Annotated in this window: 47 protein-coding genes and 4 pseudogenes (2 of these 51 cut by a window edge); 10 read left to right on the top strand and 41 right to left on the bottom strand. The window is 36.9% G+C overall.

Annotation, left to right across the window (positions count from 1 at the left end):
• Nucleotides 1–138: the start of a Na/Pi cotransporter family protein gene (locus tag CD118_RS04915; RefSeq protein WP_103356354.1), read on the bottom strand. The gene continues 1,518 nt to the left of window position 1, outside the view; the window shows 138 of its 1,656 coding nt (coding positions 1–138); it begins with the start codon at nucleotides 136–138; its stop codon lies beyond the left edge, outside the window.
• A 481-nt stretch (nucleotides 139–619) separates the two neighbouring features.
• On the opposite strand from CD118_RS04915, the gene CD118_RS04910 reads away from it, so the two are divergent.
• From CD118_RS04910 to CD118_RS04900, 3 genes are all read left to right on the top strand, one after another.
• On the top strand, nucleotides 620–1,057 hold the full coding sequence (locus tag CD118_RS04910; protein ID WP_050330048.1) for a MarR family winged helix-turn-helix transcriptional regulator: 438 nt from the start codon (nucleotides 620–622) through the stop codon (nucleotides 1,055–1,057).
• A 23-nt stretch (nucleotides 1,058–1,080) separates the two neighbouring features.
• Nucleotides 1,081–2,019, top strand: coding sequence for a magnesium transporter CorA family protein (locus CD118_RS04905; RefSeq protein ID WP_050330046.1), 939 nt, complete (start codon nucleotides 1,081–1,083; stop codon nucleotides 2,017–2,019).
• A gap of 460 nt (nucleotides 2,020–2,479) precedes the next feature.
• Nucleotides 2,480–4,573 carry a helix-turn-helix transcriptional regulator gene (locus CD118_RS04900; RefSeq protein WP_103356349.1) on the top strand — a complete coding sequence of 698 codons (2,094 nt, stop codon included), beginning with the start codon at nucleotides 2,480–2,482 and terminating at the stop codon, nucleotides 4,571–4,573.
• Nucleotides 4,574–4,655: 82 nt separating this feature from the next.
• Here the strand turns inward: CD118_RS04900 and CD118_RS04895 are convergent, their stop codons facing one another.
• Entirely contained in the window at nucleotides 4,656–5,849 is a 1,194-nt protein-coding gene (locus CD118_RS04895; RefSeq protein ID WP_103356348.1) for a CynX/NimT family MFS transporter, read from the bottom strand.
• A gap of 158 nt (nucleotides 5,850–6,007) precedes the next feature.
• Nucleotides 6,008–6,214, bottom strand: a complete 207-nt coding sequence (locus CD118_RS04890) for a YozE family protein (RefSeq protein ID WP_060829455.1) — start codon at nucleotides 6,212–6,214, stop codon at nucleotides 6,008–6,010.
• A gap of 270 nt (nucleotides 6,215–6,484) precedes the next feature.
• Between CD118_RS04890 and CD118_RS04885 the strand changes: the two genes are divergently transcribed.
• On the top strand, nucleotides 6,485–6,841 hold the full coding sequence (locus CD118_RS04885) for a DUF4889 domain-containing protein (protein WP_050330041.1): 357 nt from the start codon (nucleotides 6,485–6,487) through the stop codon (nucleotides 6,839–6,841).
• Nucleotides 6,842–6,930: 89 nt separating this feature from the next.
• Here CD118_RS04885 and CD118_RS04880 read toward each other — a convergent pair whose 3' ends face one another.
• Nucleotides 6,931–8,004: a M42 family metallopeptidase gene (locus tag CD118_RS04880; RefSeq protein WP_103356347.1), complete on the bottom strand. Its 1,074-nt coding sequence runs from the start codon at nucleotides 8,002–8,004 to the stop codon at nucleotides 6,931–6,933.
• A gap of 416 nt (nucleotides 8,005–8,420) precedes the next feature.
• On the opposite strand from CD118_RS04880, the gene CD118_RS04875 reads away from it, so the two are divergent.
• On the top strand, nucleotides 8,421–9,362 hold the full coding sequence (locus tag CD118_RS04875) for a lactate/malate family dehydrogenase (RefSeq protein ID WP_103356346.1): 942 nt from the start codon (nucleotides 8,421–8,423) through the stop codon (nucleotides 9,360–9,362).
• 284 nt (nucleotides 9,363–9,646) lie between these two features.
• On the opposite strand, the gene CD118_RS04870 is transcribed toward CD118_RS04875, so the two are convergent.
• A complete protein-coding gene (locus tag CD118_RS04870) occupies nucleotides 9,647–10,003 on the bottom strand; it encodes a DUF3139 domain-containing protein (RefSeq protein ID WP_016426202.1) in 357 nt (118 codons plus the stop codon).
• A gap of 252 nt (nucleotides 10,004–10,255) precedes the next feature.
• On the bottom strand, nucleotides 10,256–11,425 hold the full coding sequence (locus CD118_RS04865) for a nitrate/nitrite transporter (RefSeq protein ID WP_060829453.1): 1,170 nt from the start codon (nucleotides 11,423–11,425) through the stop codon (nucleotides 10,256–10,258).
• 428 nt (nucleotides 11,426–11,853) lie between these two features.
• Between CD118_RS04865 and lepB the strand changes: the two are divergent.
• A pseudogene (gene lepB, locus CD118_RS04860) lies at nucleotides 11,854–12,425 on the top strand (signal peptidase I).
• A 693-nt stretch (nucleotides 12,426–13,118) separates the two neighbouring features.
• On the opposite strand, the gene nreC reads toward lepB, so the two are convergent.
• The 18 genes and pseudogenes from nreC to CD118_RS04775 all read right to left on the bottom strand — a co-directional run bounded on the left by nreC (nucleotide 13,119) and on the right by CD118_RS04775 (nucleotide 33,031).
• Nucleotides 13,119–13,769 carry a nitrate respiration regulation response regulator NreC gene (gene nreC / locus CD118_RS04855; RefSeq protein WP_016426198.1) on the bottom strand — a complete coding sequence of 217 codons (651 nt, stop codon included), beginning with the start codon at nucleotides 13,767–13,769 and terminating at the stop codon, nucleotides 13,119–13,121.
• Between the two features lie 12 nt (nucleotides 13,770–13,781).
• Complete coding sequence (locus CD118_RS04850; protein WP_206167713.1) at nucleotides 13,782–14,825, bottom strand: sensor histidine kinase; 1,044 nt, start codon at nucleotides 14,823–14,825, stop codon at nucleotides 13,782–13,784.
• Entirely contained in the window at nucleotides 14,822–15,283 is a 462-nt protein-coding gene (nreA, locus tag CD118_RS04845) for a nitrate respiration regulation accessory nitrate sensor NreA (RefSeq protein WP_050330034.1), read from the bottom strand. The genes CD118_RS04850 and nreA overlap by 4 nt, the downstream gene beginning before the upstream one ends.
• Nucleotides 15,284–15,298: 15 nt before the next feature.
• Entirely contained in the window at nucleotides 15,299–15,976 is a 678-nt protein-coding gene (gene narI / locus CD118_RS04840; RefSeq protein ID WP_050330033.1) for a respiratory nitrate reductase subunit gamma, read from the bottom strand.
• Complete coding sequence (locus CD118_RS04835; protein WP_050330031.1) at nucleotides 15,969–16,544, bottom strand: nitrate reductase molybdenum cofactor assembly chaperone; 576 nt, start codon at nucleotides 16,542–16,544, stop codon at nucleotides 15,969–15,971. Before CD118_RS04835 ends, narI begins: the two co-directional genes overlap by 8 nt.
• Entirely contained in the window at nucleotides 16,537–18,093 is a 1,557-nt protein-coding gene (gene narH, locus CD118_RS04830; protein ID WP_050330030.1) for a nitrate reductase subunit beta, read from the bottom strand. Before narH ends, CD118_RS04835 begins: the two co-directional genes overlap by 8 nt.
• Nucleotides 18,083–21,754, bottom strand: coding sequence for a nitrate reductase subunit alpha (locus CD118_RS04825; RefSeq protein WP_103356344.1), 3,672 nt, complete (start codon nucleotides 21,752–21,754; stop codon nucleotides 18,083–18,085). Before CD118_RS04825 ends, narH begins: the two co-directional genes overlap by 11 nt.
• Nucleotides 21,755–22,082: 328 nt before the next feature.
• Complete coding sequence (cobA, locus tag CD118_RS04820; RefSeq protein WP_103356343.1) at nucleotides 22,083–23,027, bottom strand: uroporphyrinogen-III C-methyltransferase; 945 nt, start codon at nucleotides 23,025–23,027, stop codon at nucleotides 22,083–22,085.
• Nucleotides 23,015–23,329 (bottom strand): nitrite reductase small subunit NirD, encoded by a 315-nt coding sequence (gene nirD / locus CD118_RS04815; protein ID WP_016426190.1) that lies wholly within the window; start codon nucleotides 23,327–23,329, stop codon nucleotides 23,015–23,017. Before nirD ends, cobA begins: the two co-directional genes overlap by 13 nt.
• A 5-nt stretch (nucleotides 23,330–23,334) precedes the next feature.
• The gene (gene nirB / locus CD118_RS04810; RefSeq protein WP_103356342.1) at nucleotides 23,335–25,740 is read right to left on the bottom strand and encodes a nitrite reductase large subunit NirB; all 2,406 of its coding nucleotides are present in this window, start codon (nucleotides 25,738–25,740) and stop codon (nucleotides 23,335–23,337) included.
• Nucleotides 25,733–26,194, bottom strand: coding sequence for a precorrin-2 dehydrogenase/sirohydrochlorin ferrochelatase family protein (locus CD118_RS04805; RefSeq protein WP_103356341.1), 462 nt, complete (start codon nucleotides 26,192–26,194; stop codon nucleotides 25,733–25,735). The genes nirB and CD118_RS04805 overlap by 8 nt, the downstream gene beginning before the upstream one ends.
• On the bottom strand, nucleotides 26,176–26,916 hold the full coding sequence (locus CD118_RS04800) for a sirohydrochlorin chelatase (protein ID WP_103356340.1): 741 nt from the start codon (nucleotides 26,914–26,916) through the stop codon (nucleotides 26,176–26,178). The genes CD118_RS04805 and CD118_RS04800 overlap by 19 nt, the downstream gene beginning before the upstream one ends.
• Before the next feature lie 359 nt (nucleotides 26,917–27,275).
• Nucleotides 27,276–27,827 (bottom strand): GNAT family N-acetyltransferase, encoded by a 552-nt coding sequence (locus CD118_RS04795; protein ID WP_060829446.1) that lies wholly within the window; start codon nucleotides 27,825–27,827, stop codon nucleotides 27,276–27,278.
• A gap of 170 nt (nucleotides 27,828–27,997) precedes the next feature.
• Complete coding sequence (locus CD118_RS04790) at nucleotides 27,998–28,816, bottom strand: formate/nitrite transporter family protein (RefSeq protein ID WP_050330020.1); 819 nt, start codon at nucleotides 28,814–28,816, stop codon at nucleotides 27,998–28,000.
• Nucleotides 28,817–29,035: 219 nt separating this feature from the next.
• Nucleotides 29,036–29,212 (bottom strand): hypothetical protein, encoded by a 177-nt coding sequence (locus tag CD118_RS11975; protein ID WP_164905406.1) that lies wholly within the window; start codon nucleotides 29,210–29,212, stop codon nucleotides 29,036–29,038.
• A gap of 12 nt (nucleotides 29,213–29,224) precedes the next feature.
• Complete coding sequence (locus CD118_RS04785) at nucleotides 29,225–29,800, bottom strand: hypothetical protein (RefSeq protein WP_060829445.1); 576 nt, start codon at nucleotides 29,798–29,800, stop codon at nucleotides 29,225–29,227.
• A 596-nt stretch (nucleotides 29,801–30,396) separates the two neighbouring features.
• A pseudogene (locus CD118_RS04780) lies at nucleotides 30,397–31,928 on the bottom strand (SLC13 family permease); the annotation flags it as partial.
• 95 nt (nucleotides 31,929–32,023) lie between these two features.
• Nucleotides 32,024–33,031, bottom strand: a complete 1,008-nt coding sequence (locus CD118_RS04775) for a PTS sugar transporter subunit IIC (protein WP_050345222.1) — start codon at nucleotides 33,029–33,031, stop codon at nucleotides 32,024–32,026.
• Between the two features lie 900 nt (nucleotides 33,032–33,931).
• Here CD118_RS04775 and CD118_RS04770 point away from each other — a divergent pair.
• Nucleotides 33,932–35,419 carry an aldehyde dehydrogenase family protein gene (locus CD118_RS04770; RefSeq protein WP_060829443.1) on the top strand — a complete coding sequence of 496 codons (1,488 nt, stop codon included), beginning with the start codon at nucleotides 33,932–33,934 and terminating at the stop codon, nucleotides 35,417–35,419.
• A 191-nt stretch (nucleotides 35,420–35,610) separates the two neighbouring features.
• Here CD118_RS04770 and CD118_RS04765 read toward each other — a convergent pair whose 3' ends face one another.
• Complete coding sequence (locus CD118_RS04765) at nucleotides 35,611–36,456, bottom strand: metallophosphoesterase (RefSeq protein WP_060829442.1); 846 nt, start codon at nucleotides 36,454–36,456, stop codon at nucleotides 35,611–35,613.
• 225 nt (nucleotides 36,457–36,681) lie between these two features.
• A complete protein-coding gene (locus tag CD118_RS04760; protein ID WP_016426178.1) occupies nucleotides 36,682–36,861 on the bottom strand; it encodes a hypothetical protein in 180 nt (59 codons plus the stop codon).
• A gap of 464 nt (nucleotides 36,862–37,325) precedes the next feature.
• Here CD118_RS04760 and CD118_RS04755 point away from each other — a divergent pair, with 464 nt between their 5' ends.
• The 3 genes from CD118_RS04755 to sdaAA are packed head-to-tail and all read left to right on the top strand — an operon-like array spanning nucleotide 37,326 to nucleotide 39,965.
• The gene (locus tag CD118_RS04755; protein ID WP_060829441.1) at nucleotides 37,326–38,357 is read left to right on the top strand and encodes a PTS sugar transporter subunit IIC; all 1,032 of its coding nucleotides are present in this window, start codon (nucleotides 37,326–37,328) and stop codon (nucleotides 38,355–38,357) included.
• Nucleotides 38,358–38,372: 15 nt separating this feature from the next.
• On the top strand, nucleotides 38,373–39,050 hold the full coding sequence (gene sdaAB, locus CD118_RS04750) for an L-serine ammonia-lyase, iron-sulfur-dependent subunit beta (RefSeq protein ID WP_103356339.1): 678 nt from the start codon (nucleotides 38,373–38,375) through the stop codon (nucleotides 39,048–39,050).
• A gap of 15 nt (nucleotides 39,051–39,065) precedes the next feature.
• Nucleotides 39,066–39,965, top strand: a complete 900-nt coding sequence (gene sdaAA, locus CD118_RS04745; protein WP_060829440.1) for an L-serine ammonia-lyase, iron-sulfur-dependent, subunit alpha — start codon at nucleotides 39,066–39,068, stop codon at nucleotides 39,963–39,965.
• Between the two features lie 293 nt (nucleotides 39,966–40,258).
• Here sdaAA and CD118_RS04740 read toward each other — a convergent pair whose 3' ends face one another.
• From CD118_RS04740 to CD118_RS04670, 15 genes and pseudogenes are all read right to left on the bottom strand, one after another.
• Nucleotides 40,259–40,978 (bottom strand): trypsin-like serine peptidase, encoded by a 720-nt coding sequence (locus CD118_RS04740; protein ID WP_103356338.1) that lies wholly within the window; start codon nucleotides 40,976–40,978, stop codon nucleotides 40,259–40,261.
• A gap of 200 nt (nucleotides 40,979–41,178) precedes the next feature.
• Nucleotides 41,179–41,439, bottom strand: a complete 261-nt coding sequence (locus tag CD118_RS04735; protein ID WP_207554608.1) for a hypothetical protein — start codon at nucleotides 41,437–41,439, stop codon at nucleotides 41,179–41,181.
• A 235-nt stretch (nucleotides 41,440–41,674) separates the two neighbouring features.
• Nucleotides 41,675–42,568 carry an oligopeptide ABC transporter permease gene (gene opp4C / locus CD118_RS04730; protein WP_060829437.1) on the bottom strand — a complete coding sequence of 298 codons (894 nt, stop codon included), beginning with the start codon at nucleotides 42,566–42,568 and terminating at the stop codon, nucleotides 41,675–41,677.
• A gap of 11 nt (nucleotides 42,569–42,579) precedes the next feature.
• Nucleotides 42,580–43,542 (bottom strand): oligopeptide ABC transporter permease, encoded by a 963-nt coding sequence (gene opp4B, locus CD118_RS04725; RefSeq protein WP_050345215.1) that lies wholly within the window; start codon nucleotides 43,540–43,542, stop codon nucleotides 42,580–42,582.
• Complete coding sequence (locus CD118_RS04720; RefSeq protein WP_050345214.1) at nucleotides 43,539–44,528, bottom strand: ABC transporter ATP-binding protein; 990 nt, start codon at nucleotides 44,526–44,528, stop codon at nucleotides 43,539–43,541. Before CD118_RS04720 ends, opp4B begins: the two co-directional genes overlap by 4 nt.
• Nucleotides 44,518–45,532, bottom strand: a pseudogene (locus CD118_RS04715) (ABC transporter ATP-binding protein). The gene CD118_RS04720 and the pseudogene CD118_RS04715 overlap by 11 nt, the downstream one beginning before the upstream one ends.
• A 158-nt stretch (nucleotides 45,533–45,690) precedes the next feature.
• Nucleotides 45,691–47,412 carry an oligopeptide ABC transporter substrate-binding protein gene (gene opp4A, locus CD118_RS04710; protein WP_103356336.1) on the bottom strand — a complete coding sequence of 574 codons (1,722 nt, stop codon included), beginning with the start codon at nucleotides 47,410–47,412 and terminating at the stop codon, nucleotides 45,691–45,693.
• Between the two features lie 293 nt (nucleotides 47,413–47,705).
• Nucleotides 47,706–48,356: pseudogene (locus CD118_RS04705) on the bottom strand (SDR family oxidoreductase).
• A gap of 544 nt (nucleotides 48,357–48,900) precedes the next feature.
• Entirely contained in the window at nucleotides 48,901–49,662 is a 762-nt protein-coding gene (gene pflA / locus CD118_RS04700) for a pyruvate formate-lyase-activating protein (protein ID WP_050345209.1), read from the bottom strand.
• Between the two features lie 66 nt (nucleotides 49,663–49,728).
• A complete protein-coding gene (gene pflB / locus CD118_RS04695; RefSeq protein WP_050330005.1) occupies nucleotides 49,729–51,978 on the bottom strand; it encodes a formate C-acetyltransferase in 2,250 nt (749 codons plus the stop codon).
• 477 nt (nucleotides 51,979–52,455) lie between these two features.
• Nucleotides 52,456–53,520, bottom strand: coding sequence for a PTS sugar transporter subunit IIC (locus CD118_RS04690; RefSeq protein ID WP_103356335.1), 1,065 nt, complete (start codon nucleotides 53,518–53,520; stop codon nucleotides 52,456–52,458).
• 515 nt (nucleotides 53,521–54,035) lie between these two features.
• Nucleotides 54,036–55,139: a Leu/Phe/Val dehydrogenase gene (locus CD118_RS04685; RefSeq protein ID WP_060829433.1), complete on the bottom strand. Its 1,104-nt coding sequence runs from the start codon at nucleotides 55,137–55,139 to the stop codon at nucleotides 54,036–54,038.
• A gap of 254 nt (nucleotides 55,140–55,393) precedes the next feature.
• Nucleotides 55,394–56,047: an ABC transporter permease gene (locus CD118_RS04680; RefSeq protein ID WP_016426162.1), complete on the bottom strand. Its 654-nt coding sequence runs from the start codon at nucleotides 56,045–56,047 to the stop codon at nucleotides 55,394–55,396.
• A gap of 33 nt (nucleotides 56,048–56,080) precedes the next feature.
• A complete protein-coding gene (locus tag CD118_RS04675; RefSeq protein ID WP_103356334.1) occupies nucleotides 56,081–56,716 on the bottom strand; it encodes an ABC transporter permease in 636 nt (211 codons plus the stop codon).
• On the bottom strand, nucleotides 56,716–57,671 hold the 3' portion of the coding sequence (locus tag CD118_RS04670; RefSeq protein WP_050329997.1) for a betaine/proline/choline family ABC transporter ATP-binding protein. The gene runs 211 nt beyond the window's last position; the window shows 956 of its 1,167 coding nt (coding positions 212–1,167); its start codon lies beyond the right edge, outside the window — the gene reads right to left on this strand; the stop codon is at nucleotides 56,716–56,718. The genes CD118_RS04675 and CD118_RS04670 overlap by 1 nt, the downstream gene beginning before the upstream one ends.

The following is a 57,671-nucleotide window of genomic DNA, read 5'->3' as shown; positions in this document are numbered from 1 at the left end:
ATTGGCGGTAAATTTATTTAATATATTTCGCAATCGATCTCCTGCTGCTGCTTGTAAACCGTCCCCCATTACTTTTAAACCATAAAGGAAAATACCTAGGCCACCTAAAAAAGAAAAGATGACTTCAGTTACCGACATTTCCATTCTTTCACCTCAGTATTAAATTTCTGTTCATATACACATCATTGTCGTATGATTATCTTGATTATCTCTTATAATTGTAAATTTAATGTTAAGATTTTATTAATTCTGCCTTAACATTTCTATTTATGCGACTTTTTTCAAGACATAACCCACTTTTTTCTTTATTTATGTTACATTATCTTCTTAACATTGACTACATATTCTTTACTATTTTAGTTGTCTCTCTATCGTTGCTTTCCACCTCCGCACGCAAACAACAGTCCTCAAATCTTACTATATCCTTTATGAGATTTCAATCCGAACATGAATACCACTATTACAGTTTTTTCATCTCATTCATTTCCCTTCAAAATTTATAGTTAAGCCAATCATTTTATTATTTAAAAATTATCTCCTAACTCATTCGCTATGACCATGACAGATGGCGAAATCTTTACTATAATATAGAAGAGTTTTTAGAAAAGGAAGTCCGAAAATGACACAAAATAATGATTACGCTTTACTTCTGTTTTATTATGCTTATCAAACATTTACAAAAACGGCTGATGATATCATTGCTGAATATGGTATGAGCCGACAGCATCATCGATTTCTATTTTTTATTAATAAACTTCCAGGTATTACAACGAAAAAATTATTAGAAAATCTTGAGATTTCTAAACAAGGCTCACATGCCACTTTAAAATTATTGAAAGAAAAAGGGCTCATCTTTGAGCGCCCTGATTTGACTGATCGCCGTTTAAAATGTTTGTTTCCAACTGAAGAAGGGAAAGCGCTCATAGAAGAACTCAACCAAGCACAAAATGACCTATTTAATCGAATCAAAGCTGAGCAAGGTGATGATTGGTATGCGATTATGGAAGGTTTTGCGTCTTATAGACAAGGCTACAAAGATATACAGCATTTGAAATAAGAGAACGAAGAAGGTGATTCGCTATGATTAAAGCGTACTACAATGATGCAAATTTGCATGTCCTAGAAACAGAAGAATGGCAACAAGCGCAATGGCTAAATGTTGTCAAACCGACACAAGATGAATTACAACAACTCATTAAAACATATGGTTTTCCACAAGATTTTTTGGAAGATGCATTAGATAGTGAAGAAAGTTCACGTATTGAATATGATGATGATAGTGGCTACTCTTTAATAATCAGCGACTTACCTATTACTGAAACTGGAAAGCATAAATTAAAAAGTTTCATGACATTACCGTTAGGGATTATCATCGGTAAAAACATTATTGTTACGGTTTGTGCGAAACCTTTTCATTATTTTGACCACATCGTCAAAAAACCTATTAACTTAAAATACAAAAGCCAATTTGCTTTAAAATTAATGTACGATATGACTGCGCAATACAATAGAGGCTTGCGCTTATTAAATAAAGAGCTCCGTCAAGTTGAATATAACTTGCAACAACGGGTAACAAATCAGCGTCTTTATTTATTAAGTGACATTGAAAAAAGTTTAGTTTACTTTTTAGGATCACTTAAAACCAATTCTTCTACGATTCGAACTCTATTTCGTTTACCTGCCATTAAACGCTTTGACGATGATGAAGAATTATTAGAAGACTTACAAAATGAGCACCAACAAGCGGTTGAAACGACTGAATTATATTTACGTATTGTTGAAAGTATGTCTAATTCATATGCGTCCTTGTTGTCAAACCAACTAAATACCACTATGAAAACATTGACTATTTTTACCGTTTTGCTCACTTTACCTACGCTAGTATTTAGTTTTTTCGGTATGAATGTACCTTTACCTATTAATACCGAAAGTGCACTGTCATGGATTATTATTATTGTGATTTCAATTATTCTCGTCGTAGTCATGTTTACATTTTTATGGCGCAACGACAAGCTCTGATATAAGTCCATAACCATTTATCCTTATAGGACTTACCTATCCTCTGTATCAAAGATGGGCTTGAGAAAATGCTTTTGCTACATCTTCTCAAGCCCATCTTTGATTATCACTTTATTCTTTAACTCATTTTTCTCTGCACCATCATACTTCAACTATTTTTTTTGCCCCATATAAACAAAGTAAGACTTTTTTACCACACCTTGTTTAAGGTTCATATACCACTACTTACATGACTTTCTGCAAATGTATGCAAAATTTTTAACTTACTTAAGCATTTAATTTAACTTTATTCCATTTCTTTAACACTTATGACACATTGATTATGCCGTTATTTTCTAATATGCGTCATTCCTTATACAATGTGCACAATATTATTGTAGAAAAGGAATCGATATTTTTATAATGATGTATATTTATCAACTAGTTTCTCAGAACTTGAGAAGCTTGAAAGAGGTCAACTATGCAAGGCATTAATATTGAACTAATGAAACAATATACGTCTTCTGCTTATCGTGTTTTTAATCATGTAGAATTATTTGTTTCGTTTGAAGGCGTTCTGACACTCGAGCTCAACGGTAAAGTGACTCACTTTCATCATCAAATTGCCATCGTAAATCACAACGACTTAGTCAAAGTGACCCAAGCACAAGCCATCGTCAAATTGACAGTGCCTCTACAATATTTTTCTGAATTTAATGCTGATTATTTCCTAGGTTATTTTAATCTTAATAAACTCTCTTCTCATAATAAAATTAAAGAAATCATAAAGCATCTCATCGTTGAAGAAAACAGTGATATGTACTATGAAAATATTCATACTTTAATTAAGTTACTCTACAATGAAACATTCATTGAATTGAGTCGAATTTATATCCCGCATATACACGTGAATAGTATTTTATTTAATAATATGATTGATTATGTTCATCAACACGCCAAATATCGTCTATCGTTACAAGAGTTAAGTGAACATTTCTTTGTTTCTCAATCCTATGTGTCTATACTTTTTGGCAAATACTTAGATTATAACTTTAAAAAATACTATGCTTCAATGAAAATCGCACTGTCTATGTACAACTTAGCCACATCGCATGATTCGATTAATCAAATTGCAACACAATACAGTTTTACAAACTACAACCATTATTCTAAACAGTTTAAGCGTTTTGTAGGTATCAGTCCGATAGAATTTCGAAAACAAAGTCAAAAAAGAAGTTATCAAGTTACGGTTGTCCCTTTCGATATACAATATTTTGATACACATTTGAGAAAATCCAGCACGATTCCCTCACCACACAAGGTGGACATATTTTTAGATCAACTCACACCACCTCAATGGATTGAAAAGAAAGAAGTATTACTTGAAATCGTCAACTTAGACGACATCAGTCAAATATTTGGTAGTCAAAATCAATTAGAGGCTCATCATCATGCACATGCCATTCAACTGTCCTTTAATCCATCAGATCTTGAAACATTTCATTTTGAACATACACATCATATTGAATTACTCAGCCAATTGCTATGTGAATACGGTTATAAAATGGCATATCGAATCCATTCGCTACACGCCTATGAAATATTTAAAAATCAATTCTATTATCCGTTAACACGTATCATAGAACAGCAACCTAATGATTTTAATCAGTACAAATTCAAGCTCAATATCATATTGGACTATGAATCTCTATCTGTTCATGAAATTCAAACTATCATTGAAAAAGTGAAAGCTTTACATCCTGATAGTCAGTTCACACTTGATATTGCGCTACCTTTAACACCAAGTAAAAAAGCGCAATTAAAGTTATTACTTCAACAACGCATCGTTTTTGATTATTATATGTTGGATGCTTTACAACTCAATCAAACTTATATGTATCACCTTGATTTACATACGCAATTCGAGTCAAAATTTGCACAAGTGATACAAACATTGCGACAAGAATATCAACTTGCGCAGACACCAATGATCATCAAATCAGTTCCACAACTCTTCACAGCGAAACAACATGCGATGCCACGTGAAGAGCAACTTCTTAAACTTTGGCTGAATGTAGATGCGTTATGCTTACCACTGATTTCCAATGACAGCCTAAATAATGGCTTTTATAATCGTTTCGGTCATCGTAATGCCATTCAACATATATTTAATTTATTGCAACCTTTTAGCCATACGTTTAGTGTTCGAACATCTACCTATCTCGTTCATGAAACAGCGTATGCATATGAAATTTTGTTATTTCATGCAGATCAAGCGCTCAAAAATGTTTCTTTTGTTTTATATGGTACAAACCAATTGCATCGTCATTTTGTGGTTGAATATACTTACCACCCCACTTATAGCAACTTAGACCACATCATGCATGTGCAAACGCAAGATTATTACGTCCCAAGACATTTTGTCTCTTCTATTCATATGACGAATCATCTTTTATTTCATATTCAATTACATCACTTTGAACATACGTCATACCAAACGACATTACCACAAGGGGTCATGAAACTCATTAAAATTATTAAAAATAAAGCAACACGCCAGTCAGATATGTTGTGAAATTCTCATCGTATATAAAAAGGAACGTGCACATAAAATCTTCTTTCAATGGATAGATTTCTTAGTGGCGTTCCTTTTTTCTTCATAGATCTTCAATATATGCATTTTGTGTGGCATACATCCCGGCAGCGAAGACACCGACGACCATCACAAAAAATAATATAATCGCGATGGTCCAACCGTGAAAGTGATCATGCGCTACGCCTAAAATAAAAGGGCCTAAAGCTGCGACCCAATAGCCTATAGATTGCCCAAATCCTGACAACATCGTACTTCCAGCTGTTGTGCGCGAACGAATTGAAAAGAGTGTCATACATAAACTAAAACATGCGCCAATGCCCATCCCTGTCAATATCATCGCAATAAGCAATACCACCACTTGCTGACTCAATAATAAACTAAATCCTAAGCCCATCAGGCATGTAATAATAATAACGAGACTTCTCTGTGTCGACATTTTAGCAGCGATAATTGGAAACACAAAGGTCATCGGTAGTTGTGCAAATTGATTCAACATCAGAAAGTAGCCCGCCGTCTCCGGTGCAATCCCTTTACTCACTAAAATAGAAGGATACCATGCGACAATACTGTAAAACATCATCGATTGAAACGCCATCGTCAAAGCGACTGCCCAAGCCATTTTGGAGCGATAAATTGGCTTTTTTAATCCATGACTTGTTTGCGTAGAGACATGCGGATTTCGTTTGACTTGCGGAAGCCAAACGATGACTGCCAGTATTGCAAAAATAATCCAAAAAGAGAGTGAGAGGCGATAAGACAAGGGCGAAAGAGAAGCAAGTGGAAAACTCAGCCCGCCTCCCAATCCAGCGGTAAAATTCATTGTTGCACTATAAATTCCCGTAATGAGGCCGATTTGTAATGGAAAAGATGCTTTTGCGTATGCGGGTAAAGTCACATTCGCTAAAGCAATAGCAATTCCTAAAAAGAGCGTCCCAATGAAAAAAGCGTTCACGCCACCAGAAACTCTCACAACTAATGAGATGACTGTCAAAATTAGTGTCAGTAATAGGAGACGTGACATTGAAATACGGGAAAGAATACGTGACACAAATGGTGACACAATACCGAAGATGATAAGCGGGATGGTCGTCATCAGTCCTGCTATACCGTTATTAATATGTAAATCTTGCTTTATTAGGTCAATGACGGGTCCAACAGACGTGAGCGGCGCACGTAGCGTTGAGGCAATCAACAAGATGCCGATAACACGTAGCCATTGATTTTGAATTTTATGATTCAGTAGTTGTTCTGACATATTATTCCTCCTTACATGAAATGCAATGTCATCTTCAAATTAAGACTGCCTTTTAATTGTAAAACAAAACACGGATAAAACCTAAACAGGCTTTTCCGTGTCATATTCGACTGTAGACACAGCTTTGACATGCTTTTATTATTAAATCATATATAAAGTTATTTTGCCCTATATAATTGAATTGCACGTTTCACTGTTTCAATCAATTCATTATCTACAGTATGAAGTTGATTAAAGTAAACTAAAATATCTTCTGGCTGAATTAGCTCTCTAGGGTAAGAGGGATCTTCTTCAAGATGTGCAGCCAACGTCCCAAGAGGTGTATCATCGCCTAAAAAATCTAACATAAAATCATAAAAACTCATAACAACACCTCTACTTTTTTGACGTTAAAATGAATAGTACGCTTTTAGAACGTATAATCAAATATATATCTTTTACAGCCTAATTATATAATTTTTCAAAATAAATGCAAGACACAAAAATGACATATTTCACTCTAACTTTTACTTTCTGTCTTAAAACGAATTCGCTACAATGGAATATAAGAGTGTGACAAAGATTTGACAATGATAATTTCGAGTCACCTCATACAACATTTAGACTATACATTTTATATAAAGGAGCGAGAAATAATGAAGCAAAAACAATCTCTTGGTATTATCATCATTATTGCGATGCTAATTGTGACGTTAGGTGTCGTCGTTGCGATGATGCTTTCCGGTCAAAAAGAAATATATTACGGTTATATGAAAGACAGCACAACAGCTGAAAAAGTAATCAGTGAATCTGACAAGACGGTTAAAGAAAATGTTAAAATCCCTACGGATAATAATTTCCAACCTAAAAAAGGTGACTTTGTTAAATTAATAGCTAAAAAAGATGATCCTGATCATTTCGTTAAAAAACAAATCGTATCACATGATGATGTTCCACATGGCTTAATGATGAAAATTCATGATATGCATAACATGGATATGCATCACCATTAATTTAATATTTTTCGCATCAATAATAAGCAATGAAGAAAATGTTCTCAGCCATTTCCTTCATTGCTTTTTACTTTAATATCTATATTTAATTACCAAATGAGTTCATCAACAACATCATCATTGAGTGCACGAATGATTTCTGTCACTAATTGAATCGCTTTTTGATAATCTTTTTGGTCAATTACAGATACATTTGAGTGCATATAACGTAACGGAATTGATAGTGCAATAGAAGGAATACCGTCTAATGCGGTATGCATATTCCCAGCATCTGTTCCGCCACCCGGCATTGAATCCCATTGTAATTCAATATTGTGTGCTTTTGCGACCTTTTTAACATGGCGAATAAGCCCCACATGACCAATATTTGTCGCATCTAATGTTAAGACAATTGGACCTTGACCTATTTTCACATCGCCATCACTTTCAAGCCCTGGCGTATCATATGCGACACCGACATCAACCGCAATGGCTAAATCAGGTTTCACTTTATGCGCGGCTACTTTAGCACCGCGCAGTCCCACTTCTTCTTGGACATTAGCACCAGCAACTAAGTTAATATCGAGTGCTTCATTTTTCAATTCGTCTAATACATCGACTGCCAGAGCACATCCAAAGCGATTATCAAATGCTTTTGCAGTTACATAGTCTTCATTTAAGAGCGTTTCAAATTCTGAATAAGGTGTAATCATGTTACCCACTTCAATACCTGCTGCTTCAACTTCTGCTTTATCTTTTGCGCCGACATCGATGAACATATGCTTCATGTCGACAGGTTTATTACGTTCTTCTGCACCTAAAACGTGTGGCGGTTTAGAACCTATGATGCCGCGTATTTCGCGTCCTTCATCCGTTGTGATTGTCACTTTTTGGGATAACATCACTTGGTTCCACCATCCTCCTATTGGTGTAAATCGAATAAAGCCCTGCGCTTCAATTTTAGTCACCATAAAACCAATTTCATCAAGATGTCCTGCTATCATAATTGTACGTTGACCAGACTGGCTCTTTTTCTTACCAAAGACACCACCGAGATTATCATAGATCATTTCATCACTATTGGGTTCTAATAATTCAATCATCGCTTTTTTAACCTGATGTTCATGTCCAGCGATTCCATTAAGATCTGTTAATTTTTTTAATAAGTCTTTTGTATTTTTCATCTATGTTAAACCCCTTTCAGATTAAATTCTATTTAATTTTAACAAACTTTTCTGACAAAAGTATGATTTAAGCATTGCGCAACTTTTGTTTTTCATTGCATAGAAGAATTTTGAAAGTATATACTAGAGGTATCTAGAAATTTCTGAAATAAAAGACAAATTGTTGACATGCCTTTTGCGAATCGGATTCAGTTGATATCATCATTATTTTCAATTAAAGAATCATCAATGGAAATCCAACGTTTTTTCAACAATAAGTGGCATGTCTAACTAGCTTTTAGCATGCGTGCAATCGCATATACACGATGTCAAATTTTAAACGGTACACACTAAAAATTTTGTTTATTCATGACATCCTCGCTTTCATATGCGTCATGCGCATCATCAATATGATACATCGATAAGGAGGGCAAATCATGACACATAAAGTCGCTTTAATTGGACTTGGTCATGTAGGGAGCCAAGTATTAACGGACATTCAATATACAGGCCTATTTCAAGAAATCATCTTAATTGATACCAATCTGAATCGTGCGGAAGGAGAGGCAATGGATCATCGCCATTTCCAATCTTACAGTGGGACACATCATACGAAAATAAAAGCAGGGAATTACACAGATTTAGATGATGTTGATATGATCATCATCTCTGCGAGCGTCCCTTCTACAGCAGATATGGCGGATCGCACAACGTTAACATCCGGCAATGCAACAATCATTCAAGAGATTATGTCAAACATTACTGCGGTAACAACCTCACCACATATTATTATGATTTCAAATCCTGTAGATACGATGACTTATTTAGCAGAGATACAACATGATTATCCACATGAAAAAATTATGGGAACAGGCACATTATTAGAATCGTCTCGTTTCCGTACATTGATTGCAGACCACTACGACGTTGATCCGAAAAGTGTAGAAGCTTTCGTTATTGGAGAACACGGCAAAACAACCATGCCGGTATGGAGCCGTGTCCGTATTGCAGGGATGCCCCTTGATGAATATGAACAACTGAGCCATACGCAAGCCATCTCGAAACAAAAGATTCGCGATGAAATTGACAAAGTGTCATTTGACGTGATGCGCAATAAAGGTTGGACGAATTCTGCCATATCTCGCGCAACAATTGATCTTTTAGAAGCCATTCTTTATGATGAAAATCGCATTTTACCTATTTCGACAGTGCATCAGCACGTTTATGATTACCAAGATGTCGCATTTAGCCTTCCGACACTTGTTAATAAAGAGGGGCATCAAACCGTCTTCCCAATCGCACTAGACGTTGAAGAAAAACAAGCACTTGATCATGCTGTTCAATATATTCAATCAGCAATTGCGTCTGTCACAGATTAAGTCTCGCAATCATTTCAGACGGCACTGATTGCCCTTTGAAAGTCATTTATTTAGGCAGAGATGACACACGATGCTAAACTTTTGTTAAAGGTTACGTGCATAACGTCATCTACTGCCTTTTCTTTTTAAAAATATTGATTCAACTGCACCATTTTGTCACTTAAAGTACAAATTACATGCAAAGTAGATTTAAAATATCCGCTCTAACTCACGTCTTCATTAAAAAGCACTGAAATCCAGAACTGATTTCAGTGCTTTGCTTGATCAACGACCTTGAATTGCCATTATTTCATTTTATAATTTTCATTGAAATAATTGTATTTCGCTTTTTTATCATGCTTTTTCGTTTTTGAATCGAAGCCTTGTAAGAAAAAGCCACGCTTGAGATGAATAGGCTGCGCAATATATGTATTTTTTTCGTCACCTTTTAAGGTTAATTCTTTATAAAACACACCTTTTCTTGGATCATACTCAGACTTCTCTTTAATAACTTTATCGCTCAAATGATGTTCAGTTAAATACTGATCGATTAGCTTTAAGTTTTGACTTTTTTGATAACCCTTATATGCAAAAAAGCCAGCCGCGACAATTACAAATAACAACACTAAAGCCAAAACGAGTTTTAAAATTTTCTTTGCCATTTCATGTGCCTCCACCTTATTACAATCTTATTATACATCTTATCACAAATCTTTTTCTTACATTACTTTCAGTATTTGTCGTCACATAAAAGTCATAATACAATCGGCATCCAAATTGGGATTTCACCATGAGCCATCATAAAATAAAACTTAAGCTTCACTATGCTTCACATATAAAAACGTCTTTAAAGACGAGCTGTCACCCGTTTCAAAGACGTTTTAAATCATTCGATTATCATTTAAAAAGTTAGATTATTCAACTGTTGACACTGCTTGTTCGCGTTTAGATAAATTAAACATTGTTAATAATGCGACAATCCCAAAAATACTTAAGAATATAAAGGCGAGATGACTTGAACCTGTGAGCGACGTTACCGCTGTAATCACTAATGGTGGGAAGAAGCCTCCAAGACCGCCCATCATTGAGACAATACCATTCGCAACGCCAGCTTCTGTTGTGAAATATAGTGGAACGAGCTTAAACACTAAGCCATTACCGATACCGACACAGATACTCACTGTTAAGCATCCAATTGTAAATAATAAAATTTGACTGGAAATACCTAAAATGAGTGCACCTACAATCATAATTGAAAAGAATACTTTCAGCATAGAGACAGCGTTAAACTTATCACCTAAAATACCACCAAGTGGTCGTAAACATGTTGCTAATGCAATGAAAACTCCGGTACGAATCCCTGCATCTACTTTATCAATACCAAAGTTTTGAACAAGGAAGTTCGGTAAGAAAAGACCGAAAGCCACGAATGCACCAAATGTAATAAAATACCAAAAACTTAAATAATAAAGTTTGTAATTACGCATTAACTTTCTTGATTGTTCGACTAAAGGCACTTTGACTTTTGGTTCATTGCCATCACCTAAGAAAAACATGATGACTGCAAATACAGCCATAATAATTAAATAGCTACGCACTGTATTTTGCCAACCAATCAAACCTGCAATAGGAGGTGCTAAAAATGAAGATACTGCAGTACCGAGGTTACCCATACCATATATCCCATTCGCAAGCCCCACTTTATCTTTGGAAAAATATTTAGGTAATGAGGTTACCCCTACTGAGAAGATTGCCCCACCAACACCAAGGAAAAAGCCTGCAAACATGAGTGCCCCTGGAGATGTCGCTTGGCTTAATAAGAATATAGGCACGAGTAATACTAAAAAGCTTGTAAAGAATACCCATTTGGCACCGACGATATTCGTTAAATAACCAAACGGTACACGCAAGACGGAGCCTAATATAACTGGAATGGCTAAAATAATTGAAAGTTGACCACTCGAGATTTGAACATCCTGCGAAATAAAAGGAATCAATGGTGCGATAATACTCCATGCCATAAACCCTGCCACTAAACTCAATGTTTGAAGCCCTAATTGTAAACCCGCTTTTGACTTATTCATTGATCATTCACCTTTCTCGTTTGACTCCATTTCGAATCAAATTCACTAAATTTTCTCTACGCGTTGATAAAATGATAATTTAAACATTTCCAACTCAAATATAGTTTAACTTTATTGTGAAATTTATAACATAAGGACTTCCCCTATACGCAGTGTGGGGTATCCCCTAACCTGAAATTGATGTATAAGCATTGTTGAAAATTAGACAAAATCAGGATTAAGACGAGATTGACATCACTTTACGTTTAACAATCAGGCATCTCATAAATAGCTTTTTTACCTAGCTAAATCAATTCGCAAAGATAAAAAATTTATAAAATAAAGGATATCAAATAGGGACGTGTGTAGGAGTATGTTATACTCATTTGTAATAGAGAATGACTTCAATAATCAACATGCAATTATATTTTAAAAAGAAGGTGCATTGATTGAAAAAAACAGTTGAGTGGCTCATCGCAATTGTCAGTGCCATTGCGATTGTGTTATTGATTAGAACTTTTATTGGAACACCCTATACCGTTAAAGGGCAATCTATGTTTCCCACTTTTCACGATAAAGATCGTGTCATTGTCAGCAAGATTTCAAAGTCATTGAACCATCTCAATCGAGGTGATGTCATTGTCTTTCATGAGAATCAACATAAAGACTTTATTAAGCGATTGATTGGTCGTCCAGGAGACACTGTGGTATATAAAGACGATCAACTTTACGTTAACGGTAAAAAATAAAAGAACCCTATTTGGATTCTAATAAAAAGTACAAAATTGGGGACTTTTTGACCGAAGATTTTAATGTGGAGGATTTAAAAAATGCGCAAGGTGAGGCTAAAATCCCTGCACATCGCTACTTGGTATTAGGGGATAATCGCCAAAATAGTATTGATAGTCGACGTCCTGAAGTGGGTCTGATTTCAGAACAACAGATTGTAGGTAAAGTAACCGTAAGAGTTTGGCCTTTCAACCGAATCCAATTTGGCTTTAACCCTGACACTTTTAAATAACAAAAGAGCCGACATTTCAAATTTTTGATAACCTTGCCTACATGAGCTCGCTTGGTTAGGGGCTGAAGTCTCAACTAAATTTGGCTTAATTGAAGCTGAAAATTGATGAAGCCAAATTGGATTTTTGACTTCAGCTCTTCCCTTAAGCGTCTCGTTCATTGTGGCAATCATTCCATAATCATGAAGGTATAGAGGACAATTTTAGGAGACAATGAAAGCTTTTTAGAAAGTCAAAACTGTAAAAATTAGAGGGATGTATCAAAGTAAATGTATTATCAATTAAATATCGTTTATTTTGATATGTATATCTTTTAAATTCTAAACGTTTATGATGTGGATAAATATCGTGGATTTTTTGTCCTTATTAATTAAATGATACGAAAGTGACTTATTTTTTAAAATTATAATAGTGAATGGTGACTTGCAGAAACGAAGTATTTACGACGAGACTCCTGAGGGAACAGGACGAGCGGAAGACTACAGGCTGAGGCTGTTCCCTCGGAAAACGAAGTCATATAATACGAAGTTTCATCATATAAAAAGCGCTAAGACAATTTTCTATTAAAAATCATCTTAGCGCTATTTATTTTGTAATTGATGTGCCGAACTTTTTTACACACACCTTTTGATTATTCAAAACCGCTCCGTATATTGGAATTGTTTATGCTTCAAAAAACACTTCATTTTCGTCGACTAGAAATCTAATAGCTTTTTCTTTAATGCATACTCCACGAGCTCTGGTTTTGATTTTAAGTTAAGTTTATCCATAATACGTGTTTTATGTGCTTCTACTGTTTTAACAGAGACAAATAGTTTTTCAGCAATATCTTTATTCCCATATCCTTTGGCAATTAACGGTAAAATTTCAAGTTCACGTTTCGATAAAATCTTGAATGGGTCATTTGAGTACGATTCATCCTGTGAAGATTGAACAAATTCTTTAACTAAAGACGTAGTCATTTTAGGATCAATATAAGTTTGCCCTTGATAGACTGTGCGAATCGCTAACAATAATTGTTCATCTGGCGCATTCTTTAAAATATAGCCACTTGCCCCGCTTCGCAAGACGTGGAATAAATATTCTTCATCATCGTACATCGTTAATATCAGAATTTTAGTATTCGGAAAACTGTCTAAGATTTTACTCGTCGCAATTAATCCTGATTCACCCGGTGGCATACTGAGATCCATAATGAGTACGTCCGGCTCATATTTCATCACTTTTTGATACGCCTCAACGCCATCGGCAGCCGTCCCTACGACTTCCATATCCTCTTGAAAGTTAAGTATCATAGAAAAGCCTGTACGTACGACGGCGTGGTCATCAGCAATTACGATTCTCATGCTTTATTCCCCTCACTTTTGACTAATTGGTACTTCGAGCGATACGATGGTGCCTTTACCTTTCTGCGTTTCAATATTCAAATGCCCGTTGACCAACTCAGCACGTTCATACATCCCATACAAGCCTAATCCAGACCCTTTAGGCGAATCGCTCGGTTCAAAACCTAAACCTTGATCTGAAACCTCAGCATAGAGATAATTTTGGTCTTTTCGTATGATGACATCGACATCATCAACATCTGCATATTTCATCGCATTGAAAACTGCTTCTTGAACGATGCGATAGACAACGGTTTCGATTTCAGTATCAAAACGTTCTGGTTCAATATCAAAGTGATAATTCACAACTAATCCATAATTATTTTCAAGTTGCTTAAAATAAGACTTAAAAGCGGCATCTAACCCTAAATCATCTAAGGAGGAAGGACGCAACTCTGATGATAAATTTCGAATGTCATCAATTAATTTTGTCATCAAGCCCTCAATATTTCTAGAGTTTGCTAATAAAGAATCCATATCTTGCTGATATTTGAGCAAGCGCATTTCAACATTCACATTAATCAACTCTTGAACTACACCATCATGTAGTTCTCTAGAGATACGTTTCCGCTCATTTTCTTGTGCTGCAATCGTCTTTTGAATCATATTACGTTGATAAAGTTCTTCTTGTCTTTGTAGTTGTGCTGTGACATTTTGTAAAGTAAACGCCTTAATCTGTTGGGCTTCATCAATCGTTTGGTATGTGGCTGTAAAAGGCTCAATTTTATTGTCAGTCGTCTTCATAAAAACTTGAAAAGTCGTATTCCCTAACGTTTCTGAATGTAAAAAACAGTTTTGACATGTACGCAAATCATGTTCATTGGTATATCCTTCACAACGTCCACATATTGTATTAGAAATACCACTCATATCATTATCTGGCGAGATGATACGTTTCGCTGCCTCATTCATATAAATCACTTTACCATTGCGGTCAATAAAGATAATCATTTCTGACGTCTTATGGTAATACGACAATAAAAACGACAATAAATCATGTGTCTTTTCTGTCATCATAACATCACCTTATCTTCACTCGTTAAGCCACTAATACCTTTAATTAACGACAAATCACTCGCAATCTGAGGTAACGGTTTTTGATTACGTTGGCCTAATAAGAGCACACCTTTCACACGATGATTATGCCATAGAGGTATAGCGATTAATGCGGTAATCTGTTCACTCATTAAGATTGGAAAGTTAAAAAGTGAACTTTGAATTTCATGATGTGTCGTATCCGGAATCACCATAGGCTTCCCTGTCTTCATCACATTACCCGCCACACCATGACCATGACGTAAGACGATACGTTGATAACGCTCATTTAAGTTGCCTGACACGTAACGCCATTTGATCTTTGTACCAACATGATCTTCTGAGGGTAATGCGATACCGGCAAAGTCAAACTCATATTCATGACGTATTCTATCTATTTCATCTTGATAATCATGTTGAGAAAAATCAATCTGGTTCACGGTCATCACTCCAATTTAAATTTTGTGTTTACGATAAATAATATAACTGCGACTCGCGTAAGATAAAGGGACACTCCACACATGCACAAGACGTGTGAAAGGCCAACATGCCATAATCGTAAAACCCAGTAAAATATGCAATTTAAATGTTAATGGAACACTCACCATGAGACTTGCATCAGGGCGCAACGTAAATAAACCTCTAAACCATATTGAAATCGTTTGTCGATAATCAAAGTCAGGCGTCGTTGCATTTGTCACTAATGTAGCATAACATCCAATAAAAACAATTAATAACAATAAAAAATTGACAAAAATATCTGATGCAGAACTTAAACGGCGCACATTTTGTTTAGTCACGCGTCTAGCAGTTAACAACAACATACCGATTAACGTTATTATACCAAAAATACTTCCGATATACACCGCTCCGATATGGTAGATATGATCGTTCACACCGATTGCCGTTAACCAATGTGCCGGAATCAATAATCCAACGACATGACCGAAAAACACGGGAATAATCCCTAAATGAAACATGAGACTCCCCCACTTAAGTTGCTTCTTTTCAATAAATTCACTCGATTTTGCAGTCCATGAAAACTGGTCATATTGGTAGCGAACGATATGACCAATCACAAAGATTGCAAGACAGAGGTACGGGAAAATCACCCATAAAAATTGATTAAACATGATGTCTCACCTCTTCGACTTGTACAATGCATTGCTTTAACGTTTCTCTAAGACCTTTAATTAAGTGACGATAAGGATTGCCTTTTTCTTCAAGATATTTCATCATCGGATACGTTCCATCTTCAATGATCATCACTAATAATTGCGTGTTTTCTTGTGCCCTTTCATCCCCGTCAAATTGAGCAGCGTATAAGAACTCCAACATCAATGGTAAATAATCTGAAAGCTCAGATGAAGGCATCTCTAGGCCAAACATTTCATAAAGTACTTTTAATTTTGCTAACATTTGTCCGCGTTCTTTTTGGGTATCAAACTGATTAAATGTCATGTAGAGTGTCGCTTTTTTATTAAAATCAAACGTATCAGTGTAAAGCATTTGAATTTCAGATAAACTCTTTTCATACATTTCTTCACGATATTGTTTGACATATGGATATGCGGGGTGCGCTTCATGAAAAATTTCTTCAAAGACTTTAGGGTGGAAGGTTAACTTCTCTGGAAAAATTAACTGTTGGCTCATGTAACCGAGCGTCTCTTTATAGCTGTTTAGCCGATCAAGATTAATCACGGAAAATCCCTCCATAGAAATTGTCGTTATAAATTTCACGGCCTGTTTTACCACCTGCACCTACAGGCACACCACAACCATCACAGTTCGCCCCGAAATGTTCACCACCATAGCCTTGACTTCCTTGCGCTGCATAAGTGTCCATGTATTGCTCTTTATGTGACGTTGGAATCACAAAACGATCTTCATGTTTCGCAATCGCCAATAAACGGTACATGTCTTTTGCTTGTCTTTCTGTGAGACCCACACGATCTAAGCGTGACATGTCAAACTCACGGCCTGTATTTTGTGCACGCATATAACTTCTCATCATAGCCATTCGTTGAAGTGACCCTTTCACAGCTTTTGTATCCCCAGCTGTGAAAAGCTCTGCCAAATATTGTACAGGTAAACGCATTTCTTCAATTGCTGGAAAGATAGCATCAGGATTGTTTCCGGCATTTTGTCCTTCAAAATAATTCATTATTGGACTTAAAGGTGGACAGTACCAAACCATCGGCATTGTACGATATTCTGGATGAAGTGGAAACGCTAACTTGTATTCAATTGCCAATTTATAAATCGGTGAATTTTGAGCTGCTTCAATCCATTCTTGAGAAATACCATCTTTCTCTGCTTGTTCAATAACTGCCTCGTCATAAGGATTCAAAAATAAGTCCAACTGTTTTTCATATAAGTCTTGCTCGTTTTCAGCAGACGCCGCTTCTTGAACGCGATCCGCATCATATAATAGCACGCCTAAATAACGCATACGGCCTGTACATGTTTCAGAACAAACTGTCGGAATCCCTGCTTCTACACGAGGGAAACAAAATGTACATTTTTCTGCTTTGTTTGTTTTCCAGTTGAAGTATACTTTTTTATAAGGACAACCTGTCATACAGTAACGCCATCCACGACACGCTTCTTGATCGACTAACACGATACCATCTTCATCACGTTTATACATCGCCCCTGAAGGACAAGATGCGACACAGCTTGGGTTTAAGCAATGTTCACAAAGTCGAGGCAAATACATCATAAACGTTTGATCAAAGTTAAATTTAATTTCTTCTTCAATCTTTTGAATGTTAGGATCTTGAGGGCCCGTAATATGTCCGCCTGCTAAGTCGTCTTCCCAGTTAGGACCCCAGTCTAAGTCCATACGCTGTCCTGTCATTAATGAATGGGCTTTTGCGACAGGAGAATGTTGGGCAGGTTTAGCTGTTGTTAAGTGCTCATAGTTATATGTCCAAGGTTCATAGTAATCTTTAATCACTGGCATATCTGGGTTATAGAAAATTTTACCAAGTGCTATTTTGTTCAAGCGTGTTCCTGATTTTAACTCCAGCTTACCTTTTTTGTTTAATGTCCATCCCCCTTTGTAATGCTCTTGATCTTCCCATCGTTTTGGATAGCCGATACCCGGTTTTGTTTCTACATTGTTAAACCACATATATTCTGCACCAGGTCGATTTGTCCAAGTACTTTTACATGTCACACTACATGTATGACATCCGATACATTTGTCTAAGTTCAGAACCATTGCTACTTGCGCCTTAATCTTCAAGCCAATCCACCTCTTTCATCTTTCTCACTGCCACGTATACATCCCGTTGGTTCCCAATTGGACCATAATAATTGAATGAATAACTGATTTGGGCATAGCCCCCCATTAATTGTGTCGGTTTTAAGTGAATACGCGTCGGTGCATTATGCGATCCACCACGTGTTCCCGAAATTTCAGACCCCGGTGTTTCAATATGTTTATCCTGTGCATGATACATATACATTGTGCCTCGAGGCATCCGATGTGACACGACTGCACGCGCTGTGACTACACCATTACGGTTATACACTTCTAACCAATCATTATCATTAATGTCATGTTGTGCTGCGTCTTCATTTGAAATCCATACCGTTGGCCCCCCACGGAACAACGTCAACATATGTTGGTTATCTTGGTATGTTGAATGGATATTCCATTTACCATGTGGTGTTAAATATCGAAGTACGAGTGTATCGACGCCACCTTTGACAGGCTTATCTTTCGTTCCAAATACCATTGGTGGTAATGTTGGTTTATAAACAGGTAACGCTTCTCCAAATTGTTGGAAAACTTCATGATCAATATAAAAGCTTTGGCGTCCTGTTAACGTTCTAAATGGCACTAGTCGCTCAATATTTGTTGTAAATGGAGAATAACGTCTACCTTGTTTGTTCGAACCCGGAAAGACCGCTGTTGGAATCACTTCACGTGGTTGTGATGTAATATTTAAGAATGAAATTTTCTCAGATGCGCGTTCTGCTGAGATATCTTTTAATGGCATACCCGTTTGTCGTTCTAAGTCTTCGTATGATTTCTGTGAAACTTGGCCATTTGAAGCAGATGAAACATTTAAAATCACATCAGCTACTTTACGCGCTGTATCAATCCGCGGTTTATTATTTTTAATCGAATCATCTTCCCATGTCCCTACCATGCTTCGAAGTTCATCGTATTGTTCTTTGACCGAAAAGCTCACGCCATGGGCACCAACTTTACCGTTTTCTAGTAAAGGTCCCACAGAAATGAATTTGTCATAAACGTCAGTATAAGTACGATCAACCACTGCAAAGCCTGGCATCGTTTGACCCGGAATTGGTTCGATTTCACCTTTTGTCCAGTCGTGCACTTTACCGTATGCCAGTGAGATTTCTTGCTTAGAGTCGTGTGCAAGCGGTGATGTTACAACATCTTTATAAGTACCAGTGAGGTGAATGCGAGCCATTTCAGAAAATGTTCGGCTAATCGTTTTGAAAATATCCCAGTCTGAACGTGATTCCCATAATGGATCGATTGCCGGATTGAATGGGTGAATGAAAGGATGCATATCTGTTGAAGAGATATCATGTTTTTCATACCAAGTGGCCGCTGGTAAAACAATGTCAGAATATAAAGGCGTTGCTGTCATACGGAAGTCTAAAGAAACAAGGAGATCAAGTTTACCTACTGTATCTTCTCCCCACTCAATCTCTTCAGGTCGATCCGTTTCATTTGGCTCAGCCATTAGTGCTGATTTTGCACCTAGTAAATGTTTCATAAAGTATTCTTGACCTTTAGCAGAACTTGAAATCAAATTCGAGCGCCAAACAAATAAAGTCTTCGGATGATTTTTACGTAAATCTGGATTTTCAACTGCAAATTTTGTTTTACGTGATTTCACATCTTCAATGGCACGTTTTAAAATCGCTTCATTATTAAATTCACCAGCATCGCGTGCTTCTTCTCCCCATAAAAGACTATTGCGGTCAAATTGTGGATAAGAAGGCAACCAGCCATTACGTGCAGCTAAAACATTATAATCAGCAGGATGTTGTAATTTGATATTCTCTGCAAGTGGTGAAGCTAAGCGATCAACACCTGACTCTTCATATTTCCATTGGTCTGTCGCAAAGTAAAACCAACTTGTTCCATTTTGTAAACGTGGTGGCCCTTGCCAGTCTTTAGCGAAAGCAATCGTATTCCAACCTTCAATCGGACGACACTTTTCTTGTCCAACATAATGGGCCCATCCGCCGCCATTCACACCTTGACAGCCACATAAAACGACTAAGTTTAACACAGAACGATAAATGGTGTCTGAATTAAACCAATGGTTAATCCCTGCGCCCATAATAATCATAGAACGTCCACCAGTATCGATGGCATTTTGTGCAAATTCCTTTGCCACTTGTGTCACAACATTCGCTTTGACACCTGTAATCTTCTCTTGCCAAGCAGGTGTATAGAAAGAAGACGCATCATCAAAACCTTTTGATTCTAGTTCATGATTAAAACGTTTCACACCGTATTGACTTGCCATTAAATCATAAACTGTTGCAATGTATGTTTCTTCACCGTTCGCTAACGTCACTTTGCGCACTGGAATCACACGCTCAAATACGCCATTGCCTGCGTTATCAAAATATGGGAATTGAATTGTGACATGCTCAAAATCACCCGTTGCAACTGTCATTGCAGGATCAATTTTAGCGCCCGCTTCATTTTCTAATTTTAAGTTCCATTGTTTGCCATCTTCCCAACGTTGGCCCATAGTCCCATTTGGAACTTGAATCGTGTCTGTCAAACAATCTAAAACAACCGGTTTCCATTCACTATTCTCAGACTGACTGCCAAAGTCACTTGAACGGAGGAAACGTCCCGCTTTGTAACCTTTATCATCTTGATCTAATCGAATCATAAACGGCATATCCGTATATTGTTTGGCGTAGTTGATAAACATTTCTGAAGGTTCATCTTCATAGTAAGTTTGTAAAATAACATGCGTCATTGCTTGTGCTAGCGCTGCATCTGTCCCCGGATTAGGAGCCAACCAGTTATCAGCAAACTTTACATTTTCAGCATAGTCAGGCGCAACAGAAACTACTTTAGCCCCTTTATATCGAACTTCAGTCATAAAGTGTGCATCTGGTGTCCGAGTGAGTGGCACGTTTGAACCCCACATCATAATATAGCTCGCGTTGTACCAGTCGCTCGACTCTGGTACATCTGTCTGTTCACCCCAAATTTGCGGTGATGCTGGAGGTAAATCCGCATACCAGTCATAGAAACTTAACATTTCTCCACCTAATAACGAAATAAAACGTGCACCTGCCGCGTAACTAATCATAGACATCGCTGGAATTGGCGTAAATCCTGCGATTCTGTCAGGCCCATCTTTTTTGATTGTATAAATCAATTGAGCTGAAATAAGTTGAGCCACGTCTTTCCAGTTCGCACGGACATGCCCACCTTTACCACGTGCTGACTTATATAGACGTGCTTTTTCTTCGTCTTCTACAATTGAAGCCCATGCTTTAATTGGATCTTGGTATGTTTCCAACGCTTCTGTCCATAATTCCCATAATTTTCCTCGAACATAAGGATACTTTACACGGAGTGGACTATATTCATACCAGGAGAATGAAGCACCGCGTGGACAACCTCGTGGTTCAAATTCTGGCATATCTGGTCCGCAACTTGGATAGTCAATTTGTTGGTTTTCCCAAGTAATCACACCATTTTTCACAAAGACTTTCCATGAGCATGAACCTGTACAATTCACACCATGCGTTGTACGGACTACTTTGTCATGACTCCATCTTTCTCGATACATTTTTTCCCATTCACGACTTTTGTGTTCTAATACCGACCAATTCCCGTTAAATTTTTCAGTAGGCTTAAAAAAATTCAGTCCAAATCTAGCCATTGTCATCCTCCTCTTACACATAGACTTCAGTCATTACCCATATTGTACATTTATTCACAAGCGTATCCTATTAGGGATTTACCTATTTCATCAAGTGGAATCCCTATGCTTTTACATACCTAATACGTGGTTCTAAATCGCTTGCTTAGCGGTTAAATTCTCAACTAAATTTGACTGAATTCAAGAAAAACTTGGTGAAGGTAATTTGGATTTTGAGCGCATGCAAAGTCATATTAATACGAAGTTTTATCATAAAAAAGAAGCGCTGAGACAATTTTTTATTAAAAATCATCTTAGCGCAACTTAATTAACGAAATGCTAAAATCTCTTATAAATCAACGACCTGTGTAAAAGTCGTATCTTGAATAAGTTGGGTAATTTTTTCAATTTGAGAAGCATGTAAATCTGAATAGTGACGATCATCAACCACGACTTGATGTCCCGCTTCAAAGTAATCAAAAGCGCGCTCTATCGCTTCCATTCGTTCACCTCTAATTAACACTGTTTCGTAGTTTCTTGAGGTGTTCGCGATGACTGTTTGCACATCCCTTACGACCTGCCCCACAATGGTAACACCTGGTCCTAGGCGTTCAGGCAACATTTCAACTTGTTCTACAATTGTATTCACCGTTCCACTTATCACGCGTTGGTTAGGATGGGTGGCATTAAAGACAATCACTACTGGAAAATCGATTCCCATTTTATTTTTAATATCATGCATTAATCGAGGTAAACGTTTAATCCCCATATAAATGGCTAACGTACCACCATGTTCTAAAGTCGTCATATCAATTTCATTTTCTTCGTTGTTTTTAAAGTGGCCCGTCGTAAAAGTAATATTTGTCGATACATTTCGTTCTGTTAATCCTCTTCCTAGTTGACTCACTGCAGCACTCGCAGCCGTAATCCCCGGAACAATCTCATAATCAATATGGTACGCACGTAACGTTTCGACTTCTTCAGCGACCCGCCCAAATATAGCAGGGTCGCCTCCTTTGAGTCGTACAATGGTTTGCGGAGTTTGTGCCTTTTCGACGAGTAACTGATTAATACGCTCTTGCTTAATATATTTCGTATAAGGCGTCTTACCTACGTGAATCCATTCTGTCTCTGGTGAAGACAAATGAAGTAAAAATGGATGAACTAACTGATCATATAAAATGACATCTGCTTTTTGGAGGCAACGCTCTGCTTTTTTAGTTAGTAAACAGGGATGTCCTGGCCCTGCGCCAATAAGATAGACTTTAGGTTGAGACGCGTTTAAGGCAGACATACGTAAATATCTCCATCTACAATTTCAACAGGATAGGTCGCGACACATCCTTCATCAGGCGCTTGAACTTCACCGGTATTCAAATCAATTTTCTGATCATGTAATGGACAAAAGACATAGTCTCCGCTCACTGTTCCTTCTGATAAAGGACCTTGTTTATGAGGACAAACGTTATGAATAGCTTTAATTTCACCCGCTTCAGTTAGAAACAAGCCTATCTCTAAATCTCCGACAATGACTTTTTTACCAATTAAAGGCTCTAATTCTGAAACTTTAGCAACTTTAACTTTTTCCTTTAACATATGCCTCACACCTTCTCAACTTCAAATATTTTCTGTTTCATTTCATCTTGAACAATCTCATTCCATGGTTCTTTGGAAACGGCCACTTTTGCTTCCATAATGCGTTCATAGAGTGCTTCTTGTTTTTCAGGATCCAAGACAACCGATTTGACTTGATCAAAGCCTATACGTCTTAACCATGGCGCTGTACGCTCAGCATAAATTGCTGTTTCACGATAATACTGCATATAAGCGCCACAAAGTTTAACCACTTCATCTTCTGTTTCAACCGTAGTTAAATGTTCAGCGATTTCCACAGTTGTACCGCCATTACCCCCTACGTAAATTTGGAAGCCATTTTCAACACCGATTACACCGAAATCTTTGACGCCTGATTCTACACAACTTCTTGGGAATCCAGAGACACCCATTTTAAATTTATGTGGCGTATCAATATATTCGAATGTTTTTTCTAAACGTATACCTAATTTTGTTGTATATTGTGTGCCAAATCGACAGAATTCTTTACCTACACAACTTTTAACAGAACGTGTTTTCTTACCGTATGCAGAAGCTGAGCGCATATCTAAATCTTCCCATACTTTTGGTAATTCTTCTTTTTTTACACCATATAAACCAATCCGTTGTGAACCTGTCACTTTAACGAGAGGTACATCATATTTTTTTGCTACTTCACCGAGACGAATCAATTGATCTGCATCTGTCACACCGCCACGCATTTGAGGAATCACAGAGAATGTACCATCATTTTGAATATTGGCATGATAGCGTTCATTGGCAAAGCGTGATGCAATTTCATCTTCATGATCTTCCGGATAGACCATGTTTAAATAATAGTTCAGTGCAGGTCGACATTTTGGACAACCGCCTTTATCTTTAAAGTCTAATACATGACGCACTTCTTTTGACGTTTTTAATCCTTTTGCGCGAATTTGTGTCACAATCTGATCTCTTGATAAATCTGTACAGCCACAAATACCCGTTGGTGCACTTGCTTCAAAGTCATCACCAAGTGTATATTCAAGTAATTCTGCAATTTGTCCTTTACACTTACCGCAAGAATTACCGGCCTTTGTCACACGTGTGACATCGGCAACTGACGTTAAACCTTGTTCTGTAATCGCGTTGACAATTGTACCTTTAGAGACCCCGTTACAACCACAAATTGTCTCATCGTCATCCATTTCTGCCACACTAATAGCGTCAACTTCACCCGCTTTATGCAAGATGGATACTAATGTATAATCATCAATAGTTTCGCCTTTTTTCATCATATTGTAGAAGCGATTACCTTCTTCTGTGTCTCCATAAAGTACTGCGCCGACAATCGCTTTATCTTTAACGAAGACTTTTTTATAAATATTATCGACACCATTAAACGTCTCAATACCATGGACTTCATCGTTTTCAGTAATTTGACCTGCACTAAAAAGATCACAACCCGAAACTTTTAAAGAAGTGAAAGTCGTTGAACCTTGATAGCCTTCAGTTGGACGACCTGTTATATGATCCGCTAAAATTTTGCCTTGTTCATACAATGGGGCAACTAAACCATACACTTTTGAGCGGTGCTCAGCGCACTCACCCACCGCATAAATGTTAGGATCACTCGTTTTCATAAAGTCATCGACAATGATACCACGTCCAATTTCTAAGCCTGCTGCACGTGCTTCTTTTGTGACAGGTCGAATACCAACAGCCATTACAACCATATCGGCATCTAATACACGACCATCAGATAATCGGATGCCTTCTACATTTTTCTCGCCTAAGATTTCTTGCGTATTGGCTTGAAGTTCAAATTTAATACCTTGTTTTTCTAAATCTTTTTTAAGGAGTTCACCGGCTTTGCGATCTAACTGAACCTCCATGAGCCACTCTGCTAAATGAACAACTGTAACATCCATCCCTTGATCAACGAGACCTCTTGCACATTCTAGTCCTAAAAGTCCCCCACCAATGACGATTGCTTTTTGTTTCGTTTTCGCGATCTCTAACATTTTCTCTGTGTCATCAATGGTTCTAAAACCGACAACACCTTCTAAACGTGAACCATCAATCGGTAAAATAAAAGAATCTGAGCCCGTTGCGATAATCATTTGATCATAGCCCACAATTTGACCTTGTTCTGTTTCAACTTGTTGTTTTTCGCGATCAATTTGAACAACCTTATCACCTGTAATAAGCTGAATATGATTTTCTTCATACCATTCATAAGGATTCATTATGGTTTCTTTTACAGTCATTTTATTTTGTAAAATGTTAGATAACATGATTCGGTTATAGTTAGGGTACGGTTCTTTACCAATAATTGTGATATCAAAGCGCTCAGGATCTCGCTCTAATATTTCTTCTATTGTACGGACACCTGCCATTCCGTTACCCACCATTAATAATCTTGTTTTACTCATGGAAATCCTCCTCAAGCGTTTCTAAATACGCTTTTATTTTTGCGCCGTATGCTTGTGTGCGTTGAATAGATTGCCCTTCAGAACTCACACTAATTGTCATTTCGTTGTGTACAAAATCGAATGAATTATAAAAATCAGATTGTCGTCGATCTCCAGTGTGGTTCACCCACTGTTCAGGACGCGCATCATCATGCACTTGCTGGTTCACCTTTACATCATTCGTTGCGATGATGATGAGATTGGCATCCGCAATGTCTTTTGAATCATAAGCTTTTTTATCCAAAGTGATATGGGGTGCCCACGTCCTTGTGTAAAATGCCGGATTAAATTCAGGACTAACCACTTTAACCGTCTTTGCTTCATGCATGACCTTTTTAAATTTCCGCCAAGCGATTTTCCCACCACCAATGATGACGACCGTTTTATTAGATAAATTTAACTGTATTGGATACACGGGACACCTCCTCGACATTCAGATAAACGACTTAAGATGATTTCTTTTAATATCGGGTGAAAGTTGATGGCATTTGTAAATTTAACTTCACACGGTAACTGCATCATTCTAATTTGCGCCTTTGTCCGTTGTACTAAAAAACCATCAAATAAGAAAAACGGAACAATACATAAGGTGTCATGTTGTTGTGCAATTTGTAGTAACCGCGTTTTAAAATCTAATGCTCCATAGACCATGCTGGGATAGCAAGTTTCCTGAGCAGTCGAAAGTTGATTGGCAATACGCGTTAAGGCCAAATCTGGTTCATTGAATCTTTCACTACCGTGAGCAAGAAGCACCACCCCTACATTTTGACCCGATGTTCGTTCCATTGCTTCAATACGATAACGCGCCCACGTCTCCATCTTAGGATGTGTACCGAGTGGCTTCGTTAAATGAAAGACAATATTCGGATATTGAGCTTGCCACTTCTCTAAAGCCACGACTATATCTTCATAATAATGAGACGCTGAGAAAAGTAACAATGGCACAAGATATAAAGTGTCGGCACCTTGACGAATATGCTTTGTAAGCGTCGTATTCAAGTCTTTCGTTTCACTCTCTAAAAACGCAATATCATAATTTAACTTGTCACCTTCAAACAGTTGGTCAACAAATTGAATTAATTTTTGGTTGAGCTCGCCTTTTCTCATACCGTGTACAATTAATATGACTTTTTCCATCACTTCACCCCCACACATTTATTGTAGACGAAATCCATTTATTTATGTGATAAAATTCACAGAAAACATAAAAACTAGGGAATCCCCTCCAGCTGAATTTGAGGGAATTCCCTAGTTCAATCATGACTTTATTTCATATACTTTAACAACGTTTGAGTTGCCACTGCAACAACCTATTTGACCATATGATCATTCGTATCTTTAATACGACTTATTCATCTCAACATATCTCATTTATACCTCGTCTTTAAACAAGACGAATCCCGAGATATTATCACACTTTTTACGAAAATCTCGGACTTTTTATGAATGATTAAGTTCATTTGACACGCAAATTAAATGTTATCCTAGCACGATATTTAAGACTCACCTTCAAACCATGGTGGCGGTGCTAATAATGAACGATTAAAACGTTCGGGTATTAATACTTTAACCATCATGGCACCTTGATCACCACTCGGTTCTTCAAGCGTAAAAAATGTTTCATAGCCACGTCTTTCATATACATCTTTTAACCAGCTCATTTTACGTGCAGATGTCCCTAACACAACGGCCGGCGCTTTAAGCGTATCGCGCAATATCGTATTTTCAACATAAGACATCATTTGATGCCCATAGCCTTGCCCACTATAATCAGGATCCGTTGCAAACCACCAAACAAACGGGTATTTCGATACTGGATTTTTAGGCTCCCATGGGAAGCGAATACTTAACGTTGAAATCACTTCTCCATCTTTCTCCAATACATACGCAGCATTGTACTTAATATTCTTTTCGATCATTTCTAAATCGGCATTCACAGACGGCCAGTCGATGCCCACTTCTCTTAATGGCGTAAATGCACGATACATCAGTTGTTGCAATCTCTCAGCATCTTCCAATGTCGCCAACCGAATATTGATTTGAGACATTTTCTCTCCCCTTTTCCCATAAGATTCATAAGTAGATTATCAAATATAAAACAAGATAGAAAAGAATACGCTCCAACCGAAACGTATTCACCGTGAGTCATTATATGACCATCCAATTAAAAAATGAACGATCTCTGTAACTATAACGCTTTTCAGAATAATCAGAGACCTTATTCTACTCGACGTGAGCCGTTAAGATAAGCGTAAAGCAAGCCGACCATCAAGCCTCCACCAATATAGTTACCAACAAAAGCAAAGACGATATTTTTTAATACACCTAACCATGAAAGACCATCGAAATTATAGAAAATCATACCTACAAATAAACCTGCGTTATATACGACGTGTTCATAAGCCATAAATACGAAAATAATAACGCCAACTGCAATAAAGAAAGCTTTTGATAGACCTTCTTTAAATTGCATAGATACATAAATCCCAATATTAATAAAGAAGTTTGCAAAAATGGCTTTAACGAGTATCGCATGCCACGTTGGTTCAACCGTTTTGGCTGTCACAGTTGCAGTTAATGCGTGCACCATCTCTGGCGTCATTACTTTTGTAAAATACATTAAAATAAATAACACAAAAGCACCTAAAATATTGCCAATAAAGCAGACGATAAACAACCACATGGCCTTTGTGATTGAAATCGTTCGATAGTACATCCCTACTGTCATATACATAAAGTTACTCGTTAATAATTCAGAATGCGTCAAGACGATTAAGACTAAGGCAATGCTGAATGCGATAGCCCCCATTAAGTTGACCACACCGGGTAATGCACCGGCCATTTGTGTTTTAATGGCTAACATAAAGACCGTTACAATCGCTAACAAAAATCCAGACATCATAGATTTAACAATATAACGTGGCATTGCTCGATCAAGCATGACCTCTTTCATCGCTACCGCATGGATAATGTCATTGATTGTATGACGCGACGCATAGGTATCCTCAATTGTTTTTGACGGTTTTTGAATCCCCATTTCAAAGCCTCCATTTTAATTTTTAAGTTGATGTTTTGTTTTAATCTTGCTATTTCCATTTTACATGACGTACTACAAAGTTGTACATCACTAGCAGGGAATTAAAAAAAGGAAAGGGGATAGAAAATAAAATGAGTGATACAAGTTTTACTTTCTATCGCTTCCCTTTCCTTAAAAAACGTGACTGCCACATTCTAGTGACTTTTCAAATCAATTTGATTAGGAATGTTTATGCTTTTTCATTATTTTTAAGCCACTCGCAAATATACCGTAGCCAATCACTGTTTTTGTAAACCACTTAAAGAAACAGTTTGATGAATTGACTTTATCAAGTAAAGCAGGAATTGCTGCACTGATAAAATAAAGACCTAAAACTTTCAAATAACGTTCATTCATGACATCGTCCTCCTATGTAATAGATAATAAGTTCGCTTTAACTTGACGAATCCCCGCCTCTTTTTTATGACTGTCAAACTCCACAAATAGCACCAAAACATATTTTTGATGATACACATCTTCAATATCTACGCGTGCCGCGCCCTTATGTCCATGCGACAGCAAATGTGAAATTTGCACATGCTTTAACATTTCACGATGGTTCCATAAAAATAGTTTAAATTGGGTTAAGTCTTCAAAAATACGTGTTTCATTCAAGACGATTTGTAGCTGCGTGTACGTCATCACACGATCGAGCATGTCAGTATCATAAGTGATGCAGCCAATAATGAAATCGCGCAATTTTTTCATTTTCGGTGCGTTTCCACAGTCTAAATCACATTCAATCTGAACGGGTAATTCTACGTTGTTTGCATCTAAAGCAACGGGCGGTTGAAAGGTATAGCCAGCGATTTGCATGTCGACTTGTAGTTGCTCTGCTTCCTCTTTATTGAGTTCCATTAAATTCGTGACGGTTTGAAAGGTCACATTCTCTAATATTTTTAAATCTTCAACACCAAACTGTCTTAATTTTCTATATAAACTCATGGTATCAACCCCACTTTATTTGCCCCATTCTTATTTTATCACTTATTCATAAGTTTTATTTTTAATATTTTGACAATATCAGTAAAAGAAACTGCACCCACAACTCATTTATATTTTATGTTAAGTCGTAAAAAAGGTCAGTGAAATCAAATTTTTGATAATCTTACCTTCATAAATATAGTTGCTTATGGGCTGAAGCCTCAACTCAATTTGGCTTAATTGAAATAGAAATGCGCTGAGGCCAAATCAATTCATCGTTATTTTAGTTTATGTCGTGATTAATAAAATGAGGCAAAAGTGACTTGTTTTTAACTATAATAGTAAATGATGACGTATGTAAGCGAAGTATCGATGACAAGACTTATGAGGGAAATCATATAATAAGAAGTTTAATCATAAAAAAGGAAGCGCTCAGATGATTTTCTGTAAAATATCATCTGAACGCTATTTATTTTGGAGTTGATGCCCCAAGCACCTCATCATAAAGCTAAGGCAACTGCATATCCATTCACCTTTTGTTCAATGTATTGAAAATGTGATTGATTAAAAATTCGACATGCCTCGTTCATTCATATTTCCGTGACAATAAGGTGACTTTATAATAGGCCAAGCCATTGCCAATAAGTCATACTGAATAACACAACGAGCAAGTAGCCAATCACAGTAATCGGAATGCCTGCTTTCAAGAAATCTTTAACCGTAAATGTTTCAGTGCCGTATGCGAGCATACTTTGTGGTGAACTTACAGGCAATAAGAAGCCAAAACTAATCACAAATTGTTGGATAAGTACAAATCCAATCGCATGATCTCCTAAACTTAAAGTTGAAGTTAATGAGATGAATACTGGAATCAATGCTGAAGCTAAACTTGTCGCACTTGCAAATCCAAGATGGATTAGAATATTGAATAAAGAAATTAACGCGATCGTCGCAACGATTGGCATTCCTTTTAAGCCTAACAATCCAAATGTCGCATCACTCAACCACTGCGCGGCATGTGTTTGTAGCAATACATTTCCTAATGAAATTCCTACTCCAAAAACAATAATTGTTCCCCAAGGGATGCGCTGTTCAGCTTCTTTCCAACTCATAACACCAATTTTCGGCGTCAACATCACAGCTAAAGCTAACAGTGTGATTGATGATGAATCGATTGGATGTAATACTTTTTCTGTTGACCATAAAACTAATAATAATACAGAGATTATGATTAAACGCCACTCTTTAGGTTTTACAGGACCGAGTTCAGCGAGTTGTTGTTTAACGAGCTCTGTGCCACCTTCAATTTCATTTTTTTCCGGTGGTACGACTTTGAGCATGACAAAGTAGAGCACAATCGACATGACGATAGACCATGGCGCTGCATATAAAAACCACTCGCCCCATGAGACATCATGACCTAACTGATCATTGATAAAGTTAACTGCCACAATATTTTGTGCTGCTGCAGTTTTAATCCCTACATTCCATATCGAAACAGCTTGAACCGCTGTAATAATTAATAATGCTGCGAGTTTACTTTCTTTTGCAGCACCAAACGCAGCTACCATACCGAGTAAAATTGGCACAACTGCGCCTGCACGTGCAGTTGCAGAAGGTACGAAAAAGGCTAAAATAATCGAAACTAAGATAGCCCCAATGACGATACGCTTCGTTTTATTACCTACAAGAGATAACACTAATAAAGCAAGTCGTTTATGTAAATTTGTAACTTGCATTGCAGTTGCAAGAAACAGTGCGGCAGCGACTAACGCAACTGCACTAGATGAAAAACCGCTGAAGGCTAATTTTAATGCATTTCCTGTACCAAATACATCTGCCCCTTTTAAAACTTGACCACCGACTTTAGGGTTCCCAAGCGACTCAGTTAGATGTTGAACTGGACTAAAGCCAAGAAGTAAAATAATCAAGCCGACAATCATAGTCGCTGATACCGGGTAAGTGACCGCTTCAGTGACCCATAAAATGACTGCAAACGCTAAAATAGCTAACGCACATTTTCCCATCACTGGGAGTTGGTCTGACGTTGGTAATAAGAGCACTATGAAAAGTGCTACAAAACTTAAGATAAACCATAAAGGCTTAAATGTTGTTCCCTCTTTCTTCTTTGAAGATGTTGCCATACATGGCGCCCCCTTTGTTGAGATCTTTAACCTTATTGTAACAAGAAAGCGCTTTAAAAAGATATACGTGTTTTAACATTCACAAAATTTTAAAGATTTTTTACTCACTCACATTTAACTTTTGATCCCCATCGTGAATCCATTGACGCTTACGCATAAAATGATAAATCACATAAGTCACTGCGATAGGTAAAGCAAAGTGGAAAACAGCAATACGTAACCATGTATCTAATTGACTTCCCATCGTATGTATCGTCATAATTTGACCAACAAATCCGCTCGTGCCCATACCTGCACCTGCTGCATTATTAGTCATTGGGAACAATGTTGTCATAACCGGTGCAATAATTGCACTTGCGAGTGTAGGTGGGATAAGAATCAATGGTTTTAATAAAATATTTGGGACTTGCAACATACTCGTTCCAATTCCAATTGAAATCAAGCCACTAATGCCATTATCTTTATAGCCTGTTACAGCAAAGCCAACCATCTGACACACACATCCGATTGTTGCTGCACCTGCCGCCAATCCTGATAAATCAAGCATTAAGGCTAACGCAGCGCTAGAAATCGGCGCAGTCAGACACAAGCCAAAGATGACCGCAACTAAGATTCCCATTAAAAATGGTTGCTGTTCTGTAGAGATAACAATCACTCTCCCAAGGGCACGCATCATTTGATTTAAAACAGGGCCTAAAAACTTTGCCACAACGCCGCCTATCACTAATGTTAAAAATGGAGAGACAATGATATCGATTTTTGTTTTAGATGCATATAATCGACTCACTTCAACAGCGACCAAAGTTGCAAAATAGGCCCCTACTGCACCACCGGAAAACGTATCATAACCGAGCATCCCCACAATAACACTAGCAAAAATGACGAGGGGCTTTGCTTTCAACCCATAGGCAATGGCCGCGCCGATTGCAGCACCAGTTAAACTTTGTGCAACTGTTCCTATCTCGACTAAAAAGCCTAAATGGAGATTAGGAAATAATGTTTGTTTACCTAACGTTTGCATAATTAATCCAATAATTAAGGAGCTGAACAGCCCTAGCGTCATATAACTCAAACCTTCAATAAACCAACGCCTTAATAATTGTTTCACTTTTCTCACACTCTCTTCTTCAGTTTGTTAACATACAATTTTTTTATATTAACATCATACAAAAAATTCGTATTAAATAATAGAAACATCAGCAATGTTTTATCATAAGAGATGATTGGAAAAATAAACGCCATTAAAAAAGAACCGATGCGCGGGGACACATCGGTTCTACACCAACTAAGGCTTAACTTATCTTATCTTTAAAGGAGGTTTAGGATACTTGATTTTTTATCGGGGTGATCAAGTATACATACACTGAGATGAGTGTGAACAGTTTATCTAATGGGAATATTGATTTACTGTTCTATGTACAGTATACCCCTTGATTTTTAGTGACACATCCGCCAAGAGTACGGACTTTTTCTCAGACTCGAGAATGATAATTTTTTACAAATCGAAATGTTTCCTATTTACAAAAGTTTGGAACTTAGATATAATTGCATCCAGATACTTCTCACACATCTCTGATAAGATGAAGTGTCAAAGGTAAATTTGATTGTTCATTTTTCCTCAAGAGTAATCATATAAAACAATTGAATTCATTACCTAACTAAGGTGTCAGTCATTTTCTAACATGAGTCTTCCATAAAAAAACTCATGACTACAATGTTTAGAAGCATGAGCCGTTGATACGGTTTAACTTCTCTTTCCCCAGTATGCAAGCCTCCTATTATGGAGGCTTGTTTTTTATTGGTTTGGACTTCTCATCACTCCCTGTACCACTTATCGAAAGGAACATTTTTCTTAATGAGTCAGATTAATTTACCTTTTAAACATATCGATTTAGAATAAGACTATGAAAGATTTGTTTTAGAACATTTTAAAAAGTCGTTCATCAATGAATTAACAATATCAAAATATATTACTTTTTATAATGTTGAACTAAAAGGAGGCAATATTATGGGTATCAATGTTAAGGATTATGTTTCTGATCAATATGAACTGTTTATTGGCGGTGAATTTGTAAAGCCGGAATCTGGTGAGTACTTAGATGTCAACAATCCAGCAACAGGAGAAGTTTTAGCAAAAGTCGCTAAAGCCAATGATCAAGACGTTGACAAAGCGGTTAAAGCCGCACAAGACGCATTTCCAGAATGGAGCCGCAAATCCAAACAAGAACGTTCAAATTTATTACGTCAAATTCATGATAAATTAATGGAGAAAAAAGATCACTTTGCGACTATTGAAACATTAAACACAGGTAAGGCAATTCGCGAGTCTGCAAATATCGACATTCCTGCTGCAGCACGTCATTACCAATATTTTGCAAGTGTTGCGGATACAGATGAAGGTACTCTCAACAATATTGAAGACAATGTTATGAGCATTATTCAACACGAACCAATTGGTGTTGTCGGTGCTGTCGTTGCATGGAACTTCCCAATGCTACTTGCTTCATGGAAATTAGGTCCAGCTTTAGCTGCAGGTAACACAGTCGTTATCCAACCTTCTTCTTCAACACCGTTAAGTTTAATTGAATTAGCTAAAATCTTCCAAGAAGTTTTACCAGCAGGTGTTGTCAATGTCGTAACAGGTAAAGGTTCAGAATCTGGTAATGCCATTTTCAATCATGAAGGTGTCGACAAATTATCATTCACTGGTTCTACTGATGTGGGTTATCAAGTTGCAGAAGCAGGTGCAAAACGTATCGTACCAGCAACACTTGAACTTGGTGGTAAAAGTGCCAACATTATTTTAGATGATGCAAACCTAGATTTAGCTTTAGAAGGCATCCAACTCGGTATCTTATTCAACCAAGGTGAAGTATGTAGTGCAGGTTCTCGTTTACTTGTTCATGAAAAAATTTATGACACACTTGTACCACGACTTGTTGAAGCATTTAAACAAATTAGAGTTGGCGATCCACTTGATAGCGCTACACAAATGGGTTCTCAAACTGGCCAAGCACAAATCGATAAAATTCAAGGTTATATCGACTATGCGAAAGAAAACGATGCCAATATTCTCGTCGGCGGTCACCGTTTAACTGATAATGGATTAGATAAAGGTCATTTCTTTGAACCTACGCTTATCGAAGTAAAGGATAATAAAAATAAATTAGCGCAAGAAGAAATCTTTGGGCCCGTATTAACAATTATTAAAGTGAAAGACGATGAAGAAGCTATTCAAATCGCAAATGACTCTGAATACGGCTTAGCTGGTGGTGTTTTCTCAACAAATATTAACCGTGCATTAAATGTAGCTAAAAATGTCCGTACAGGTCGTGTATGGGTCAATACGTATAACCAAGTTCCTGAAGGGGCGCCATTCGGAGGCTACAAAAAATCAGGTATTGGTCGTGAAACTTATAAAGATGCCATTGCAAACTACCAACAAGTTAAAAATATTTATATAGATATTAGCAACGAAACAAAAGGTCTATACTAAATAACTTGAAACAACTTGTGTGAAAAATAATTTAATGACGCTCTCCTAAAATAAATAGAACGACGGAATCTTGTAGTGCACTTGATTCCGTCGTTTTCGTTATTCACTTTATGTTACATACGCTTTTGCACTCTATTCATTACTATGATTTAAATACTGTAACAAGTCCACTGACACACCTTAATTTTTTATTACACATGCTTGAAATTATGTGGATTATCACTATCTGGAAGCTCAATCATTTGCAATGCATCTTTGAGTTCTGTGAAGAGATCGTCACCTCTCCATTCTCGCGGATAGCCAAGACAAGAACAAAGATACGTCGTGCCATTTTCGGTGTATCTTTTTCTAAAATGAACATGCCCCATCACACTATACGCCACGTCATAATGTTCATAAACATAATCAAAATCTTGTGTCCCAATAAAAGCGTTGAAAAAATCGAAAATTCGATGCGGTAAAGGGACAACGAATTTTGGATGCGTTACAACATGTGTGACTAAAATAACTTTATGATGTAGATAAGGCTCTAATTGATGGAACACTGATTCTGCAAAACGCTTGGATAGCATCTGATCAGACTGTTCAAAATTCGTATGGACTTTATCTTGCCATGTCGCCCCGTAATGCTTACCTCTTTCCAATTTCTCCAAAGTATATTTGTTACTTGCAAAGTGATAATCATACCAGCCCATATGGCCAACGATAACAAATTGTCCTAATTCAAGCGGTTGATTGATGAGGCACTGGGGATGGGCTGTATATAAAGCTAAAATTTCTTCCGAGGTGATGATTTCATCAGCTTGACGCCAAATATCATGATTGCCTGGAATAAAATATACACCACACGCAACATTTTCGGTCAATTGCTTGATAAATCGCAATGTAGTGCTATAGTGATTGGAAATATCACCCGCAATGATCAACAAGTCTAACTCCTTTTGACGCGTCAATTGCGCTAGCGCTTCAATATAATCTTCCATCCGTAATTGTTGATGGCGATCAAAATGGATATCTGATAAAGTACCGATTTTCATCATGCTTCCCCCTTATAACTATTATCCCAGAATGCCAGTACAAACGTATAATATCTTGCTTTTTCACCGCCTTATCTTCTTATATTCGATATAGACAAAATTAAAAGACCTTTCTAAACGGAACATTTGAAACGTACCAGTTTGAAAGGTCTATGGTTTTATGAGTATATGCTTTTCCATCTATTCTCTTATTCTCTCTCGGTTAGTATTCTCATATTTTAAATATTATGCAGCAACGAGTTGTGCATAATCGTAAAGGCGTTCAGCGTCACGTAAACTAATATCATCTAATGTACGATAGCCAGAGCGGATGTCTGAAATAATACCTTGGCTTACACCAGTATGAATGTAAATTTCGTAACAACTTTGGTTAGAACGAATTAGTTCTAAAATTGCTTTTCTCATTTTTAACACATCCTTTAATTATTGCTTTCCTTTCCCTATTTGTATTATACACCTACTTCAACTTAATTTCATTATTTTTGTGATTGTATTCACATAATTATCATAATTAATCACTCACTACTTATTGCAGTATTTTGATTCAAATTGAGTAATTTTATACGTTTGAAAATTAATAATGTTTAAACTTTTATTAATTCACAAATATGTCATATTAAATCAATTTGATTTATCGCATTAAAACTTTAATGTGAAATACTTAGATAAATTTTAGTATTATGAACAATTAAACACTACATTCATTTTCACAATATATATAAATATATAATTAATTATGTTAACAACACGAAATATTGCATTTTTAGTATAATGTAAGGGCTTGCACAGCATCTAAAATGCCTTTATGATGAGGGTGTTTTGATAGCTATCCAAAACTTAAAAAGCAAATTAAGAGAGAAGGAAAAGTTATGGATTTTATTTTAGGAATTGGAACACTATTAGTCGTCTTATTGGCGATGACATTATTCTTAAAATTTGCACCAAACGGCAAAGTCAGCTTACAAGCCTTATCGGGTGCAGCATGTGCATCTTTTTTACCTGAGGCGTTTTTGAAATATGCCATTGGTGGCGTATTGCACTCGGAATACTTTATCAAATTAGGGGAAATTGCGGGTAGCTTAAGCGGGGTTGCAGTAGGTATTCTGACTTGCTTAAAGTTTGGTATCAACCCAGTTTTTGCCGTATTAACCGGTTTGGTGTTATTTGATTTTAAACTTTTACCTGCATTTATCGCAGCTTATATTGTCGGTTTTGGAATTAAAGTTATAGAAAAATATGTTCCTGAAGGTTTAGATTTGATTGTCGTTATTTTAGTCTCCCCTGCTTTAGCCTATGGGGTTGCATCTCTTGTTTCACCAAGTGTGATTGCTGTTCTTAAACAAATTGGTTCTGCAGTAACTGCTGTTGGTGATAATAACCCTTATGCGCTTGCACTTGTTATAGGTGCGATTGTACCTGTTGTAGGTATGACACCGCTCAGTTCGATGGTTTTCACAAGTTTACTTGGTTTAACAGGTATTCCAATGGCAATCGGTGCTCTAGGATGTATGGGTAGCTCGTTTGCAAACTTTGTACTGTTTAAAAAATTAAAAATTGGTAACTCCGGTAAAGCATTTGCAGTAGCCATTGAACCGCTCACACAAATTGATATCATTGCAAAATATCCCATTCAGCTATACGGTACCAACGCAATCGTAGGCATGGTCAACGGCTTATTTATCACTTACATGGGTATCGTCGTTAACCAACCAGGTATGGCAACACCGATTGCAGGTCCGATTGTTGCTCTAGGCTTTAATGATGCATTGCGTACAGCCATTACGATCGTTGTTGTCGCAATCATTAGCATCCTTTTAAGTTATATCATCAGTACATTTATTAGCAAAAAACGACTTACTTTCAATGTGCATACACCTCAATTAAAACAACAAACTAGTTAAGGAGTGGAACGCATTATGGCTCGTACAAAAGATTACCAAAGTGCATTCGATATTATTGGTCCAGTAATGATGGGCCCTTCAAGTTCACATACAGCAGGCGCCGTTAAAATCGGAAAAGCTGCACGCGCGATTCTAGGTGATACACCTGAAAAAATTAAAGTGCATTATTATGAATCTTTCGCAGAAACACACCGTGGGCATGGAACTGATTTAGCTATCATCGGAGGCTTACTTGATTTCAATACATCTGACCCACGTATTAAGTCCTCTACAAAAATCGCTAAAGAACAAGGCATCGATTTTGAATTTATTGAAGGACCTGGAACCAGTCTAGGCGAACATCCGAATTGCGCATTGATTCAATTAGATCATGGCTCGCGTCACGTCGAATTAAATGGAATTTCTATTGGTGGTGGCGCATTTAAAGTGAAAAGTATCCACGTCAATCAAATGTGTATTCTCATGTCACACACACCGAATATTCTCGTTATTGATGGCGAATGTACGATTTCTGAAGTGAATCATTTAATTAATCAACTTGTTGAAAAAGAAGTAGATATTAATGAAGAGATTAAAACGATGAACGAAGGTCGTTGTCTTCTAGCACTACATTTAAATAAGCCCATTGATGAAGCATTGTTAACTTCATTAAAAACGGCTTATCCTTGCTTAAACTTCTCATATATACAATAAAACGGAGGGATTTCTATGTTTGATACTATGGAAGAATTAATCACGTATGCTGAGCAACACGACACAACTTTTGCAGAAATTATGATTGCGCAGGAGATGTCTACACGCGGCATGTCTAGAGAAGAAGTCCTTGATATGATGCAACAAAACTTAGATACAATGCGGGACGCTGTTGAAAAAGGAACAACAGGTAAAGGCGTTAAAAGTGTTACAGGCTATACTGGACAAGATGCCATTAAAGTTCATGAATATAATCAAAATCATCAAGCATTATCAGGTTACGATATGATGACAGCTGTAAAAGGTGCGATTGCTACAAATGAAGTCAATGCAGCAATGGGTATTATTTGTGCGACCCCTACAGCAGGTTCTTCAGGAACAATACCGGGTGTACTCTTCAAATTAGAAGCTTCTCATGAGTTAAGCAATGAACAAATGCTCCAATTTCTATTTGCTGCCTCGATGTGCGGTATGATTATTGCAAACAATGCCTCGGTAGCTGGGGCTACAGGTGGATGCCAAGCTGAAGTTGGTACAGCTTCAGCCATTGCTGCAGCTGCTGCAGTCGAAACGTTTGGGGGCACACCTCAACAAGCAGGTCATGCAATTGCTATCAGCCTAAGTAACTTATTAGGTCTCGTTTGTGACCCAGTCGCTGGGTTAGTTGAAATCCCATGCGTAATGCGCAACGCGATTGGCTCTGGCAATGGACTTATTTCTGCAGATTTAGCATTAGCGGGGGTTGAAAGCCGTATCCCTGTTGATGAAGTTATAATGGCAATGGATAAAGTAGGACGAAATTTACCTGCTTCATTGCGTGAAACTGGTATCGGTGGTCTTGCTGGAACTCCGACTGGGCAAGCAATTAAAGAAAAAATCTTTGGACATACGCAGAAAAAAGAAATATTCTCTTAATTGATTTTTAGGTTGAACAATCAACCTAAAAACAAAATGAATCCGAGACAAAAATTTTTAATGTACTTGCCTCCATGGACTCGCTTGCTTAGGGACTCAAGTCTCATATTTAAGCAGAAACGCGATGAGGCTATCCCCTCGGTAAGCGAGGTTTTATCATACAAAAGAAGCGCTGAGACGATTTTCTATTAAAAATCATCTTGGCGCTATTTTTGAGGATTGATGTCCCTACTTTTTTCATATCATCAGTTTTGTATGATATGTCATTATGATTCTCATTGTTTGTAAGGATTCTATCTGTTATCTAATACAAATTGCAATAGATCTTCCTTAAATAAAAATCCATCGCTTATTTTAGGGTCATCTGCATAAAAACTACTGTTAATACCCACAACTTGATTATTTTTATTAAATAACGGTGAACCTGATGCACCTGGACTCGCAAGAATATCAGACTTATAAGTACGATTACTACCAAAAGCAAAGTCCAAAATCTTTCCGTCTGAACCCCACATAATGTAACGATCTCCTAAACTTGGATAACCTGCAATATGTAAATTATTTTCGGATGTTTCAAGCCACTTTTTATCTATAAAACCGGCATCTATAATAGCAGCCTGTTGGACAACTTCTCCAACATTTTTAGCCCCATTTTTAGGTACAACTGTTAAAATGGCAACATCATCGTCTTTATGAGGTGCAAATTTAACACTTACTACACTAAAGTCACCTAATGACTTAGGACCATTATTCTTTTGATTGAACGCTAATTTAAACGTGCCACTATCTTTACCTTTAAAGTTAATACCAACATGTCTGTTCGTAGCTACTGTGTTATTACCAATTACAAATCCTGTACCAGAACGTCCATTATTAAAATCAATTCTACCCACAATATGATATGGGGCATTTTGTGAATCTTTAATAGGATAGATTTCACTATTTGCTACTGCTGTAAAACCACTATGCGAGAAAATAACGGGAACCATAGCTAAAAGAAGGGCGACAAGCATACAAACTTTTCCATTCGAGCGCTTTGGGTTTGTATGTAATATCAAATAAAAGAAAGCAACTATCACTAACCAAGTCAGATAGCTCAAACTGCGCGATAAGAAAAAGGCAGGACCGCGAAATCAATAAGATTTCGTCGTCCTGCCTAAGTATAGAAATAATAATTAAAGCAATGGGACTTCATCCCCTACTAAGTCTTCACTTACTTACGTATCGCACGATGAGTCACTTGTTCTCGTTCTTCACACTCTTGCGCCGCGTTACGTCGCTCATGATGTGCGGTATCACGTTTTGACCTCAATTGAAATGCAATGAAGTGATAAATAAAGAATAGAATTAAACTTAATGAAAGTGATTGTAATAATAAATACTGCCAAGTTCCTGCCACAAAATATGTTTCTTTAATTGTTGTCGTAATAACCATCGCGAAAAATAGAATGACTAGCTTTTTAAGCACTTTCATCACTCCCTTTGTTTATACATTAAATCCTAATAAAACAAGCCATAGTTATATGCATAGAAGTATTGATTAAAATGACTTGCTCAGTCTATAAACTGAAAACTATTTTTAAATCATTTTCTTTATTGTATCGTGTTTTAATCCATATGTGAAATGACTTTAAGAAAAGTTTTGTATGTGTTTAATCGTTAACTACTTAATTGATTTAAACAATATTCGATATTTCCATTGCATTCTATTAGCGATTAGATTTTGGATTCAGTGCATCTTTGAGCCCTTCACCGATAAAGTTGATACATAAAATGGTTGTTGTAATGACAATTGCGGGTGGCATCCATATCCATGGTTTGCTCCTTAAAATATCTCCTTCTTGTGCATCTGTCAACATATTCCCCCATGTTGGGACACTTTTACTAATACCGAATCCAAGGAAACTCAGTCCCGCTTCAGCTACAATTTGTACCGCAAATACGAGTGTCGCTTGAACTATAATCACACTTAGAATATTCGGTAGTAGATGTTTAAGCAATATTTTATAAACCGGAGTCCCGATGGATTTAGCCGCTAAAAAGTATTCATTTTCTTTTTCTTGTAGTACTTTACCACGAACGATTCGGGCAACCCCTACCCACGACAAAGCGATTAATACGGCACCTAAAACAATAGCAGAGCCATATTGATTTTCGATTTTTCCGCTAAATGTCGCATTTAACACAACAGCGAATGGAATAAATGGGAAAAGCATCACAAATTCTGTAAAACGCATTAATAATGTATCTACCCATCCACCATAGTAACCTGATATCATCCCTATAATGATCCCTAAAGTCATTAAACCAATGGACGTCAGCAATCCAAACATCAATGAAACACGTCCAGAATAGAGCAAGCGACTTAAGATATCTCTTCCCCCTGAATCTGTGCCTAACCAATGTTCTGGTGACATATCACCTTTGATTAAAACTAAATTTTGCTCGTTAGGATCATAAGGTGCAAGTAATGGCGCTAAAAATGAAATCACAACAATAAGACCTAATATAATAGATGCAATGATTGCAGGTTTATTTTTTAGAAATTTTTTACGCGCGATGGCTAATGGTGATTTACTTTTTGCTTTTTGTTTCTTATCCATACTTTCTCCCCCTAATTACTCTTAATTCTCGGATCTACAATGCTATATGTGATATCCGATATTAAATTTGCAAGCAATCCTAAAAACGAAAAGAATAATAGTAGCGCCATCATTAACGGATAATCTTTACCACTGATTGCATCAATGAGTAGCTTACCAATACCAGGATAAGAGAAAATGGTTTCTGTAATGACAGCACCGCCGAAGACAGATAAAACATCTGCACCAAAAAACGTTACGATGGGTATAATAGAATTTCTCAAAATATGCTTATTATATATTTTAGATTCTGATAAACCTTTCGCACGTGCTGTTCGAATATAATCTTTACGGGAATTTTCGATAATATCGTTTCTTAAAAATTGTACATAGCTGGCTGTAGATAGCAATCCTAAAACGGTACCCGGTAGAATAGCGTGATAAATTTTACTGATATAATAAGGCATCGTCCCTGGTTCTAGACCAATCTCTACCGAACCAGAAAATGGAAAAAGGCCTAATTGAAAAGCAAAAATGTAAATAGCAAATACACCTGCAACAAATGAAGGGATAGCCAGCATTAAATAATTTAAAAATTGAATACTATAATCATATAAACTATAAGGTTTGCGTCCTGACAAAATCCCTAAAGGAAAAGCAATCAAATATGTAATCACGAGACTGATTACGCCAAGTAAAATCGTATTCGGCATTCTTTCTTTAACTAAGTCGATTACTGGACGTTTGTAGCGAATGGAATCTCCTAAATCTCCGTGTAATACACGTTCTCCCCACTTGAGATATTGAACCGGAATCGGTTCATTTAAACCTAGCTTTTCACGTTCCTCTTCATAATATTTTGCACCCGCTTTTGGATCTATGTTACCTGAAAACGCATCCCCGGGCTGTAACTTAGCAATTGTAAAAATGACAATGGACATAAGCAGTAGCATCGGTATCATAAGTAAAATTCTTCTTGTAATTAAAGTTGTCATTTTGTCATCCCTCCATCATTTAATAAGATACATGCCGCATAATGATCTTTACTCACTTCTACAGACGGTGGCTTTATCTCAGCACATCTCGGTTCTGCAACTGGGCATCTAGTATGGAATGGGCACCCTTTTGGTGGATGACTGGGTGAAGGTAAATCTCCTTCTAATATGATACGTTTCTTACGTGCTTTTGGATTAATTTCTGGAATCGCTGAGATGAGAGACTGTGTATAAGGATGTGACGGATTTTGATATATTTGTTCAGCTGGACCTTGCTCTAAAATATGACCTAAATACATCACACAAATATAATCACTGACATGTTTTACGACACTTAAATCATGGGCAATAAAAAGATAACTGAGACCAAATTCTTCTTGTAATTCGTCCATGATGTTCAATACTTGTGATTGGACTGACACATCCAAGGCACTGACCGGTTCATCTGCAATAATCAGATTAGGTTTGAGCGCAAGTGCACGTGCAATGCCTACACGTTGACGTTGTCCTCCTGAAAACTCATGCGCATATTTATAATAATCAGCTTCATTCAAGCCCACACGTCTAAGAAGGCTTTTCACTTCACCCTCTATATCCTTTTGCTTTTTCTTATAGTAATTCCTGATTGGTTCTCCAACAATATCGCCTACCATTTGCATTGGGTTTAGCGAGGCATATGGATCTTGAAACACCATTTGAAAACCTTTGCGCGCTTCTCTTAGCGCTTTCCCCTTAAGCTTTGTTAAATCTTGACCACAAAATAGAATCTCACCAGCATCCGCCTTTTGTAAACATAAAATCGTTCGACCTGCAGATGATTTACCGCAACCTGATTCTCCAACCAAGCCTACCGTCTGTCCTTTTTTTATAGAAAATGAAATGTCATCGACAGCTTTCACTTCCCCCACTTTTCGTTGAAACACACCCCCCTTAATTGGATAATACTGTTTGAGATTTTTTACTTCTAAAATATTTTCATTCACCATGATTATTCCCTCTCTTGAATTGCGCCTCATCTTCATATAAGTGACAAAAAACTTGATGTTCTTCTGCAATCGAAATGGCTTTGACATTTTTTTCTAAGCAAATAGGCATCGCATTCGGACACCTATTCGCAAAACGGCAACCCACTTGAGGGAGTCCTGTTAAACTCGGTACACTACCTTGAATCGTTTCTAATTTATCTTGTTGGACATCCAATCGAGGTATGGCTTTTAAAAGTAACTTGGTATAAGGATGTTTCGGATGGGTAAATATTTCTTCAACAGTTGCCGTCTCAACAATTTTACCTGCATACATTACAGCAACACGGTCGCAAATTTCTGATATCACTCCTAAATCATGTGAAATAAAAATGATCCCCATTTGTGTATCTTGCTGAATGCGTTTAAGAAGTTCTAATATTTGCGCTTGAACCGTCACATCTAGCGCTGTTGTAGGCTCGTCAGCAATTAATAATTGAGGCGCGCATGAAACGGCCATTGCAATCATGACCCGTTGTCGCATCCCCCCTGATAATTGATGTGGATACTCGTCGACGACCTTGTCTGGACGCGGAATCCCTACATCTTTCAATAATTGAATGGCTTTTGACTTCGCTTCTTTTTTTGAAAGTTTTAAATGTAGCATCAGCATTTCCATAAGTTGGCTTCCAATGGTAAAAACTGGATTTAAAGACGTCATCGGCTCTTGGAAAATCATCGCAACTTCTTTACCCCGAACACGATTGAATTGTTCGGCTTGAAGATTATCGATACGTTGGTCTTTGTACATCACTTCTCCAGATGCAATCGTTGCGATTTTTTCAGGCAACAATTTTAAAATGGATAAACTTAATACCGATTTTCCAGAACCGGATTCTCCTACAATGCCTAATATTTCACCTTTTTTTACTTCCAAATCGATATTTGATATTGCGTTATGTCGTTTCCCTTCTATGTAAAATGCTGTTGGATAAACCTTTAACTTCTAACAAATTGCCATTATTCATTTTTCCACCCCTCTATGCGCGTATAAAACGTCTTAAAATTAAAAATAATATATGCCCAATTTTTTGATGATAACAATCGTATTTTTATATTAAGAAAAGGACAGGGTTGTTATACATCAACCCCATCCCTTTTAAATCATCATCTTAACAGTTGACTCTTATTTTTTATCTTCAACTGCCCATTGGTAAATAGGGTTCGATCCCTTCAATGATACTTCAAAGTTTTTCACTCTGTTATTCACAACTGTCACATCTTTTAATTCAACGATTGGAATAACAGGTACATCTTCAGCCATAATTTTTTGCCATTCTAGATATTTTTCTTTACGCTTTTTATTACTATCTCCAACGACTTTTGAATCTACCGCTTCACTTAACAGCTTATCCGCTTTTGGATTGTTATAGCGTGATTCATTCCATAACGCTGTTGATTTATATAAGTCTGATGGATCTGGATCCGCACCTTGTTGCCATGTTCGGAAGTAAACTTCCATATCTTTTGAAGTATTTTCTAAATCTGTTGCATACTTACCAAACTCTTCCATTTCAACTTTCGTTTTAAGTCCTACCTTTTCCCAATAACCTTTAATCGCTGCTGAACGCGGTTCAAATGTAGGGTTAGAGCCGGCATAATGTTTTAAGTTAACTACAAATGGCTTGCCATCTGGATCTTCACGCCAGCCGTCACCATCTTTATCCTTATAACCTGCGTCATCTAATAATTTTTTCGCTTTCTTAACGTTGTGATCGTATTCGTGTACATCACCTTTTTTAGCACCACTCCAATGTGCTGATGGAATGAGACCATTTAATGGTTTACCATATCCATAATAAAATGCGTCAATCCATTCTTTACGATTAATCGCGTACGCCATCGCTTGACGCAATTGTTTATTTTGATATTTCGGTCTTTCTTTTCCAATTTTCCGACTTTTCTTGTCATAATCATTTAAAACAAAACCAATAATTGTATATGATGTTGACGGTGCTTCTAACAACTTCAAGTTATCTGAACCACTGTCTTTAATTTCTTTGGCAATAGGAGGCGTAATTGAAGCCATATCAATATCCCCTTTTTCAAGTGCTTGTGTCATAGATGTCTGTTCTACAACACGTAAATTAATCTTGTCAATTTTCGGTTCACCTTGCCAGTAATCTTTATTTTTAACTAACTCTACTGACTCCCCATCAACAATATTTTTAACTTTAAATGGTCCAATACCAATTGGATGTTTACGCACAGCATCAGATTTCGCCATATCCTTCACCGGAATATCTTTAAAGATTTTTTCACTGATTGGTGCAGATGTCCATAACTCTAACAAGTTGTTCGCTTTATGTGCTTTGAACGTAACTTCTGCAGTATAATCGTCAATCTTTTTAATACCACTGATGTTTTGCGCTTGGCCTTTATGCTTTTCCTCTGCCCCTTTAATAACGTCTACACCGCTATATCTTGGTCCATCATAATCAGGATCTGCAATCGTTTCTAAAGTGAAAATCCAGTCATTAATTGTGAGCGGATTACCGTCTTGCCACTTAATCCCTTTTTTCAATTTGAATGTATACGTTAGATCATCATCTTTATGCTTTTCCCATGACAAAATTTTAGGTTTAATTTGTAAATTGTCATCCAATTCAATCAATGAATCATTAAAATAATCAATAACACCTGAATCACCTGTAGAACTTGAAAAAATAGATTGGAAGTTTCCTTCTGGCGGTTCAGCAATCCCCACATTCAAAGTTCCTCCCTTAGCATCACTTTTTTCAGTTTTGCTACTATCATTTTTAGCAGTATCTCCACTTTTTCCACAAGCTGACAAAACTAAAACTACACTCAATGCTAAAAACAATACATAACGATAAGCCTTTTTCATTGGCGTTCCCCCTTAAATATAATCATTGAATTATCTTTTCCTTACTATTATTGTATTTTTCTGAATTTTTTGTCAACATGTATTTTTAGAATTTGTATTCTTTCATTATTTATAATAATGTACACAAATTTTCATATTTGAAACAAATATAAATTTATATAGAGTAGATCATTTATATAAAAATAGAATAATAACATCTCAACATCAACAGAGACATTACTGTTCTAAAAGCTGAATGCTTTGTATATTTATAAAGTAGACGGGTAATGCTATTTTAACTGTAAAATAGTCATTTATATTGTAGATAACGCATCAACAATCGGCACTTTCCCTGTTAAAATTTGAAATTCTTTACCGTGATATTTGGTTTGAGCAGCCACTTCATATAAAACCGCAGCAACATCCTCTCGTGGAATTTTTCGATCATTCGGTTGATCAAAATATTGCGCAGCACGGATTTCCCCTGTACCCGAATCATTTGTTAACGCACCTGGATATAGTCGCTGTTAGTGCACTTCGTCTTAAATAGTCATCGTCATAATGTTTTGCGATAGTATAAGGTTTTAAATCTCCACTCGCATCAAACGCTTCACGTCGAGAGTCGTAGGTTGAAACCATGATAAAGTTTTCGACTTTCGCCGCTTCACTTGTTTTAATCGCTTTGACAGCACCATCTAAATCAACAATGATTGTTTTTCTGCCCCTGTACGCCCTCCAGAACCGACTGAAAAAATGACTTGACTATAATCTTGAAACAACTATGTTAACGATTCGATAGATTCTTTTTCAATATTAATATAAACGGTGGCAATACTTTTTGTTTCTAACGCTTATTTTTGTGCATGGTCACGTACACTTGTTGTAAAACCCGTGTCGTTGGATTGGAATATTCTCACTAAATGTTGACCTACACCGCCATTGGCACCTAAAAGTAACGTCTTTATCATAAAGTTTCCTCCTCTATCTAATCATCTCACGTTTCATGATAGTACAATTCATACACACGCCTTTGATTCTGCTCATTAAATAGTGCTTACAATCTATCACATCTTCTCTCAAACAATTAAGTTAGCATGTGCAACATGAAAGCAAATAATAAAATCAAAGCTAGTGGAAAAACAATAAAATAGCATCCACTTGTTTTTATTCCTAATATCATGCGCCCTATTTAAAAAGTATTCCATAATCAATTTAAAAAAGATAACTACAATATACATAAGAAAGAATAATTTAATATTTAGAGAAAATAGTTAAAAAAGAAAAAGAGGCTAAAATAAAATAATATTGGTTTACAAAACGTGTCAATTAAATTCCTCCCTTCATCTCACTGAAACGAATAGGGGCTTTTATACATCCTATCGTTAATGCCCTTCCCTTTTTAATCATTAAAAAAAACCGCACACGTGAGGGGCGTGTACGGTTCGAAACATTATTTAAGGGTTATTATGATTCTAAAAGAGTGAATAGATCCATGTCTTATTGTTTTACCTAGCCGATAGGTGTTAAGGGGGTTACACCTTTAAAGTCAACGTATTGGTATGCTTTTTCAACTTCTTCATCTGTCGGGGGCTCGACATCATTAAGTTCATAAGGAACACCAAGTGCTTCCCATTTATGCACACCAAGCTGATGATAAGGTAAAATCTCAAACTTCTCGACATTACCAAGTTTATTTATAAATGCGCCGAGTGCTACAAGGTCTTCGGGGGTATCAGTAAGACCTGGCACAAGCACATGTCTAATCCATATCGGTTGACCTTTATCAGCTAAATATTGAATATAATTTAATATATGAGTATTGGGTTTTCCAGTTAATCTTTTGTGCGTTTCATTGTTAATATGTTTTATGTCAACCATCAACAAGTCTGTATACTCGAGTAGTTGATCAAAATGTTTTTTAAACGCTTCAGTATCGTTTGCACAGCCTAAAGATGTGTCAATACAAGTGTGAATGCCGTGCGCATGAAGCTTTTTAAAGAGCTCCGTTATAAATGGCATCTGTAGAAGCGGTTCTCCACCACTAACTGTAACGCCGCCTCCAGATGCTTCAAAATATGGGAGGTACGGTGTGATTTCAGCCACAAGTTCATCTGGTGATGCTGATCGCGACGGCTCATTAATCTTCCATGTGTCTGGATTATGGCAGTATAAGCATCTCAATAAGCAACCTTGTGTAAAGATGATATAGCGTAGACCTGGTCCATCTACTGTTCCTAAACTTTCAATTGAATGAATGTGTCCTCTAATCATTGTACTCCCCCATTTTACCTTCTCTTAAAATCTGTCACTCCGACTGTGACGCCTATTGCTTTGCCGTTACATTGTTTCGTGGAATGTACGAGATATAACGTCTAATTGTTGTTCGCGTGTTAATTTAATAAAGTTTACAGCATATCCAGATACACGAACAGTTAATTGTGGGTATTCTTCTGGGTGTTCCATCGCATCAATCAATGTTTCACGGTTAAATACGTTGATGTTTAAGTGGTGACCATGTTGTAAAGCATAACCATCAAGGATACTTACAAGGTTTTGTTCTTGTGTGTATTCTTCTTTACCTAATGATTTTGGAACGATACTAAATGTATTAGAAATACCGTCTTTACAGCAGTCATAAGGTAATTTAGCTACTGATGATAATGATGCTAATGCACCGTTTGAATCACGGCCGTGCATTGGGTTTGCACCTGGTGCGAATGGTTCGCCAGCTTTACGTCCATCTGGTGTATTACCTGTTTTCTTACCATAAACAACGTTTGAAGTAATTGTTAATACACTCATTGTATGTTCTGAATCACGGTAAGTGTGATGTTTACGTAATTTTCTCATAAAGCTTTCTACAAGTTGTACCGCAATATCATCTACACGTGGATCGTTGTTACCGTATTTAGGGAATTCGCCTTTAGTTTCAAAGTCAACTACTAAGCCATTTTCATCGCGTACTGGGCGAACTTCTGCATATTTAATTGCTGATAATGAGTCAGCTGCAACTGATAAACCTGCAATACCTGTTGCCATTGTACGGTGTACATCTGTATCGTGAAGTGCCATTTCAATACGTTCATAACTATATTTATCATGCATGTAGTGGATAACATTCAATGAGTTAATGTACACGCCTGCAAGCCATTCCATCATTTCATCAAATTGACGATAAACTTCATCATAGTCTAAAACTTCTGATTCGATTGGCGCAAAGTTTGGTGCAACTTGAGCACCTGATTTTTCATCTTTACCACCATTAATCGCATATAATAATGTTTTAGCTAAGTTTGCACGTGCACCGAAGAATTGCATTTGTTTACCAATACGCATTGCAGATACACAACATGCAATACCATAGTCATCGCCATAGCTTTCACGCATCAAGTCATCATTTTCATATTGAATTGAACTTGTTTTGATACTCATTTTTGTACAATAACGTTTAAAGTTTTCAGGTAAACGAGTTGACCAAAGTACAGTTAAGTTTGGTTCTGGTGCTGGTCCTAAGTTGTCTAATGAATGTAAGAAACGGAATGAGTTTTTAGTTACCATATGGCGACCGTCAATGCCAACACCACCAATAGATTCTGTTACCCAAGTTGGGTCACCAGAGAATAATGCGTTGTAATCAGGTGTACGCGCAAATTTTACAAGACGTAATTTCATGATGAAGTGGTCGATAATTTCTTGTACTTCTTTTTCAGTAATTGTACCTGCTTCTAAGTCACGTTCAGCATAAATATCAAGGAAAGTTGAAGTACGACCTAAACTCATTGCTGCACCGTTTTGTTCTTTAATTGCTGCAAGATAAGCCATGTATAACCATTGAACAGCTTCTTTAAAGTTTTCAGCTGGACGACTTAAGTCGAAACCGTAACGTTCACCGAGTTGTTTTAATTCTTGTAAAGAACGATATTGTTCTGATACTTCTTCTCTTAAACGGATGACATCTTCAGTCATTGTTGATGATAATTCATTGAAGTCTCTTTGTTTTTCTTCCATTAAGAAATCAATACCATATAATGCGACACGACGATAGTCACCAATAATACGACCGCGTCCATATGCATCTGGTAAACCTGTGATAATACCTGCTTTACGACACGCTAACATTTCTTTTGAGTAAGCATCGAATACACCTTGGTTATGTGTTTTACGATATTCTGTGAAAATATGTTCTGTTTCTTTATCTAATTCATAACCATAAGCTTCACAAGCAGCTTTTGCCATTCTGATACCACCAAATGGTTGCATTGAACGTTTGAATGGCTTGTCAGTTTGAACACCAACAATTTGTTCTAACGATTTGTCTAAATAACCTGCATCGTGCGATAAAATTGTTGATGGTAATTTTGTATCCATATCCCAAATGCCGCCACGGTCACGTTCTTCTTTAGATAAAGCCATCACTTGATCCCATAATTTTTCAGTTGCTTCAGTAGGTCCTTCTAAGAAACTATCGTCACCTTGATAACCTGTGAAGTTCAATTGGATAAATTCACGCACATCTACATTGCGAGTCCAACGTCCAGTTTTAAATCCTTCCCAAGCATTGCTTCGAGTATTCGTATCTTTAATCATGGTTACATACCTCCAATTAGGTTTTGTTCATCATTTCACAATCAGTATAACAGGACTTGTGGATGAAATCACTTTAAATTGTAAGCGTTTTAAAATATGTCATATTTTGGATTTATTTTGTATAAATTTTCGTCACAATTCTAGACTTATATTTTTAATTTTTTAAGCATACAACTATGCTGTGAAAAACATGCTTATGGTCCTCAAGTCTCAACTCAATTTGCCTTCATTGAAGCAGAAGCGAAGTCATACAATAAAAAGTATTATCATAAAAAATAGCACTCAGACGATTTTCTATTTAAAATCATCTGAGTGCTATTTATTTTGGGATTGATGTCCCTCTTTTATATTTAAAGATCATGCGTAAGACATGTCACCTTATATGATTGTAAATTCAATTTTTAAAAGTGTATGTACAAACACGTGTGGACAATGGCGTGCTGCTTATAAAGTATTTTAATTTTAAAGCTCGACTTGTTATTTTTCAGTCGCTGTAAATTTGTATATCTCAGAAGTGTAGAGTTTAAACACTTTAGAAAGCAATAAATTGACTATAAAGCCTACAACAAGTGGGATAATAAAAAATACAAAAATCACAATCATCAGCGATGTTATGTGATTACCTTCCATTAATTCTAATGCTTTAATCGGGCCCACAAGTCCAACAATTCCAAACCCAGCCGTTTCTTTTGTTCCAGTTATACCGAGCAGTGCGCCTACAGCTCCTGTAATCGCAGCAGTAATACCCACTGGTAAAAAGATGATAGGGTAGCGAATCGTATTAGGAATCATCATCTTCATGCCCCCTAATAAGATCGCAATGGGCACACCAATTTTATTGACACGTAAAGTACCAATAAACAGCACGATTGCTGTTGTGGCTACCCCAATAGCAGCTGAACCCGCAGCTAATCCAGAAATTCCTATCGCTAGACCGACTGCTATCGTAGAAATCGGTGAAATGATAATAAATGAAAATAAAACCGCAATCAATACGCCCATTAAAACTGGCTGTAAAGTCGTAAAAGTATTCACCAAACTTCCGATTGCTAATGTAATTTTACTGACATAAGGTAAGGTTAAAACGCCGATAAGACCCGGTACACCTCCGACTAAAATAGGCAATAAAATTACATTTAGGCTTCCTAAGCGATCACCAATCCATAATACAAGTAGAACCGCAATTAAAGCGGTAATCATCGTATTAATTAAATCTCCAATTCCTACGATTTGCCACCCGGCTTCAGTCACTTTAGCTGCACCAGAACCTACAAAAGATGCCGCTCCTACTAAAGCTGTACTCATAGGATCAAGTTTGAATTGTAAGGCAATAAGTACACCGACCATAACAGGTAAAGCAAATTGTATGCCTAGTACGACAAATTGTAATGTGCTAAATATATCTGCATATTGGCTTAAATACTTAAATAATCCACCTAATACAGCATTAGGAATCAGTCCTGCAATTATTGAAATCGCTAAACCATTCAACACCTTATACATAAATTGTTTAAAGTTCATTCTTTTCTCTGTTGCTTCCATTTTATCTACCACCTGAAATGAGTTAATGAGATGTATTACATGGCTAAGTTGTGAAATGGACAGTAATATTAAGGATTATGCCATCTGATAGGAGACATAAGTGTACGTCGTCATGTACTATATGATACACCACTGATTTCAGACACATTTCCTTTTTTAACATTCACCTTTTTTTAGCTGCATTTGAATACTCTTGTAGCGTACCGTAACCTTTTTTATTTTTCAATATAATTTTTAGAATTTTCTTATTATTAAAGCACTAAACACGGTTAATATGCTTTTGAACAAAAAATATTAAAACGCCTTTCGAAGTCTTCATTATACAATGTCCACTTTGAAAGGCGCCTATTATGCTGTTATATATTTAAAACTGTATGAACTTAGCTAGATAAGCATCAAATTTTCGATTTCTACACACGTCTTAAACATCTCGTCGACTGTGGTTGTTTTCCCTCAATCAGCTCAAAGGTTAGGGTGTGCGACCAAAAATTAATGTTTCAGGCTGTTTAAACATTTCAATGGGTACGTGTATCACGCAATTGATTGTTAGGCTTGGATGAGTATTTACTGTGCACACGCATCATTGTATTGATTCTTGATTCAGCTAAATGCTCCGCCGCTTGTAATGGTAAAACATGCGTTTCTTTCGCAATTGTAAATATTTTATCCATTTGATCATAGACAGCTTTCACTTTTTTCTCAGCCCGCTCACGATGATAGCCATTCAGTTCATCAGCCACATTAATGACGCCGCCACTATTCACAACAAAATCCGGTGCATAAATAATGCCGCGTTTTTCTAACATTTGACCATGACGATTTTCTTCTAAGAGCTGATTATTGGCGCTACCACAAACCATTTTAGCTTTTAATGAAGGAATCGTTTCATCGTTCAACACGCCACCTAAGGCACATGGTGCAAAAATATCTGCATCGACACTATAAATTTCATCAATGCCGACTGCTTGCGCATCAAATGCTTCAACTGCATTCTGAACCGCTTCTTCGTTAATATCAGTGACGATCAAATGTGCTCCTTCATCATGCAAATATTGGCACATATGAAAAGCAACATTACCCACGCCTTGGACGGCAACTGTTTTTCCTTTTAATGAGTCTGACCCGAAGGCTTCTTTCGCAGTTCGCTTCATTGCGTAATAAACCCCCAATGCGGTCATCGGGCTTGGATTGCCGCCTGAACCATAAGATTCACTAATTCCACAGACATGTGGTGTTTCTAAGTGAATCATATCCATATCTTCAACCGTTGTACCTACATCTTCGGCAGTGATATAACGTCCATCTAAGCTATGAATATAGCGACCTAACGCACGAAAGAACGCTTCGGACTTATCTTTTTTAGGGTCACCAATGACAACTGTTTTTGCGCCACCTAGATTTAAACCAGCTGCTGCATTTTTGTAGGTCATCCCTTTTGCAAGTCTCATCACATCAATGATTGCTTCTTCTTCCGTTTCATAGTTCCAAAAACGACATCCCCCTAACGCAGGACCTAAAGTCGTATCATGAATACAAATAATCGCCTTCAATCCTGTCGTTTCATCATGACAAAAAACTAATTGCTCGTAATCAGCTTGTGCCATTTTTTCAAAAATCATTGCCATTCCTCCTCTGTTATTTCATTTCCCGTGGATGAAAACGTGAGTCATGGACACAGTCGAAATGTGTCTTCCCCTTTTAGAATGCAATATCACTCGCACTTTCTAACCCGTTCTTTCACTCAAGCAACAGACTTCAATTGAAGACATATAAGTTGTCGAATGTAAGCGTTTCCAACCTTTGAATATCATAACATAAGTCGGTCGTTTTTTCATAGCTGACTACTTATTTAACTAGGAAAATAATTTTAAATTTAAGCATGCTTTGCAGAATCTAACCTTTTTTCTACAAGACGTAAAAGCACATCAATACCTACAGCGATTAAAGCAATAGGAATTGCGCCTGCTAAAATAAAAGTTGTACCATCTGTCGCGTTTGTCCCTCTGATAACGACATCTCCTAATGTCGGTGCACCGATAAATGAACCCACAGCGACCACACCTACTGCGACAACCAGCGCAATTCGTACCCCACCAATGATGACTGATAATGCCAGTGGGAGTTCGATCATTCTGAGCACTTGATTTTGTGTCATGCCCATACCTTTCCCTGCATCTTTAATATTGCTATCGACACCCGTAATGCCTGTGTACGTATTTTTAATAATCGGTAACAGTGCATAGAGAAATACAGCGACAACAACGGTCGTTGTTCCGAGTCCCATTTGTAACATCAAAATAGCGAGCATCGCAATAACTGGAACTGTCTGTATGACATTCGCTACCGTAATAACAAACCAAGCCATTTTGTTGTAACGTGATAATAAAATACCTAAAGGAATACCGATAAGAGAAGCGAATAATACGCCATACACAGACATTAATAAATGATTCAAAAATAATGCCCATAAGTAGCCAATATTATTTTGATAGTATTGGAATAACTGTTCGATTAAGTTTCCTGACATTGTTTGACCTCCTATTTATTCATTATCTTCCGCTTATTTCTCAACTTTTAACCCTTTAGGTATCGTCCATCTTTCAACTAACGCTAACAACATATCAGCAATCAAAGCGAGCGCTGTTACTAAAATTGCTGCTACAATAATCATATTGGCATTATATAAATTCAATCCATTAAAAATAAAATCACCCAAACCGCCAGCGCCTACGTAACTAGCTAGCGTCGCCCAACTAATGACATAAACGCTTGATAAACGAATCCCCCCCATAATCAATGGGAACGCTAGAGGAAGTTCAACACTCTTCATGAGTTGAAAACGTGTCATCCCCATACTTAAACCGGCTTGCTTAATATTCTCGTCAATATTTTGAACACCTAACACGGTATTACTTAAAATAGGTAAAAGAACATATAAAAATAATGCAATAATTGCTGGTGTTTTCCCTACACCGAAAATAGGAATCATCAATGCTAAAATTGCTAATGTCGGGATAGTTTGTAAAACACCTGCTACTGTAAGGACTACATTGGCAACTTTCCGTGTTTTCGCCAATACAATACCAAGAGGTACTGCAATAATAATAGCGATAAATAACGCCATTAACGATATATAAAAATGCTCAATGGTTTTATTAAGGAGTTCACCGCTATATTCATGTAAGAATTGAATCATTAGATCCCATCTCCTATATTGTTTTCAATATTGACTTGCTCCGCTTCAGCATCTTCACCCCATATAGAGTCATAAACAATATCGACTAAATTGGCACGTGTAATCAAACCGACGAGTCGGCCATCATTATCAACGACCGGAATGTTACGCACGTTTCGTTTTAAAATCGTTCGCACAGAATCTTGAAGCTTACTGTCTACATGTACATGGTAGACGTCACGTTGCATCACATCAATTAACTCTGCATGCTTCCGTAATCCTTCGTTTATATCCTCTATGTCTAAATAACCTAATAATTTATTTTGCTTGTTCACAATGAATATCGTATCAATTCGTTTTTCTCTCATAAGGGAGACCGTATGATTGAGCGAATCATCTGCATTAACGGTAATAGGTTTAATCATCGCATCTTGTACTGTACGTATATTCGGTCTTTCTTGTATCAAACGGTGATCACCAATAAACGTTTTTACAAAATCATTTGCTGGATGACGTAAAATATTATCTGGCGTATCATACTGTACGACTTTCCCTTCCGACATAATACAAATGCGATCTGCCAATTTTATCGCTTCGTCCATATCGTGTGTTACAAAAATAAAAGTTTTGCCAAGCTTTTTCTGTAATGATTTGACCAAATCTTGCAGTGTATCTCGTGTGATAGGATCAAGCGCACCAAAAGGCTCATCCATTAAAATAATGTCTTGTTCCGCTGCTAAAGCCCTAATAACGCCAATACGTTGCTGTTGCCCTCCAGATAATTGTGCAGGATACTGATCTAAATAAGACTCAGGTAAATCCACTAATTTGATGAGCTCTTTAGCTTTTTGCGTTTTCTTTTCTTCTGACCATTTTAATAACTTGGGTACTAAAACAATATTCTCTTTAATCGTCATATGTGGCATAAGTCCAATTTGTTGTATAACATAGCCAATACTTCGGCGTAATTCTACCG

This window comes from Staphylococcus coagulans, from assembly GCF_002901995.1.
Lineage (GTDB): Bacteria > Bacillota > Bacilli > Staphylococcales > Staphylococcaceae > Staphylococcus > Staphylococcus coagulans.
Note: the sequence above shows the minus strand (reverse complement) of the source record. Positions and strands in the feature narration are given on the sequence as shown.

What these genes read in the sequence shown, in the direction of transcription:
- CD118_RS04735 (WP_207554608.1), bottom strand. Translation starts at nt 41,439, where the DNA reads ATGAAAGTGCTTAAAAAGCTAGTCATTCTATTTTTCGCGATGGTTATT.
- CD118_RS04770 (WP_060829443.1), top strand. Translation starts at nt 33,932, where the DNA reads ATGGGTATCAATGTTAAGGATTATGTTTCTGATCAATATGAACTGTTT.
- CD118_RS04690 (WP_103356335.1), bottom strand. Translation starts at nt 53,520, where the DNA reads ATGGAAGCAACAGAGAAAAGAATGAACTTTAAACAATTTATGTATAAG.
- CD118_RS04765 (WP_060829442.1), bottom strand. Translation starts at nt 36,456, where the DNA reads ATGAAAATCGGTACTTTATCAGATATCCATTTTGATCGCCATCAACAA.
- CD118_RS04910 (WP_050330048.1), top strand. Translation starts at nt 620, where the DNA reads ATGACACAAAATAATGATTACGCTTTACTTCTGTTTTATTATGCTTAT.
- opp4C (WP_060829437.1), bottom strand. Translation starts at nt 42,568, where the DNA reads ATGGATAAGAAACAAAAAGCAAAAAGTAAATCACCATTAGCCATCGCG.
- CD118_RS04720 (WP_050345214.1), bottom strand. Translation starts at nt 44,528, where the DNA reads ATGGTGAATGAAAATATTTTAGAAGTAAAAAATCTCAAACAGTATTAT.
- narI (WP_050330033.1), bottom strand. Translation starts at nt 15,976, where the DNA reads ATGTTTAATCAATTTTTATGGGTGATTTTCCCGTACCTCTGTCTTGCA.
- nirD (WP_016426190.1), bottom strand. Translation starts at nt 23,329, where the DNA reads ATGTTAAAGGAAAAAGTTAAAGTTGCTAAAGTTTCAGAATTAGAGCCT.
- CD118_RS04880 (WP_103356347.1), bottom strand. Translation starts at nt 8,004, where the DNA reads ATGAAAAATACAAAAGACTTATTAAAAAAATTAACAGATCTTAATGGA.
- CD118_RS04825 (WP_103356344.1), bottom strand. Translation starts at nt 21,754, where the DNA reads ATGGCTAGATTTGGACTGAATTTTTTTAAGCCTACTGAAAAATTTAAC.
- CD118_RS04795 (WP_060829446.1), bottom strand. Translation starts at nt 27,827, where the DNA reads ATGTCTCAAATCAATATTCGGTTGGCGACATTGGAAGATGCTGAGAGA.
- CD118_RS04850 (WP_206167713.1), bottom strand. Translation starts at nt 14,825, where the DNA reads ATGATGACAGAAAAGACACATGATTTATTGTCGTTTTTATTGTCGTAT.
- CD118_RS04900 (WP_103356349.1), top strand. Translation starts at nt 2,480, where the DNA reads ATGCAAGGCATTAATATTGAACTAATGAAACAATATACGTCTTCTGCT.
- pflA (WP_050345209.1), bottom strand. Translation starts at nt 49,662, where the DNA reads ATGATTAGAGGACACATTCATTCAATTGAAAGTTTAGGAACAGTAGAT.
- CD118_RS04755 (WP_060829441.1), top strand. Translation starts at nt 37,326, where the DNA reads ATGGATTTTATTTTAGGAATTGGAACACTATTAGTCGTCTTATTGGCG.
- CD118_RS04885 (WP_050330041.1), top strand. Translation starts at nt 6,485, where the DNA reads ATGAAGCAAAAACAATCTCTTGGTATTATCATCATTATTGCGATGCTA.
- nreC (WP_016426198.1), bottom strand. Translation starts at nt 13,769, where the DNA reads ATGAGAATCGTAATTGCTGATGACCACGCCGTCGTACGTACAGGCTTT.
- CD118_RS04865 (WP_060829453.1), bottom strand. Translation starts at nt 11,425, where the DNA reads ATGAATAAGTCAAAAGCGGGTTTACAATTAGGGCTTCAAACATTGAGT.
- CD118_RS04905 (WP_050330046.1), top strand. Translation starts at nt 1,081, where the DNA reads ATGATTAAAGCGTACTACAATGATGCAAATTTGCATGTCCTAGAAACA.
- CD118_RS11975 (WP_164905406.1), bottom strand. Translation starts at nt 29,212, where the DNA reads ATGAATGAACGTTATTTGAAAGTTTTAGGTCTTTATTTTATCAGTGCA.
- nirB (WP_103356342.1), bottom strand. Translation starts at nt 25,740, where the DNA reads ATGAGTAAAACAAGATTATTAATGGTGGGTAACGGAATGGCAGGTGTC.
- CD118_RS04740 (WP_103356338.1), bottom strand. Translation starts at nt 40,978, where the DNA reads ATGCTTGTCGCCCTTCTTTTAGCTATGGTTCCCGTTATTTTCTCGCAT.
- CD118_RS04680 (WP_016426162.1), bottom strand. Translation starts at nt 56,047, where the DNA reads ATGTCAGGAAACTTAATCGAACAGTTATTCCAATACTATCAAAATAAT.
- CD118_RS04790 (WP_050330020.1), bottom strand. Translation starts at nt 28,816, where the DNA reads ATGGGGATTCAAAAACCGTCAAAAACAATTGAGGATACCTATGCGTCG.
- CD118_RS04785 (WP_060829445.1), bottom strand. Translation starts at nt 29,800, where the DNA reads ATGAGTTTATATAGAAAATTAAGACAGTTTGGTGTTGAAGATTTAAAA.
- opp4B (WP_050345215.1), bottom strand. Translation starts at nt 43,542, where the DNA reads ATGACAACTTTAATTACAAGAAGAATTTTACTTATGATACCGATGCTA.
- CD118_RS04875 (WP_103356346.1), top strand. Translation starts at nt 8,421, where the DNA reads ATGACACATAAAGTCGCTTTAATTGGACTTGGTCATGTAGGGAGCCAA.
- CD118_RS04870 (WP_016426202.1), bottom strand. Translation starts at nt 10,003, where the DNA reads ATGGCAAAGAAAATTTTAAAACTCGTTTTGGCTTTAGTGTTGTTATTT.
- CD118_RS04800 (WP_103356340.1), bottom strand. Translation starts at nt 26,916, where the DNA reads ATGGAAAAAGTCATATTAATTGTACACGGTATGAGAAAAGGCGAGCTC.
- CD118_RS04675 (WP_103356334.1), bottom strand. Translation starts at nt 56,716, where the DNA reads ATGATTCAATTCTTACATGAATATAGCGGTGAACTCCTTAATAAAACC.
- pflB (WP_050330005.1), bottom strand. Translation starts at nt 51,978, where the DNA reads ATGATTAAAGATACGAATACTCGAAGCAATGCTTGGGAAGGATTTAAA.
- sdaAA (WP_060829440.1), top strand. Translation starts at nt 39,066, where the DNA reads ATGTTTGATACTATGGAAGAATTAATCACGTATGCTGAGCAACACGAC.
- CD118_RS04685 (WP_060829433.1), bottom strand. Translation starts at nt 55,139, where the DNA reads ATGATTTTTGAAAAAATGGCACAAGCTGATTACGAGCAATTAGTTTTT.
- CD118_RS04760 (WP_016426178.1), bottom strand. Translation starts at nt 36,861, where the DNA reads ATGAGAAAAGCAATTTTAGAACTAATTCGTTCTAACCAAAGTTGTTAC.
- CD118_RS04890 (WP_060829455.1), bottom strand. Translation starts at nt 6,214, where the DNA reads ATGAGTTTTTATGATTTTATGTTAGATTTTTTAGGCGATGATACACCT.
- opp4A (WP_103356336.1), bottom strand. Translation starts at nt 47,412, where the DNA reads ATGAAAAAGGCTTATCGTTATGTATTGTTTTTAGCATTGAGTGTAGTT.
- sdaAB (WP_103356339.1), top strand. Translation starts at nt 38,373, where the DNA reads ATGGCTCGTACAAAAGATTACCAAAGTGCATTCGATATTATTGGTCCA.
- CD118_RS04895 (WP_103356348.1), bottom strand. Translation starts at nt 5,849, where the DNA reads ATGTCAGAACAACTACTGAATCATAAAATTCAAAATCAATGGCTACGT.
- cobA (WP_103356343.1), bottom strand. Translation starts at nt 23,027, where the DNA reads ATGTCTGCCTTAAACGCGTCTCAACCTAAAGTCTATCTTATTGGCGCA.